This is a genomic window from Providencia stuartii (assembly GCF_029277985.1).
In the GTDB taxonomy this organism is placed as follows: domain Bacteria; phylum Pseudomonadota; class Gammaproteobacteria; order Enterobacterales; family Enterobacteriaceae; genus Providencia; species Providencia zhejiangensis.
Genome location: NZ_CP119546.1, coordinates 4325363 through 4383033 on the forward strand (window position 1 = coordinate 4325363; position 57671 = coordinate 4383033).

Annotated in this window: 51 protein-coding genes and 1 pseudogene (1 of these 52 cut by a window edge); 15 read left to right on the top strand and 37 right to left on the bottom strand. The window is 40.3% G+C overall.

The window, feature by feature from the left end:
- A protein-coding gene (locus tag P2E05_RS19700) for a glycine C-acetyltransferase (protein ID WP_154624178.1) crosses the window boundary here: on the bottom strand, positions 1-6 show its beginning. The gene continues 1191 nt to the left of window position 1, outside the view; the window shows 6 of its 1197 coding nt (coding positions 1-6); it begins with the start codon at positions 4-6; its stop codon lies off the left edge, out of view.
- 354 nt (positions 7-360) lie between these two features.
- Between P2E05_RS19700 and rfaD the strand changes: the two genes are divergently transcribed.
- The 4 genes from rfaD to yibB are packed head-to-tail and all read left to right on the top strand — an operon-like array spanning position 361 to position 4242.
- Positions 361-1299, top strand: coding sequence for an ADP-glyceromanno-heptose 6-epimerase (rfaD, locus tag P2E05_RS19705; RefSeq protein WP_154624179.1), 939 nt, complete (start codon positions 361-363; stop codon positions 1297-1299).
- A gap of 10 nt (positions 1300-1309) precedes the next feature.
- Positions 1310-2356, top strand: a complete 1047-nt coding sequence (gene rfaF, locus P2E05_RS19710; protein WP_272658041.1) for an ADP-heptose--LPS heptosyltransferase RfaF — start codon at positions 1310-1312, stop codon at positions 2354-2356.
- Positions 2356-3321, top strand: a complete 966-nt coding sequence (gene rfaC / locus P2E05_RS19715) for a lipopolysaccharide heptosyltransferase RfaC (protein ID WP_272658042.1) — start codon at positions 2356-2358, stop codon at positions 3319-3321. Before rfaF ends, rfaC begins: the two co-directional genes overlap by 1 nt.
- Positions 3322-3381: 60 nt before the next feature.
- The gene (yibB, locus tag P2E05_RS19720; RefSeq protein WP_276122962.1) at positions 3382-4242 is read left to right on the top strand and encodes a protein YibB; all 861 of its coding nucleotides are present in this window, start codon (positions 3382-3384) and stop codon (positions 4240-4242) included.
- A gap of 42 nt (positions 4243-4284) precedes the next feature.
- Here the strand turns inward: yibB and P2E05_RS19725 are convergent, their stop codons facing one another.
- Both P2E05_RS19725 and waaA read right to left on the bottom strand, forming a co-directional pair.
- Entirely contained in the window at positions 4285-5745 is a 1461-nt protein-coding gene (locus P2E05_RS19725) for an ArnT family glycosyltransferase (protein ID WP_272658044.1), read from the bottom strand.
- A gap of 208 nt (positions 5746-5953) precedes the next feature.
- Positions 5954-7231, bottom strand: coding sequence for a lipid IV(A) 3-deoxy-D-manno-octulosonic acid transferase (gene waaA / locus P2E05_RS19730; RefSeq protein ID WP_154624183.1), 1278 nt, complete (start codon positions 7229-7231; stop codon positions 5954-5956).
- Positions 7232-7446: 215 nt separating this feature from the next.
- Between waaA and coaD the strand changes: the two genes are divergently transcribed.
- Complete coding sequence (gene coaD / locus P2E05_RS19735; protein ID WP_247047210.1) at positions 7447-7932, top strand: pantetheine-phosphate adenylyltransferase; 486 nt, start codon at positions 7447-7449, stop codon at positions 7930-7932.
- Between the two features lies 1 nt (position 7933).
- Here coaD and mutM read toward each other — a convergent pair whose 3' ends face one another.
- Positions 7934-8743: a bifunctional DNA-formamidopyrimidine glycosylase/DNA-(apurinic or apyrimidinic site) lyase gene (mutM, locus tag P2E05_RS19740; RefSeq protein WP_196714187.1), complete on the bottom strand. Its 810-nt coding sequence runs from the start codon at positions 8741-8743 to the stop codon at positions 7934-7936.
- Between the two features lie 204 nt (positions 8744-8947).
- On the opposite strand from mutM, the gene P2E05_RS19745 reads away from it, so the two are divergent.
- On the top strand, positions 8948-10186 hold the full coding sequence (locus tag P2E05_RS19745) for an O-antigen ligase family protein (RefSeq protein WP_249999526.1): 1239 nt from the start codon (positions 8948-8950) through the stop codon (positions 10184-10186).
- Between the two features lie 31 nt (positions 10187-10217).
- On the opposite strand, the gene P2E05_RS19750 is transcribed toward P2E05_RS19745, so the two are convergent.
- The 11 genes from P2E05_RS19750 to radC form a co-directional block, all read right to left on the bottom strand.
- Positions 10218-11198 carry a glycosyltransferase gene (locus P2E05_RS19750; protein WP_272658045.1) on the bottom strand — a complete coding sequence of 327 codons (981 nt, stop codon included), beginning with the start codon at positions 11196-11198 and terminating at the stop codon, positions 10218-10220.
- Between the two features lie 295 nt (positions 11199-11493).
- Positions 11494-12636, bottom strand: coding sequence for a glycosyltransferase (locus tag P2E05_RS19755; protein ID WP_272658046.1), 1143 nt, complete (start codon positions 12634-12636; stop codon positions 11494-11496).
- A gap of 1 nt (position 12637) precedes the next feature.
- A complete protein-coding gene (locus P2E05_RS19760; RefSeq protein WP_272658047.1) occupies positions 12638-13657 on the bottom strand; it encodes a glycosyltransferase family 8 protein in 1020 nt (339 codons plus the stop codon).
- Entirely contained in the window at positions 13650-14888 is a 1239-nt protein-coding gene (gene rfaL / locus P2E05_RS19765; RefSeq protein ID WP_272658048.1) for an O-antigen ligase RfaL, read from the bottom strand. Before rfaL ends, P2E05_RS19760 begins: the two co-directional genes overlap by 8 nt.
- A 14-nt stretch (positions 14889-14902) precedes the next feature.
- Positions 14903-15916 (bottom strand): lipopolysaccharide 3-alpha-galactosyltransferase, encoded by a 1014-nt coding sequence (gene waaO / locus P2E05_RS19770; RefSeq protein ID WP_272658049.1) that lies wholly within the window; start codon positions 15914-15916, stop codon positions 14903-14905.
- A 29-nt stretch (positions 15917-15945) separates the two neighbouring features.
- Entirely contained in the window at positions 15946-16743 is a 798-nt protein-coding gene (gene rfaP / locus P2E05_RS19775) for a lipopolysaccharide core heptose(I) kinase RfaP (RefSeq protein WP_272658050.1), read from the bottom strand.
- The gene (locus P2E05_RS19780) at positions 16736-17860 is read right to left on the bottom strand and encodes a glycosyltransferase family 4 protein (protein ID WP_154622536.1); all 1125 of its coding nucleotides are present in this window, start codon (positions 17858-17860) and stop codon (positions 16736-16738) included. Before P2E05_RS19780 ends, rfaP begins: the two co-directional genes overlap by 8 nt.
- A 1-nt stretch (position 17861) precedes the next feature.
- Complete coding sequence (gene rfaQ / locus P2E05_RS19785) at positions 17862-18926, bottom strand: lipopolysaccharide core heptosyltransferase RfaQ (protein ID WP_247047557.1); 1065 nt, start codon at positions 18924-18926, stop codon at positions 17862-17864.
- Positions 18927-19123: 197 nt separating this feature from the next.
- Positions 19124-19291, bottom strand: coding sequence for a 50S ribosomal protein L33 (rpmG, locus tag P2E05_RS19790; protein ID WP_004924244.1), 168 nt, complete (start codon positions 19289-19291; stop codon positions 19124-19126).
- Between the two features lie 11 nt (positions 19292-19302).
- Complete coding sequence (gene rpmB / locus P2E05_RS19795) at positions 19303-19539, bottom strand: 50S ribosomal protein L28 (RefSeq protein ID WP_004924239.1); 237 nt, start codon at positions 19537-19539, stop codon at positions 19303-19305.
- A 251-nt stretch (positions 19540-19790) separates the two neighbouring features.
- Positions 19791-20459, bottom strand: coding sequence for a RadC family protein (gene radC / locus P2E05_RS19800; RefSeq protein WP_163863676.1), 669 nt, complete (start codon positions 20457-20459; stop codon positions 19791-19793).
- Positions 20460-20638: 179 nt separating this feature from the next.
- Here radC and coaBC point away from each other — a divergent pair, with 179 nt between their 5' ends.
- The 3 genes from coaBC to slmA all read left to right on the top strand — a co-directional run bounded on the left by coaBC (position 20639) and on the right by slmA (position 23481).
- Positions 20639-21844, top strand: coding sequence for a bifunctional phosphopantothenoylcysteine decarboxylase/phosphopantothenate--cysteine ligase CoaBC (gene coaBC / locus P2E05_RS19805; RefSeq protein WP_251464809.1), 1206 nt, complete (start codon positions 20639-20641; stop codon positions 21842-21844).
- Positions 21831-22286 carry a dUTP diphosphatase gene (dut, locus tag P2E05_RS19810; protein ID WP_154622533.1) on the top strand — a complete coding sequence of 152 codons (456 nt, stop codon included), beginning with the start codon at positions 21831-21833 and terminating at the stop codon, positions 22284-22286. Before coaBC ends, dut begins: the two co-directional genes overlap by 14 nt.
- A gap of 595 nt (positions 22287-22881) precedes the next feature.
- Positions 22882-23481: a nucleoid occlusion factor SlmA gene (gene slmA / locus P2E05_RS19815; protein WP_154622532.1), complete on the top strand. Its 600-nt coding sequence runs from the start codon at positions 22882-22884 to the stop codon at positions 23479-23481.
- 229 nt (positions 23482-23710) lie between these two features.
- Here the strand turns inward: slmA and pyrE are convergent, their stop codons facing one another.
- The gene (gene pyrE / locus P2E05_RS19820; RefSeq protein WP_154622531.1) at positions 23711-24352 is read right to left on the bottom strand and encodes an orotate phosphoribosyltransferase; all 642 of its coding nucleotides are present in this window, start codon (positions 24350-24352) and stop codon (positions 23711-23713) included.
- A gap of 122 nt (positions 24353-24474) precedes the next feature.
- Complete coding sequence (gene rph / locus P2E05_RS19825) at positions 24475-25188, bottom strand: ribonuclease PH (RefSeq protein ID WP_154622540.1); 714 nt, start codon at positions 25186-25188, stop codon at positions 24475-24477.
- A gap of 122 nt (positions 25189-25310) precedes the next feature.
- Between rph and P2E05_RS19830 the strand changes: the two genes are divergently transcribed.
- A complete protein-coding gene (locus P2E05_RS19830) occupies positions 25311-26174 on the top strand; it encodes a YicC/YloC family endoribonuclease (RefSeq protein ID WP_154622530.1) in 864 nt (287 codons plus the stop codon).
- A gap of 486 nt (positions 26175-26660) precedes the next feature.
- Complete coding sequence (locus P2E05_RS19835) at positions 26661-27791, top strand: ABC transporter substrate-binding protein (protein WP_154625021.1); 1131 nt, start codon at positions 26661-26663, stop codon at positions 27789-27791.
- A 230-nt stretch (positions 27792-28021) separates the two neighbouring features.
- Here P2E05_RS19835 and P2E05_RS19840 read toward each other — a convergent pair whose 3' ends face one another.
- The 3 genes from P2E05_RS19840 to P2E05_RS19850 all read right to left on the bottom strand — a co-directional run bounded on the left by P2E05_RS19840 (position 28022) and on the right by P2E05_RS19850 (position 31158).
- The gene (locus P2E05_RS19840) at positions 28022-29269 is read right to left on the bottom strand and encodes a nucleoside permease (RefSeq protein WP_272658051.1); all 1248 of its coding nucleotides are present in this window, start codon (positions 29267-29269) and stop codon (positions 28022-28024) included.
- A gap of 113 nt (positions 29270-29382) precedes the next feature.
- Positions 29383-30285 carry a DMT family transporter gene (locus tag P2E05_RS19845; RefSeq protein ID WP_154625023.1) on the bottom strand — a complete coding sequence of 301 codons (903 nt, stop codon included), beginning with the start codon at positions 30283-30285 and terminating at the stop codon, positions 29383-29385.
- 54 nt (positions 30286-30339) lie between these two features.
- Positions 30340-31158, bottom strand: coding sequence for a purine-nucleoside phosphorylase (locus P2E05_RS19850; protein ID WP_154625024.1), 819 nt, complete (start codon positions 31156-31158; stop codon positions 30340-30342).
- Positions 31159-31346: 188 nt separating this feature from the next.
- Between P2E05_RS19850 and P2E05_RS19855 the strand changes: the two genes are divergently transcribed.
- On the top strand, positions 31347-32549 hold the full coding sequence (locus P2E05_RS19855; RefSeq protein WP_249999538.1) for an ROK family protein: 1203 nt from the start codon (positions 31347-31349) through the stop codon (positions 32547-32549).
- A gap of 42 nt (positions 32550-32591) precedes the next feature.
- The gene (gene thiM / locus P2E05_RS19860) at positions 32592-33359 is read left to right on the top strand and encodes a hydroxyethylthiazole kinase (protein ID WP_247047134.1); all 768 of its coding nucleotides are present in this window, start codon (positions 32592-32594) and stop codon (positions 33357-33359) included.
- 40 nt (positions 33360-33399) lie between these two features.
- Here thiM and P2E05_RS19865 read toward each other — a convergent pair whose 3' ends face one another.
- From P2E05_RS19865 to P2E05_RS19890, 6 genes and pseudogenes are all read right to left on the bottom strand, one after another.
- Entirely contained in the window at positions 33400-34104 is a 705-nt protein-coding gene (locus P2E05_RS19865; RefSeq protein WP_154625027.1) for a lipopolysaccharide core heptose(II) kinase RfaY, read from the bottom strand.
- A 189-nt stretch (positions 34105-34293) separates the two neighbouring features.
- Positions 34294-35460, bottom strand: coding sequence for a nucleotide sugar dehydrogenase (locus P2E05_RS19870; protein WP_163863421.1), 1167 nt, complete (start codon positions 35458-35460; stop codon positions 34294-34296).
- 59 nt (positions 35461-35519) lie between these two features.
- Positions 35520-36521 (bottom strand): NAD-dependent epimerase, encoded by a 1002-nt coding sequence (locus P2E05_RS19875; protein WP_154624760.1) that lies wholly within the window; start codon positions 36519-36521, stop codon positions 35520-35522.
- Between the two features lie 132 nt (positions 36522-36653).
- A complete protein-coding gene (locus tag P2E05_RS19880) occupies positions 36654-37586 on the bottom strand; it encodes a PfkB family carbohydrate kinase (RefSeq protein WP_249999540.1) in 933 nt (310 codons plus the stop codon).
- Positions 37586-38995, bottom strand: coding sequence for a purine-cytosine permease family protein (locus tag P2E05_RS19885; protein ID WP_272657973.1), 1410 nt, complete (start codon positions 38993-38995; stop codon positions 37586-37588). The genes P2E05_RS19880 and P2E05_RS19885 overlap by 1 nt, the downstream gene beginning before the upstream one ends.
- 10 nt (positions 38996-39005) lie before the next feature.
- Positions 39006-40015: pseudogene (locus P2E05_RS19890) on the bottom strand (ADP-ribosylglycohydrolase family protein).
- A gap of 171 nt (positions 40016-40186) precedes the next feature.
- On the opposite strand from P2E05_RS19890, the gene P2E05_RS19895 reads away from it, so the two are divergent.
- Entirely contained in the window at positions 40187-40927 is a 741-nt protein-coding gene (locus tag P2E05_RS19895) for a GntR family transcriptional regulator (protein WP_154624756.1), read from the top strand.
- Positions 40928-41050: 123 nt separating this feature from the next.
- Positions 41051-41479, top strand: a complete 429-nt coding sequence (locus P2E05_RS19900; protein WP_154624755.1) for a TOBE domain-containing protein — start codon at positions 41051-41053, stop codon at positions 41477-41479.
- A 55-nt stretch (positions 41480-41534) separates the two neighbouring features.
- Here the strand turns inward: P2E05_RS19900 and P2E05_RS19905 are convergent, their stop codons facing one another.
- From P2E05_RS19905 to frc (P2E05_RS19955), 11 genes are all read right to left on the bottom strand, one after another.
- Positions 41535-43193: an LTA synthase family protein gene (locus P2E05_RS19905; RefSeq protein WP_154624754.1), complete on the bottom strand. Its 1659-nt coding sequence runs from the start codon at positions 43191-43193 to the stop codon at positions 41535-41537.
- A 95-nt stretch (positions 43194-43288) separates the two neighbouring features.
- Positions 43289-45157: a selenocysteine-specific translation elongation factor gene (selB, locus tag P2E05_RS19910; RefSeq protein ID WP_272657975.1), complete on the bottom strand. Its 1869-nt coding sequence runs from the start codon at positions 45155-45157 to the stop codon at positions 43289-43291.
- Positions 45154-46545, bottom strand: coding sequence for an L-seryl-tRNA(Sec) selenium transferase (gene selA, locus P2E05_RS19915; RefSeq protein ID WP_163863680.1), 1392 nt, complete (start codon positions 46543-46545; stop codon positions 45154-45156). The genes selB and selA overlap by 4 nt, the downstream gene beginning before the upstream one ends.
- A gap of 22 nt (positions 46546-46567) precedes the next feature.
- Complete coding sequence (fdhE, locus tag P2E05_RS19920; protein ID WP_154624752.1) at positions 46568-47503, bottom strand: formate dehydrogenase accessory protein FdhE; 936 nt, start codon at positions 47501-47503, stop codon at positions 46568-46570.
- Positions 47504-48218: 715 nt separating this feature from the next.
- Positions 48219-48935, bottom strand: coding sequence for a YoaK family protein (locus tag P2E05_RS19925; protein WP_154624751.1), 717 nt, complete (start codon positions 48933-48935; stop codon positions 48219-48221).
- A 37-nt stretch (positions 48936-48972) separates the two neighbouring features.
- Positions 48973-49692 carry a potassium channel family protein gene (locus tag P2E05_RS19930; protein WP_154635715.1) on the bottom strand — a complete coding sequence of 240 codons (720 nt, stop codon included), beginning with the start codon at positions 49690-49692 and terminating at the stop codon, positions 48973-48975.
- Between the two features lie 73 nt (positions 49693-49765).
- On the bottom strand, positions 49766-51499 hold the full coding sequence (locus tag P2E05_RS19935) for a nitrilase-related carbon-nitrogen hydrolase (protein WP_154622147.1): 1734 nt from the start codon (positions 51497-51499) through the stop codon (positions 49766-49768).
- 262 nt (positions 51500-51761) lie between these two features.
- Positions 51762-53018: a formyl-CoA transferase gene (gene frc / locus P2E05_RS19940; RefSeq protein ID WP_163863432.1), complete on the bottom strand. Its 1257-nt coding sequence runs from the start codon at positions 53016-53018 to the stop codon at positions 51762-51764.
- 61 nt (positions 53019-53079) lie between these two features.
- Entirely contained in the window at positions 53080-54024 is a 945-nt protein-coding gene (gene yfdV / locus P2E05_RS19945) for a transporter YfdV (protein WP_154622151.1), read from the bottom strand.
- A gap of 106 nt (positions 54025-54130) precedes the next feature.
- On the bottom strand, positions 54131-55834 hold the full coding sequence (gene oxc, locus P2E05_RS19950; RefSeq protein WP_154622149.1) for an oxalyl-CoA decarboxylase: 1704 nt from the start codon (positions 55832-55834) through the stop codon (positions 54131-54133).
- Positions 55835-55897: 63 nt separating this feature from the next.
- Entirely contained in the window at positions 55898-57148 is a 1251-nt protein-coding gene (gene frc, locus P2E05_RS19955; RefSeq protein ID WP_154622150.1) for a formyl-CoA transferase, read from the bottom strand.
- Positions 57149-57671 lie beyond the last annotated feature (523 nt).

A 57671-nucleotide genomic window follows, 5' to 3' on the forward strand; every position in this document is an offset into this window, starting at 1 on the left:
TGACATAACTTATTCCTGTTATAATTCAATTTTTAGAGTTTAATCATAGATACTAGAACTCGCGACAGCTACAGCATAAATAAATCAAGTTTGTAGCCAAGATCACGCTCATTAGCCTATAAAAAATGTCACTTCTAGAATGTTTGTCTATTCGTTATGGTGTCGTCAGCGCAGAGAAATGCTATACTCGTCATACTTCAAGTTGCAGCGTTGTTGACTTCATTCATTCACACGAGTCGCATACTTATATATGCGCCTAGCGACCCATTCACTTATCGCCTAGCTGCACCTCGAAACATTTAGAGTAAATTATGGATAGATTCATGTTCCATATGTCATTAACCACTTGAGGTACACCCGATGATCATTGTCACTGGCGGAGCTGGTTTTATTGGTAGCAATATTGTAAAAGCATTAAACGATGCAGGTCGTACAGATATCCTAGTCGTAGATAACCTGAAAGATGGAACTAAATTCGCCAATCTTGTTGACCTCGATATTGCTGATTATATTGATAAAGAAGATTTTATTGCCGGTATTATGGCTGGTGATGACTTTGGTGATATCGATGTGGTCTTCCATGAAGGTGCTTGCTCATCCACGACAGAGTGGGATGGTAAGTATATGATGGATAACAATTACCAATATTCAAAAGAGTTACTGCACTTTTGTCTAGAGCGTGAAATTCCTTTCCTTTATGCTTCCTCCGCAGCCACTTATGGCGGCCGCAGTGATAACTTCATCGAAGAACGTGAGTTTGAGAAACCACTTAATGTTTATGGTTACTCTAAGTTCCTGTTTGACCAATATGTACGTGAAATTTTACCTGAAGCACAATCACAGGTCTGTGGCTTTCGCTATTTCAACGTATATGGCCCCCGTGAAAACCATAAAGGCAGCATGGCAAGTGTTGCCTTCCATCTAAATAAACAGATTAATGAAGGGCAGCAACCAAAACTCTTTGAAGGTAGCGATGGTTTTCGCCGTGACTTTATTTATGTTGGTGATGTGGCAGCCGTTAATTTATGGTTCTGGCAGAATAATGTTTCTGGGATCTTTAACTGTGGAACAGGCCGTGCGGAATCATTCCAAGCGGTGGCAGATGCCGTAACACACTTCCATAATGACAAAAATGTTGCTATTGAATACATTGAATTCCCAGAAAAACTCAAAGGCCGCTATCAGAGCTTCACACAAGCGGATATGACTAAATTACGTGCGGCTGGCTACAAAGCCCCCTTCAAAACGGTTGCTGAAGGTGTTGCCGAATATATGCAATGGCTGAATAAAGAAGACTAATACATACTTTATGAAAATATTGGTGATCGGCCCCTCTTGGGTAGGGGATATGATGATGTCACAGAGCCTATATCGCACAATCAAGGCTCAATATCCTCAAGCACAAATTGATGTGATGGCTCCGCAATGGTGCCGTCCACTATTAGCCAAAATGCCCGAGGTCAATGCAGCCATCCCAATGCCATTAGGTCATGGTACGCTCGCTATCGGTGAGCGTCGCCAGCTTGGTCTTAGTCTACGCCATAATGGTTATGACCAAGCGATTGTTCTCCCTAATTCCTTTAAATCTGCGCTCGTGCCTTTCTTTGCTAAAATTGCTAAACGGACCGGCTGGCGTGGTGAGATGCGTTATGGATTACTCAATGACCTACGTATATTAGATAAGAGCGCATTTCCATTAATGGTACAGCGCTATGTAGCATTGGCTTATGATAAGCACACTATTCATAGTGCAGCAGATATTTCTGAGCCTATTTTGTGGCCCAAACTTGTCGTTAACGAACAAGAAGTTACCGATGCGATGAATGTTTTTAGCATCGATACAACGCGCCCCATCATTGGCTTTTGCCCCGGCGCCGAATTTGGCCCGGCAAAACGCTGGCCCCATTATCATTATGCCGCCCTCGCTGAACAACTGATCAGTGAAAAAGGCTATCAAGTTCTCTTATTTGGCTCACAAAAAGATCATGATGTAGGCGAAGAAATTCGCGCAAGCCTAACAGACAGTGCCAACGAACATTGCAGTAACCTTGCGGGAAAAACATCTTTAGAGCAAGCTGTCAGCCTTATTGCCAGTTGCCAAGCGGTTATTAGTAATGATTCCGGATTAATGCATATCGCCGCTGCATTAGGTAAACCACTTGTCGCACTCTATGGCCCGAGTAGCCCCGATTTTACACCTCCACTATCCCATCAAGCAGAAGTGATTCGTTTAATCAGTGGCTACCATAAAGTCCGTAAAGGTGATGGGGAAAGTGGCTATCACCAAAGCTTAATTGATATTCAACCGCAATTAGTGATTGAGGCATTAGCGCGATTACACATAGGTGTCGATTAATGCGTGTACTGTTAGTTAAAACCTCATCGATGGGCGATGTTTTACACTCCCTACCGGCATTAACGGATGCACAACTGGCCTTCCCAGAGATTCAATTTGACTGGGTAGTAGAAGAAGGCTTTGCCCAGATCCCAACATGGCACAGCGCCGTTCATCAAGTGATCCCTGTCGCCATTCGTCGTTGGCGTAAGAATTGGTTCTCTGCGCCAATCCGAGCCGAACGTGCTCAATTTCGCCAGCAGCTTACCACGACGCATTATGATGCCATTATTGATGCACAAGGCTTATTAAAAAGCGCATTTCTGGTCACTCGCCTCGCAGATGGTCCGAAACATGGCTATGATCGCCATAGTATTCGGGAACCAATTGCCAGTTTTTTTTACGACTATAAATATCAAATCAGTAAGCAACAACACGCAGTAGAGCGTATTCGCCAACTATTTGCCGCAAGCCTTGGCTATGATTGCCCCAACACACAAGGTGACTACGCAATCGCTCAACATTTTTTACATGCACCGACGGTCACAACAGATGATTACGTCGTATTTTTGCATTCAACGACCCGTGATGATAAACACTGGCCTGAAAGCCACTGGCGGGAACTTATTGCATTAATGGCGGAAAGTGGTTTAAGAATAAAGCTGCCATGGGGTGCTGAACATGAACGCCAAAGAGCATTACGCCTCGCGGATGGATTTAATTTTGTCGACGTTTTGCCTAAATTAACCTTAGCGGAAGTGGCTCTACAGATTGCTAATGCGAAGGCGGTCGTCTCTGTTGATACAGGTCTTAGCCATTTAACCGCGGCCTTAGATAAACCAAATTTCACCCTATTCGGCCCAACAGACCCTGGGTTAATTGGTGGTTATGGTTTAGAACAGCATGAAATTAAATCCGTGGATGGTACTATGAGTTCAATAAAACCTAATGAAGTATTTGAAAAATTGAAATCTAGAGTCTCATGATTTATATATCACTGATTGATTATAACTAAATTTTATACTATGACGGGCTAGCCACATTTTATGAAAGAATCAATAACAATAGTAACTGCTTTTTTTGATATTGGCAGAGGAAACTGGAATAGAGCAAATGGCCGTTCTAGATCTTTAGAGCGTACAAATAATACTTATTTAAAGTATTTCCGCAGATTAGCTAAGCTCGAAAATAAAATGGTCATTTTTACGTCCTCAGAATTTAAGGAAAAAATTCTTGCTCTGAGGAAAGATAAACCAACCCATATAATCACAATTGATCTTCAGAAAAAATTTAAATTTATCCTCAAAAAAATAGACAAAATACAAAACAGTGACTCATTTAAATCGTTAATCCAACCTAAACTCTTACGCTGCCCTGAGTATTGGTCGCCTGAATATGTTTTGATCAACAATATAAAGTCTTTTTTTGTTAAAAAAGCCATTGATGAAAACCTTGTTGATAGTGACTTAGTTGCATGGGTTGATTTTGGTTATATTCGTAATAATTCAATACGTTATGGTATAACTGAATGGAATCATCCTTTCGATAAAAATAAAGTTCATCTTTTCACTATCAAAAATACTTTAGATCTTACGGATGAAAAAGCCGTGTTAGAAACTATCTTAAATAATGACCCACATATTATTGGTGGAGTATTGGTTGCTAGTAAAGAAAAATGGCCTGAATTTTATAAGCTTATATTCAAAACGCAAAAAGACTTTTTAGCTTCAGGTATGATTGATGATGATCAAGGAATCTACATAACATGCGTAAGCAAAAACCCTGATCTCTTCCAACTAAATTACTTGGGATATATGAACTGGTTAAACGTGTTTAAATTATTCCATGATGGCTCAAAATCAAATAATTTAATCCGTTTAGGTATTAAGTTAAAGATAATTAAATAATTGTTCATGTAACGCCTTGTTAGACGAGGCGTTACATTCAATCTACTTTTCAGGAGCGATAAAGCCAAAACACATGGTTTCAGGTTCGGCATCCGGCTCAGAGCGGTAAATAACATCTTCTTTTTCTATCCTGAACTGTGGCCAATATTTACGAACTTTATCAAAGTTTTCATGAGCACAGTCATCATACTTACGCCCCAATAAGATAGCACCATGCTGGCGAATTTCTTCTTCGGTAATGCCACGGTTATACACATTTGGCGGCATATGATGCTCAAGAGTCCAAGGCTGGATCACATGTGGTCTATCTTTAGCATAAATAATAAACCATTGGTGTAAGTTATCTTCCCCTCCAACATATTTTAAGGGAACCCCATAACGTTGATACCAACGCTCTTCACCTTCTGCAATCAGCGTTTTTACACCAATAAACTTTTGGCCTGCCCCTCGGATATTTGCGGCCTGCACAATACAGTAGCCTAACAAAACAACGACACCAAAAATGGCTAAGCCAATGAGTGGTTTTCTTAACGACTTCGTTGGCATAACCGTTATCGAACCAATAAATAACGGAGCACAGGCCGCCATAAAGGGTTGTAGCCACTCAGTAATACGACCACCATCATGGAAGGAAAACCAACCATAAATAACGATAAGAGGGAAAAGGACTAAAAAATTTGCCATTCGATTCGCCAGAGTTTTTGGCCAACCTAATTTCCCACCGCAACAATACAAAATAATTGCCGCAATAATTAAAGGATAAAATACGCTTAACGCGGCTTGGGTCGTATGTAAATTAAAACCTGGGTCGATCTGTGAATCTACCCACTTAAAGGCAGAAAAATCACTGGCCATTAGCCAAAAGAAGTTAGGTAGTACAATGGCGAACCAAAGGGCTATCGCTAAATAGAAAACAGGATAGCGATAACTTTGACGAACTTGCTTAACGGATAACGTCAAGAGAAATACTGAGCCTACAAGTGATAACGTGGAGTATTTACCCATTGTCGCTAACCCAGCACATAGCGCGAATAACAGCCACCATGTTGGGTTTTCATAAACAGCACGTAGGAAGAAATAGATTATCCAAGCCCAGAAAGTGACTAAAATATAGTTATCATTATAAGGGATGATATCAAAATTAATGACACCCGATAAATTCAACATGAGCATCGCGAACCACGCTAAATCACGACGTTCTGTTAAATAATAGGCTAATTTCCAAACGCCTAATAAACCGAAGGCAATACCGACAAAATGAATAAAGTACCAATAAAAGCTGTAGGATATACCTAAGTGGATAGCTGGCCACATAAGTGCACCAACAAACCAAGGATTTTTAGGTGATCCCCACTCCCCATTCATCCCCCAGTTAACGGCCTCTACCGTATCATAAGGTACAGTGGGGTCTAAATAGAAACTGGCTAAAATCCATGCAACCGCATAGCCAATGACCCATAAATAAACATATTTGTTTGATGTTGATTGATTGATTGTTGGCATACTGTCTTAAATAATCAAGTAAAGGTACTCACCATCTATTCAGCCCTTTTATAACTTACAGAAACATAAGGCGAATAGTCGTAATGAAAATTAAACGGCAGATTCTACTATAGTTTATAGTGAATAATAAGAAGAGTAGACAAATAGTCATTATCTATTGTCGTTTTATTCAAGTTAAAAAATTCTGAATTAAAGATAATGACTAAAATTATTGTTCTCTAGGAGGTAAATAAGGCTGTAACAGCTTGAGCAACCGTTGTAATGCGCCTTGATTTTCATGCAATACTTCTGCTGCATGACGCCCATAATACAAACGATAATCTTCGTCTGATAAAAGACTTGTCACGGCTTGTGTCATCGAATCACTGTCAGTCACCGTGATTAGGCCATCCGCTTGCTTTAACTTTCCACAAATATCTTTAAAGTTAAATGTATGTGGCCCCATTAATACAGGTAATGCATGAGCGGCTGCCTCAAGGGGATTATGTCCACCGGTTTCCACAAGGCTGCCACCGACAAACGCCAAATCCGCAATTCCATACAGCAACATCAATTCGCCCATCGTATCGCCGATCACGACTTGTGTCTCTGCGGTAGGAACAATCCCCTCACTGCGCCGGATGAATTTTAGTCCTGCTTTACGTGTCAACTCTTCCGCTTTGCTAAAACGTTCAGGATGACGAGGCACTAAAATTAATAATAAATCAGGGAACTGGGTAAGTAGCTGTTGATGGGCATCTAAAACAATGGCTTCCTCACCTTCGTGAGTACTCGTTGCGATCCAAACGGGCCGATGTGCTGCCCATTGCCGACGCAATGTGACTGCACGAACAGCAAGTTCCGGTGTCACCGAAATATCAAACTTCAAGCTACCCGTCACATTCAATTGCACCCGTCTTAAACCAAGCTTAATGAAGCGTTCCCCATCTTCTTGATGTTGTGCTGCTACCATCGTGACATTCCGCAACATACGCTTCACGAAACTACCCAGTTTTTGGTAACCCGCGGCAGAACGTTCTGATAACCGTGCATTAGCAATCACTAATGGAATTTGTCGGCGATTAAGCTGATTAATCATATTAGGCCATAATTCCGTTTCCATAATGATGACCAGCTTAGGATCAACGTGGTTGAGGAAACGGCGCATCGAGCCAGGAAGGTCATAAGGGAGATAAACATGATAAACATCATCACCAAATGCGGATACCACACGTTCAGAACCCGTTGGGGTCATCGTTGTCACTGTTATTGGTAATGATGGGTAGTGATGTCGTAGTGCTCTTACTAAAGGCACAGCAGCAAGTGTTTCACCAACAGAGACGGAATGTAACAGAATACCACCTGGCGCAACTTTACCGGCGCAAAAGCCGTAGCGTTCTCCCCAGCGTTTACGATACGCGGGAGCCTTGCGACCTCGCACTAATAGACGAATCCAAATGAGTGGTTGGATAAGATAAAGCAGTACCTGATATAAACGCAATAACATTCGATCTGATTCACTTACTAAAATTGGCGCTATCTTAACATAAACCTTTTATGAAAGTGTGCAGAATATGCACCTAAAAATAGACTTGAAATTAACTTAAGCGGCTATTCGTGAGTTGCAACTCCCCTTAATAGTCGATAATGTTGATGATATGCACATATTACTTAATTTAAATTTACATAAATAAGTATTAATAAACAACGAGATAACAATTTATGAAACACAAAGCGATTTACCCTGGCACCTTTGACCCCATAACATCAGGCCATATTGATATTGTTTCTCGTGCAGCAGCAATGTTTGACCATGTGTTACTCGCCATCGCCAATAGCCAACGCAAAAGCCCTATGTTTACCCTTGAAGAACGCGTGGAACTTGCGCAAAACGTTACCGCACATTTAGATAACGTAGAAGTCGTTGGCTTCTCAGAGCTCATGGCTAACTTCGCACAAAAGCATGGTGCCAACATCTTGATCCGTGGCGTTCGCTCAGTCGCTGATTTCGAATATGAATGGCAACTCGCCAATATGAACCGCCATTTTGTGCCTGAATTAGAAACGGTATTTCTACTTCCTTCACAAAGCTTGTCATTCGTTTCATCATCACTGATCAAAGATGTTGCTCTTCATGATGGTGATATCTCTTCTTTCCTACCACCACTCGTTGCAGAAGCGATGCTAAAAAAACTCAATAAAATTTAAATTATTTTTGGCATTGAGGGCAATAAAAAGTACTGCGTTGACCTTGTTTGATACTCATAATCGGCGTCCCGCACATCAAACAAGGTTCCCCTTTTTTACCATAAACAAATAATTCTTGGGCAAAGTAACCAGGCTTACCATCAGACTGTAAAAAGTCTTTCAACGTTGTTCCACCTTGTTCAATGGAACGCCGCAATACTTTCTTAATTTGTGTAACCAAACCCTCTGATTGCTCAAGCGTTAATGTATTCGTGATTTTTTCTGGCGAAATACCTGCCGCAAATAGCGCTTCATTCGCATAAATATTCCCCACCCCGACGACCACCTTGTTATCCATCAGCCAAGGCTTGATAGCAATTTTTCGTTTTGCTGCCTGCTCAAATAAATATTGAGCATTAAACTCATCCGAAAGAGGTTCAGGCCCTAAATGTGCCAAGACAGAGCTCGTCGCAAGGTCGTCACACCATAACCAAGCCCCGAAGCGTCTCGGGTCGGTATAACGCAAAACCTTGCCATCCTTTAATACTAAATCAATATGGTCATGCTTTTCTTCAGGCAACTCTTCTAACAAAATGCGTAAGCTGCCCGACATACCGAGATGAATGATTATCCAACCTTGTTGTAGTTCAATTAATAGATATTTCGCACGCCTTTGAACACTTAAAATAACCTCATCAGATAAACTTTTGATCTGTTCTGAAACAGGCCAACGTAAACGGCCATTACGCACTACGGCATATTGGATAATATTACCGACGAGATGAGGCTCTATGCCTCTGCGGCTGGTTTCAACCTCGGGTAGCTCTGGCATGAATAGATCCTTAAACAGCGATATGATTAATATAAAAATCAAAATACCTTAAACGAACTGACCATGTTAACCCACTGATCAACTGGACATTCAAGTATATGATAAATACAATTCGCCTATTAGCAATCAAAGATCCGTTATCTAACACAATATCGTCACTTTTGATCACCGACAAAAATCTGACAGCAATCGATAGGCAAACTTGTGAATATAAAAAACTATATTATTAGTCAATTTCCTTTTTTATTAGTTTCCCTTGTCATATTGGGTATGTTTACAAATGATACTCAAGGCGTGTTAAATATTTCTGCTGTCTTACTCTTTCTCTATACTGTCTATACCATTATTAAAAATAAAATAAATATCAAAGATGACCTTATTCAGTTAGTTAGAGGACGAAAAGTATTCTTTTTATTTAGCTTATGGTGTATTTTATGCGCGATATTTTTTACTTACTCTCAATTTACACTAGAAGCGCTGAAAGAATTTTTCAATGACTGGCGCTATGTCATTATCATTACGTTATTTTTAATCGCATTCAGAAATAACGAATCAAAATCAATAAAAACAATAAGTTATGCCTTGATTGCTACTTTGGCATTTACTCTTTTTATATCTCCAATATTAAAACAATTTAAAGATAGTGACTTACCTCTATTTTTACAGCTTAGGTATGGTTTTGCTCACTATACAACATTGCTTTTTCCATTTACCTTCGCTGCCTTATTTATTTTTAAAAATAATCTATTAAAAGTAGCAATGTTTATTTTATCCATTTTTGCATTTTGTTTTTTACTTTATACTGGTAGTCGTGGAGGCGTACTTGCTGTAGTTATTGAAACATTAATTATTTTATTTTTGTTTTCTCAAAGTATTAAAAAATTTACTTTATACATTGTTATTTTTGCCATTGCCTCTTTAAGTGTTACAACCATCGCTTATACCACCATTCCTCAAGTAAAAAATAAGATAAACCAAACTCTAGACGCAAAAAACATTTCATCAGGTAGAGACAAAATTGTGATGACACGTTTCCCTATTTTTATGAATCAAACTAAAAATATTCTATTTGGTGTTGGGTATGGTTCTGTCTCTTACAACCAGTATCTGAATGATAATAATGCAGAAAGATTTCGTGGTGGCGGAAAATTTTCACAACGCAAAAATGAATATGTACATAATAATGATGACCCATTTTTCTTAAACATCTTATATAATGTAGGTTTAGGTGGGTTGCTGTTATTTATTATTGCTTATGTTATTAACTTAAAAGATTTAATGAGAAATATAAAATCGCAAAAAAATATTTTAAATGTGGGTATCTTTGCCTCCTCTATTGGCTATTTTTTAATCTACTGCCTCTTTGAATTTATATTTTTAGATATTTTCTTCCTATACAATATTTTCGTTGCTATCTTAATTAACCAAAAGCGCATCCATTAGTCATATTCATGCTGACAATGTCAGCATGATATCAATGAAATATTTTCTTGTTTATATATTCAACTGTTGCTAATAAAAATTGAAAAAACTTTCTATTTTTTCTTAGATGTGATTTTTTGCGAGATAATTGCTTGTAATTTTCGGCTTTGAGTAAGGGAATATTCTTCCAAGGCGAATTCTGTCGTGCAATATCAAAAAACTGATACTCTTTATAGAAAATAGCCCATTCATGAAATGGCTTAGTTAAACCAACAAAGTGAATAAAAACAACATCATTTGGTATATTATTAGTGCTTCTTTTGCTAGTAATATACCAATCTAAAGAAAACATAAAGTTGAAATTTTCACTTATATTAACCAGTTTATCATTTAATAAAATATTCAATGCATCCTGATCTGGATGAGTAAAATTATTATTTTTTACTAATTCAATAACTCTGTTGGGTATGTCTGCTTTCACCATTTCCTGAATCGACATATATAAAAACCCAGAGTTAAAGTATTTGCTCATATCCATAGGCAACTGTTTCTTTTCACTGCAAAATTTATCTTTTACAGCATAAAGGTAAACATGCTCATTAAATTCTAATGTTTTTAGATATTCGAGATTGCCTTTACAAATAATATCCGCATCTAAATACAATAATTTATCGATTGATTGAGACAGATAATCAATAATCAATAATCTAAAGTAGATGGCGTGGCTCCAAGCAGGTGATGGCAATGGTAAGCGTCTAAATTCTTGGATGTCGATCAGATAAACCGTGATTTTATGGTAACTATTTGCAATTAACTGCTGAAAAAGATTCTCGTCAACTAAGCTATCAACTAAAATATGGAAATGAAAATGCGTCTCTTTATTGTTAAGGAGTATCGAAGAGATTGATGTACCAACACCGTAGAGGAACTTTTCATCAACCCCATAAGCAATATGAAAATACGCTTTATCACCATCACTAGCTTTGCTACCACTTATTTCAACTAGAGATTTGATCATTTCATGGCTTAACATTTTGTTGACCTTACTGAATATTATTATTCGATACTTAGTTTATGATAAAGAAACAGTTTTTATCTTTAGCTCCAATATAATCACTTTAGAACATATAAAAACTCTATCATAGCCTAATATCTATTCATAATAATCTGAAAAATATGCTAAAAATATCAATAACTGTAACTAATTGAATATGTTACTAAATTCAACATTCTGTTGGAAACCATCTTAACTCAATATAAATATAGAGTAAGCAAGATTTGCGCCAATACAATATATTAATAACGTATGCTCAGAACTTATGCAAAAATTATTTATACCACTTATCAATAACACTTCTCAATTCGTTTTTCACAATTTCCCATGTAAAATTGTCATAGGCATACTGCTTTGCAGCATCGGCTATTTGACTTCTATTATCATGATTTAAAGCATTATTAATATCATCCGCCATGCTAGCGGCTGATAATGGTTCACGAAATATAAAACCCGTTTCATTGTGCTTAATAAATTCAATCATTGCCCCTCTTTGGCTCGCAATGACTGAACATCCAGATGCCATAGCTTCAAGTGCAACCATACAAAATGATTCATCTGCAATAGATGGAACCGCAACAAGATCAGCAATAGAGTAATAGTGCCTCATTTTTTCAGGGTGTATTCCTCCTAGAAGGATACATTGTTCACCTAACTGATGAGCATAATTTTTTACTTCATCTTGAAATTCTGCATGTTCTCCCTTTGATGCAGCATTAATATCTCCAACAATCACTAACTTATAGTTAGCTCTATCTTTAAATAAAATGCTGCAAGCTTTCATTAACTCAAGCACCCCCTTATCCCGAGTAATTCTGCCAGCGAAAAGAATAACATTATCATTTTTATTCAAACCAATATCTTCTCGTTTAATGTCTGATGGTAAAGAATAAATATCACCATCAAAGCCATTTCGGACTACTTCAATGGAAGCTTCGGGTAAACGTTCTCGAAACCAATTATGAGTGAAATGACTCGGAACAATGATTTTAATATTAGCAGGTACATTTTGTGGTTCAAAACAGTTATGCATGTGGAGTATAACGTTTTTATGCCCTTCTTTTTTAATTATTTTTTTAAATAACTTAATATTGTTATGAACAATAATGATACTTTCATCACTATTAGTCGCAAACTTGCGTTTTATTTTTACAATACGATCTGCATATGAATAAGGGTCTAGCCTAGTCCATTTTTTAAAAAGCCTAGTATAGATTTTGCCAAATTTTATTCTTTCAATTGAACATTTCTCGTTGACTTCTGAATAATGAGAATATCCCTCATTTTGAATACATACGATACGATTTTCTATTTCTAACTTTTTTGCAACATGATATATCCACGACTCAACTGCCGCCGCACTTTTCGGTGGAATAGAGTAAATAGGAGTTACTGTGAAAACTATTTTATTAATCATATTAGTATCTTTTGCTCCTAAACATTTTCATAAATAAATATTGGCTCCCTGATAAAAAACCCTTAATAAACCTTCCTTGTTTTAATAAGTGTTTATACTCTTTTTTTCTTTCAACAAATTTAGTTGCAGGTTTTAAGTCATTCGTTGTCCAAGGCGATTGCATCAAAGCCTTATAAAAAGGTTGGGAAGCGGGATAATTTGCCCATGTGTGCCAAGGTTTACTCACACCTGTGTAATGAATTAGGACTGTTTCAGGTGTAATAACCTGTTGATATTTCTGGTGAGTTGAGTCATATAATTCATTTTTTAGTGTATAAACAGTATTAAATCTTTGGCTAAGTAGTTCTAAGTCATCTCTTAAAATAAGGTTTAACACATCTTGATCAGGATATTTATATCGTTGCTTAGCATTTTCTGCTGATAACAACTCAAAACATTGTTGGGTAATCTGCTTTTCATGCCATTTTTTTAAGTTGACAAACATGACACCAGAATTGAAGTAAGTCTTTGCTAGTGAAGGCGCATGAAGCCTTGTTTCACTTTTCGTTCTTACACCGATATCATCAGCAACGACACCACAGACTTTGTCTTTGATTAAATTAGTCGTTAAATCTAAGATACCATTACACATAACATCCGCGTCTAAATAGAGAGCAAAATCATAATCACTCGACAGATAATCCAAGGCAACTAACCGAAAGTACATCGCTGATGACCAAACATCAGAAGCGGGAAGTATTTTCAGTAATTTGTTATCTAATTCATAAACATGAAATTCCACTTGAAACTGACTTGCAATAACTTTAAGTTTCTCTAGAAAATCAGAGCTAACTTTATCTAGAAAATAATGGAATCTAAAAAATGTGGTTGGATTATTTATGAGTAAAGACATCGCTGAAACCCCGGCTCCAAACTGATAGTTTTCATCAGAACCATAAATAACATCTAAGCATGATAACAAGGTATTATCAGCTTTACTCACTTCGCCGAGCACATATTTATTTGTTATAAGATTATTCATAGCGCTTTCTCTTATTCTTTGTTGAACTGTGCCCCATCATAGCAATTAAAAAACCTAAAAGAACACCTAATGGTTTTAGATCCACTTGCTCAAACATCCCTCGAACCAAATAAAAGCTAATGAGGCTCATTAATAACGCTATAAATGCAAAATAGCTTTTTGATTCGTTGACTGTACTTTTGATTTCCTTGAATAAGGAAAAACACATCGACAAAAAAACCGCACTAAAAGCAATCAGCCCTGAGATACCTACACCAAACCAAATATATAGCCAGATATTATGAGGCCCCAATGACTTCTTAAATACCCAATCCGGTTTTTCTAGTACAACACTATTATATTTATCAATGTATGTTTTATCACCAAATCCATATCCAATAATTGGATTCTCTAAAATTAACTCAAGTGCTGTTCCCTGTGTACCATTTTTATATCGATAAGTACTATCAGTTTGTTCAAGCTTATAAAATAGAGTTTTAGTCATATCTGGGTAGATTGATTTTAATGAGGTCAATGAAATTAACGAGATACATAGTATCGAACCAATCAATTTCCATGGACGTTTAAAACATAAAAATAATAAACCTGCCATAGCCACAGCAACCCACCCACCTCGGGAAAGAGTTCCTAACAAAACAAATAAAAATACAACACTTAGTATATAAAAATAAATCAGCTTAGATTTAGGCAATAGGTACCAAAGGATCGGAATTATAGGAAAGTAAAAAACCAAGGCATCTGAAACATTCCTAAAGTTGTAGGTTGTAAATGGTAAAATACCATTCTGATAAGCCTCATAGTACCGATATAGTTCAATAAGTAAAACAAACACTAATGATGCAGAAAAACTAGTCAATAGTAAATTTGAAATCGTTTTTATATTTTCTTTGTAGAGAAGAATCGGTAATAAAAGAGATAGGCTAAGTACCCCATAATTCAAGAAGTTATTATTAATCGCTCTCATTGATACATCAGGCATGCTTGAGTAACTTATTGAAATATAAAAAACCAATGAAAACAACACGACTAAGTATAAAAGTTTATTATTTAATCTTTTTAGCACCCTTCTTGTATCTAATGATAAATATACCAAAGATGTAGCTATCATTAGATAGAATAGTACATGTTTATACCTAGTAACATTGTCCACAAAAAAAAGCACAACAAACATAAAGATTAAAGCTTTATTATACTTCGAAAGAGTATTCTGATTTCTTTCTAAAAAAGGCATAATTTACCTAATAATTAATTACTTAATTTAGCCCAAAAGTATTGAATGCTATTTTTGATTCCAGAAAATAATTTACCCTGGTTAAACATATGCTTAGCACTATAACGCAAATGGTTGCTACTTTTTGCTTTTAGCAGTGGAATATCCTTCCATGGCGAAGATTTTTTGGCCTCAATAAATGGCTGTGCAGTCGCATAGTTCGCCCACTCATGCCATGGTTTAGTCGGACCAATATAATGAATTAATATCGTATTATCTGTTATTGGGTTCTCTTTTTTATCTTTTTGCAGCTCATAGTTTAGGCTATATTGTGTATTATACTTTCCATCAAGATAAATAACTTTGCCTGTTAGTAATATATTAAGAATATCCTGATCTAAATAGGATATTTTTGCTTTTATCTCTTCTTGAGATAATAATTCCATCGCTTTAGCCGAAATATCTAGTCGAGACCAGTTTATCAGATTGATTAGTAAAAACCCTGCGTTAAAATACCCAGTGGAAATATTAGGGACCCCTAAAGCATCAGCTCTTTTCTGCCACCAAACAGCATCTCTTTCAGGTACAACAGCAGCAACTTGATCATCGCTAAACTTAATATCTAACAATTCATTTAATGAACCCTGACATATAATATCTGCATCCATGTAAATCATACGTTCTAATTGATTTGAAAAATAATCTGCGATAATAAATCGAAAATAGGTTGCATATGACCAATTTTTAGTACTTGGTAATGACTTTAGTTGCTCACAGTCAACTAGGTAAATGATAATACTAGTATTATACTGGCTTGCGAGTTGTTTAAATAAACCTTTCCATTCATCGTCAAAATAATCAGTAAAAATATGGAAGACAAAATGCATATCCGAATTATTTTTTAATATCGATGCAATAGAGATCCCACATCCATACAAGAAGTTACGGTCTATACCATAAGAGATATGTAAGCGAGTACTAGAGTGTTCCTCACCAGAAGAAGATAGATTTATCTGTTTAGTTACTGCATTTTGTTTATCAAAAAACATATTCTTTTTACTCTCTTTTTAGGAGAATGTTACAATGACTTTCTAATTGTACGCTCTTGGATTTTTTTTGCTTTGCTTCCCGCTTTGAGTATCAAAGCCTGTTCTTCTTTTAAAATATCTCGTAAAGGCAAATCAAAGTAAACCTTCATAAAACGGAAAATATCTCTGCTTGTTAGGCCGATATTTAATGAAGAAAAGTATAACCCAATAAGGTCTTTATCACGCCAACGCATTGGAACCTTTTTTCTGAGTTGTGCTCGATGTAAATCTATCACCGAGATTTTCAAGTCCTGCTCTTCACCTGAAAAAGGCAAGTGTAGTAAAAAATGGCAAATATAACAGTCGCGGTGATTTATACCAACGGCGTGCATTTTACGTACCATTTGAGCAACACGGCGAATAATCAATTGTTTGACTGTAAAATCAGGCGCTAGGCTTGACCAATTGGCACAGTAATCTTCCAAACTGATCGTTGGCGTTAAATCTTTCGTAATAATAAAGGAATGTCGACGTAGCGGGTTCATCCCCTTTTGCCCAAATGCACGACCATCCATCGTATCCACACCCGCTTTTGTTAGCCGATGTATCGCGTTCCATTCCCTATCAGCACCCAATACTGGTAACCTTAATGAAAACAGGTTTTTTAACACCTCTTTTAAACTTGTACCATAATGGATTTTGATAAAATAGCTCTCTCCACCAAGCTCAAAGCGCAATGTTTTGCGGCTTTCTAGCTGACGAAACACCTCACCTTCTAACTGCTCAGTTTCCACAAAAGGATCTTTATTTTTCCATAGCTCACTAAAAGGTGTTTTAAGTTCAATCATCTAGATGTCCTAAAATAATATCAGCCGCTTTTTCAGGTAAACTATATAAGTCCTCTGTATCCGCAAAATGCCGCGCCTTTTCTGCCCAATTTTTTAATTGTTGTTTATTTTGCAGACTTTCTGAAAGCGCGGAATCTAACGTTTTTTGCTCAAATGGTTCACGGATCACCATGCCGCATTGAGCATCAGCAATAAATGAGGCATAACCACAAACTTCCGTAACAATAATAGGTAAACCTGCTGTTATAGCCTCCAGTAACACAATACCCGCGGCTTCTTGGTATGCTGGATGCATTAAAATATCTGCCGCTGCCATTAGCTCAGCAACGTCATTACGCCCACTAAAAAAGGAGACTTGTTGACCTATGCCCAGTGTATTGGCTAGACGCTGATATTTTTCAGGTTTATCCTGCCCAACAACCATTAATCGCGTATTTTTCTTAATCTCTTCAGGCAATGCAGCCATTGCTCTTAAGGTTCTATCGACTCCTTTACGCTTAAAGTCGGAACCAACCTGCAATAACAAATACGCTGACGGAGGTATCTGATTTTTTTCTCGATAAATTTGCCGTGCATTGGGGATCTGCTTATCGTATTTTCTATCTTGCGCAATACCCGGCGGTAGCATATAAAAACGCGATGCTTCTGTAGCATAATGTTTTTTAAAATGTGCAATTTGATGAGGAGTCAGCATTAATAATTTGGTAGGTTTTCCTACTTGAAATACGGCCTTTTCAAACGTTGCATAATGCTTATAACGGGGAGTTAGCCTATAAAAAAAACCTTTTTCATTAGCGACTTTTTCTGCATAACAAACGTCCGCCGCATAATATACATCTAGGCCAGGCATTTTATTGAAACCAATAATACGGTCTACTGGATATTGTTTGATATGAGCGTGCACCCACTCACAATATTGTGCATTACGTCCATGATTGGTTTTCGATGTGACTGGTACAATCATAATTTCAAAACCAGCAGGTTTCTCACCATGCCAAGATTGAGTATAAACGCGGATATGATGCCCTCTTGCCTGACACGCTAACGCAATACGTAAGAAATCACGTTGTAAACCACCAAACGGAAAATACTTGTACAGACAAAATGCCAAAATCATATTAGAACCTTGTCATTATTGAACGAATATTCATCGGCAACATTTTTTCTGTTGCCTTGATAACGTCAGATGCAGGAATGATAGAAAGGTATTTTTTATTTCTATCGAGTTTCTCGCGTGGTGGCATAGCTTCATAGTCACCCGCCCAGAATTGCACTACGTTTTCACTCCACGGACGCCAGAATACATGGTTGGTTGCACCGAACAAACAAACTATGGGTGTTTTGACCGCTGCTGCAATGTGCATTGGGGCAGAATCTACACCGATAAATAACGCAGAGTGGGCAATGAGTGCACCAAGTTCAGGAAATGTCGTTTTACCCGCCAACTCAGTGATGGGCCTAGTGTGGCAATGGGATGCAATATTTTCAACACAATCAAGGTCATCTTGACTTGGCCCAGAAGTCAATACCACTTGGTAACCACGGGATTGCAACGCATCAATGACTTCCGCAAATTTTTCATCATCCCAACACTTAAATATCTGCCGTGCCGTTGGCTGAATGACGACATAGCTGCTATGAACACCAAGTTCCAATAGCTGCTGATCGATCTTTTTCCAATCTTGCTCTGCATATGACATCGTTAAATCTGTTTTAAGGTTATTGATTTTTAACGGTTCAAGAACAGAAAGATTGTTCATAACAACGTGTTCACCGTGAGGTGCAGTCAAATGAGTAAAGCTATTATGCCAAAACGTCGACTCTCGATGAGCAAATTTATGTGAAATTTTTACCTGAGCAGGGATAGCCCGCACAAGCACTGATATCATCCATTGGTCTGCAAGATTTACAACCAAATCATACTTATTACGACGTAATTTTAATAACAAATTGACAAAGTTACAGGCTTTACTGAGCCCATTAGCCTTCTTACCTTTAATTCCATACAAGGCATGGATTTCCCTATTTTCAGACAAAATAGGGATCGTATCTTGATAAAGTAACACGTCAATCTCGGCATCAGGATAGTTTTGCTTTAATGTACTGATCACAGGCGTAGTCAGTAGCATATCCCCATGAAACCGCATCTTGATAACAAGAATTTTTTTAAACTGTTTTTTCACCAGACACTCTTAATGATATCTATACGCAAAATGACATAGTTCTTTGACAAAAACTAACACTATTAATTCAATCAAGAACGAACATGTTACTACTTTAGGAATAATCGATATAGCCTTGAATGCGTATAAGTATAGTTTTTTGATTTTGAAAATAAAAAACCCAGCCAAAGCTGGGTTTTTTAATAAGAAAACAAAAATTATTTAATTTTCGCTTCTTTGTAGATCACATGCTTACGAACAACTGGATCGAATTTTTTCATTTCCAGTTTTTCAGGCATAGTGCGCTTGTTCTTCGTCGTGGTATAGAAGTGACCAGTACCTTCAGAAGAAACCAGCTTGATTTTCTCGCGAATACCTTTAGCCATTTTTTAGCTCCTTAGTACTTCTCACCGCGGGCACGCAGTTCAGCAAGAACAGCATCAATACCCTTTTTATCGATAATGCGCATGCCTTTAGCAGATACACGCAGCGTTACGAAACGTTTCTCAGACTCAACCCAGAAACGATGAGAGTGCAGGTTTGGCAAAAAACGACGCTTGGTCGCGTTTAATGCGTGTGAACGGTTGTTACCGCTCATTGGACGCTTGCCAGTAACTTGGCAGACTCGTGACATGTCTATTCTCCAAAAATCTAATCAGCTCGAGCTTTTTTGTTCTGGGTATGGCCGCCTCGTCAGGCTTAGGAGCCCATCTCAGCAAACTTTATTGACTGAAAAGAATGTTATCATCTTAGTAAAAAATTTACTGAGATAGGCTCTTCTCGCCAAACCCAAGATCCTCAAAGGTGGCGTAGTATACGCTTTCAATCGTTCTCACTCAAGCCCAATGCGGCAAAAGTTGTCATTTTTTAGTCAAAAAAATGCTTTTACAACCACCCTCGTTCAAGAAATGAAACACAATTTTTATGTCCAACAACAAAATGGTCAAGCAATTTAATTCCCACTAAGCTACAAGCATCTTTAATACGAAAAGTCACTTGTTTATCCGCTTCGCTAGGCTCTGCATTGCCTGATGGGTGATTATGCGCCAAGATGACCGCACTTGCATTCATTTTCATGGCATAACGAATAATTTCTCTGGGATGAACCTCTACCCGATTGATAGTTCCTTTAAAGAGTTCTTCATAACTAATAATTTGATGTTGATTGTTTAAAAAGAGTACCACAAAAACTTCTCTTTCTTGCCCAGCAAACAATTCAAGTAATCGTATTTTTAAATGGTTAGGTTCAGAGATCACATCTTCATATAAAAATTGTTCAGTAAAAAAACGCCGTGCGATCTCACTAATCGCCTGAAATTGAGAGAATTTACAAACACCGACACCTTTGCATTTTGCTAGCTTTGTGTAGTCAGACTGTAAGAGTAAGTATAAAGAGCCGAACTCTTTCAACAAACGCTCCGCAAGTTGTAAAACGGATTCGCCTTGGCTACCCGTTCGTAAAAAAATAGCTAATAACTCTGCATCCGTCAGCGTTGCGGCACCATACGCCAATATTTTCTCCCTTGGCTTTAAGCTCTCTTCATGCTCCATTATCACCCCCTTATGCCCCTTGCTGCTTCTCTTTCTATACATAGGCGGTAACGACAACAACACATCAATTGTTGATTTGCGTAACGCTTCGCAAAAATAAAAGGGTGATGATATATACAGTACTCTCGCTGACACTTCTGATATGATAATATGCTCTTCACGATGATTAGATGGATAAAACGATGGCACAGCTATTAGGTAAAAAAATAGTCCTCGGCATAAGTGGTGGTATTGCCGCATATAAAATTCCTGAGCTCACTCGTCGCTTACGTGATGAGGGTGCTATAGTCCGCGTTGTTATGACTCATGGGGCAAAAGCCTTTATTACACCTTTAACATTGCAGGCGGTTTCTGGTCATCCCGTCTCTGACGATTTACTTGACCCAGCGGCGGAAGCAGCAATGGGCCATATTGAGCTCGCTAAATGGGCCGATATCATCATATTAGCGCCAGCTACAGCAGATTTAATTGCTCGAATAAGTGCTGGTATGGCGAATGATTTATTGACCACCATTTGTTTAGCTTCGGCTGCGCCGCTTGCGGTTGTTCCTGCCATGAATCAGCAAATGTATCGAGCAACGGCGACACAAGAAAATTTAATCAAACTGAAACAACGTCAATGTATGATTTGGGGGCCAGATGATGGCAGCCAAGCCTGCGGTGACATCGGCCCAGGAAGAATGCTCGATCCATTAGAGATTATACGTTTTACCTGTGAACACTTCCGTTCTCGAACTGACTTACAAAATCGAAAAATTATGATTACGGCAGGGCCTACCCGTGAAGATTTAGACCCAGTCCGCTTTATTAGTAATCACAGCTCAGGAAAAATGGGGTTCGCTATTGCTGAAGCAGCCAGTCAACGTGGTGCACAAGTGACTTTAATTGCAGGCCCAGTGACTTTAGCGACACCGGCAGGAGTCACGCGAATTGATGTTATCAGTGCTCTCGATATGTACGAAAAAGTGCACCAAACTATCACTGAGCAAGATATCTTTATCGGTTGTGCGGCTGTCGCTGACTACCGTGCAAAAACAATTGCTGAAAATAAAATTAAAAAACAGGGTGATGAAGTTGCCATTACATTAGTCAAAAATCCTGATATTGTTGCCAGTGTTGGCCAATTAGCACAACATCGCCCTTATGTGGTTGGATTTGCAGCCGAAACCCAGAATGTGGAAGAATACGCACGTCAGAAACGCCAACAAAAACAGTTAGACCTAATTTGTGCGAATGATGTTTCGCTCGCTGATAATGGTTTTAACAGTGATAACAATGCACTGCATATTTTTGATGCTTTTGGCGACACCCGTTTACCACACAGTAGTAAACTTGAATTAAGCCACCGTTTATTAGACGAGATACTTCAACGTTATGAAAAAAATTGATCTGAAAATTCTTGATCCCCGTATTGGTAACGAGTTTCCTTTACCAACTTATGCAACGACTGGCTCAGCGGGATTAGATCTGCGTGCTTGCCTTGATGCACCAATCGATTTAGCGCCGGGTCAAACAGAGTTAATCCCTACTGGCCTCGCGATTCATATCGCTGATGAGCAGCTAGCAGCAGTCATCCTACCGCGTTCCGGTCTTGGCCATAAACATGGTGTTGTACTTGGTAATTTAGTTGGATTGATTGACTCTGACTATCAAGGGCAATTGATGGTGTCTGTATGGAACAGAGGCAACCAGACATTTACCATTGAACCGGGCGAACGAATGGCCCAAATGGTTTTCGTTCCAGTCGTTCAAGCTGAATTTAATATTGTCGATGACTTTGATGCGACAGAACGAGGCGCTGGAGGCTTCGGACATTCAGGACGTCAATAAATTTGCTTACTCCTAATTCTTAGCTTTACTGATAATACCAAATCCATATTTCATGATGGAATAACAAATAAACTTATCAGTGAGTTTAGCGAAAAATAGACGGTATCATTTTAGTACGACAGTTTAGTTGCTTTAAAGGGTATTTTGTTGGTAGCGATATGTTTATCTAAACGAGGTATACGTCCTAACAGACCCTATCTCGAAACTGACAACAATAGCAATTCGTGAAATATAGACTGTTATTTTGTCAGCTTTTTAAGATAAATTGATGGCTTAGCCTACTAGCTCCCCTCTTTATGATTTAACTGAGGAGCTAATACGCTAAGTCGCGCAAGGGGCAAGTAAGGTTCCATTGATAAAAAGTTCGCGGGCAAGAAACTCGTCCCTCGAAGGCTGAAAATGGTCACTTTACATGCCACATGCAAGGTCACAAATATATACCATCTAACGATACAACAAGCATATGCCCTTTTAAGCCAGCCGAACTTCATCGATATCGTGCTCTTTTATCTACTTTTTGCCCTTTATTTTCTATTTACTCGGGGCAAAATTTTAGATAGTTTGTTTTGCTGTTTTAGCAGGGGTCTTATCAGACATGGCAGAAAAAGCGATAACAAAAAAACGCAACAGACGTGAAGAGATTTTGCAGTCTCTGGCGCTGATGTTAGAAAGTAGTGATGGTAGTCAACGAATTACAACTGCAAAGCTTGCAGCAACTGTAGGAGTATCTGAAGCTGCACTTTATCGTCATTTTCCGAGTAAAACGAAAATGTTCGATAGCTTAATTGAGTTTATCGAGGACTCTTTAGTTTCGCGTATCAATCTTATCCTAAGCGATGAGAAAGATACGCTAACTCGCATTAAACTGATTTTAGCCCTTATTTTAGGCTTTTCAGAGAAAAACCCAGGGCTGACCCGTATTATGACCGGCCACGCCCTGATGTTTGAGCAAGATAGGCTGCAAGGTCGTATAAACCAATTATTTGAACGAATAGAGTCACAATTACGCCAAGTATTAAAAGAGAAAAAAATACGAGATGGGCATGGTTTTCTGCATGATGAATCCCTTCTTGCAAGCCAACTGCTCGCATTTTGTGAAGGGATGTTGTCGCGTTTTGTACGTTCAGAATTCCGTTATCGACCCACAGTAGAATTTGAATCACGCTGGCCTTTAATTTTAGCTCAGTTACAATAACAGATTAAACAACTACTCACCCCGCCCACATTCTTTGGGCGAGGGCTTTTTTCTTTATTTACCTGTTTCTTGATTACCTTAGGGTAAACAAGCTCAAATCCAGGACATGATGAATGCCATTCATCTGTGCAGCTCCTCATCATTGTAGGATGACTAGCCCAAATCCCTCTTATCTGACTTTCATCTAAAAAGTGATTACCCTGAATAAGAAGACAACAGCTGATTAACCTCAAATACCATACTGCTGACGATAAGCTTGCATCGCGATGAGATGTTGTTGCATATCTTCTCGTTCAGCGAGGTAAGCAATCAAGTCGCTCATCGTAATAATTGAATAAACTTTGCAGTGATAATCGCGTTCAACTTCCTGTACCGCCGAGATCTCACCTTTGCCTTTTTCTTGACGATCAAGACAGAGAAGGACGCCATTAAGTGTCGCATTTTGCTGTTTAATAATTTCCATCGATTCACGAATTGCCGTACCCGCTGTAATAACATCATCGACAACCACCACACGCCCCTGTAGTGGAGAACCCACTAATGTGCCACCTTCACCATGATCCTTGGCTTCTTTACGGTTAAAGCAGTATGGCATATCAATATTATGATGTTCAGCAAGTGCAACTGCTGTCGTCGTTGCTATTGGGATCCCCTTATAAGCAGGCCCAAACAAAACATCACATTCGATTGCACTTTCTTTGAGAGCTTGCGCGTAGAATCGACCAACCAGTGCCAGATCACGCCCCGTATTAAACAGCCCAGCATTAAAGAAATAGGGGCTTTTACGGCCTGATTTCAGCGTAAACTCACCAAATTTAAGCACCTGTTTTTTCATGGCAAGCTCTATAAATTCGCGCTGATAGGCTTTCATGGGTCAATCTCCTCAATATTTAATGTCAATATATTTAATACGATGATACACATACTGGTGAGCTCGAAAAAATCACCAGCCATAAAAAAGGCGACTATTTCAGCCGCCTATTAAAAATATTCTTATTTCAACGCTTCTCGTTGAGCTTCAAAAATAGATTCTAGTCCCGTTTTTGCTAATGCAAGTAACGACAATAGCTCTTCATGGCTAAATGGTTCGCCTTCGGCAGTTCCCTGAACCTCTATCATACGACCATCATCCATCATAACGACGTTCATATCGGTCTCAGCCGCAGAGTCCTCAACATATTCAAGGTCACATACAGCTTCATTATTCACAATTCCTACAGAGACTGCGGCTACCATCGATTTTAAAGGGCTCGCCGTCAATTTACCTTGTTCAACCATTTTATTAAGTGCATCGACTAACGCAACGCAAGCCCCTGAAATAGCTGCTGTACGAGTACCACCATCTGCTTGTATCACATCACAATCTAACGTAATGGTATATTCGCCTAACTTTTTCAAATCAACCGCTGCGCGTAAAGATCGTGCGATTAGACGTTGGATTTCCATTGTACGCCCAGTCTGCTTACCTTTTGCCGCTTCACGTTGATTACGCGAATTTGTTGCTCGAGGTAGCATGCCATATTCTGCTGTCACCCAGCCTTGGCCTTGACCTTTTAAAAAACGAGGCACTCCCTCTTCGACAGTTGCATTGCATAACACCTTAGTGTCGCCAAACTCAATAAGAACAGAGCCTTCCGCATGCTTAGTATAGTTGCGTGATATTTTAATCGGACGCATTTGGTCTGCCATTCTGCCTTCTGGACGCATGGTGTTATCTCCATTTTCAACTAAATTGCCGCGCATTATACGTCCTTAAAACGATAATGCCTATCATGACATCACTCATAGCGTTATAATCCCTCTTATATTCATTTTGATAGGAACGAATTATGATCCGTAGTATGACCGCTTTTGCCCGCCGTGATATCAAGGGTGAATGGGGGAGTGCGGCCTGGGAGCTGCGTTCCGTTAACCAACGCTATCTAGAAACCTATATCCGCTTACCAGAACAATTACGAAGTCTTGAGCCAGTGGTTCGTGAACGCATTCGTGCTCGCCTGACTCGAGGCAAAGTTGAATGTAATTTACGTTTTGAATTAGATGGAGCAAATCGAGGAGAATTAATCCTTAACGAAAATTTAGCTCGTCAAATTATTAGTGCGGCTAACTGGGTAAAAAATTACAGTCATGAAGGCGAAATTAATCCATTAGAAATTCTACGTTGGCCTGGCGTTATGTCAGCGGGCGAGCAGGATTTAGATGCGATCAGCGAGCAGCTGTTAGCAGGGCTTGATGAGACATTAGATGCATTTATTCAAAGCCGAGAAGCTGAAGGCGCTGCGTTACACGCTCTTATCGAACAACGTCTGGATGCAGTACTGGTTGAAGTTGCAAAAGTCCGTCAGCATATGCCCGAAATTTTGCAATGGCAGCGTGAGCGCCTACAAACCAAATTAGAAGAAGCTGATATTCAAGTAGATAGCAACCGTTTAGAGCAAGAACTCATTTTATTAGCTCAACGTGTCGATGTCGCCGAAGAACTGGATCGGCTGGAAGCACACGTGAAAGAAACGCGTAATATTCTCAAGAAAAAAGAAGCCAATGGTCGACGCCTAGACTTTATGATGCAAGAGTTTAATCGTGAATCAAATACTCTCGCATCAAAATCTATCAATAGTGAAGTGACCAATTCAGCCGTTGAGCTCAAAGTGTTGATAGAACAAATGAGAGAACAAATTCAAAATATTGAATAACGTAAACGTATTATAAAATATAAAGCCGGTTCATTCTCTATACCTAAATTTTTACTGGCTTTATATTTATCTTATATATGAATTACAACCACTCTTTATCTGTCTTTCTATTAAGAATTTTAATACAGGGACAGCAAAATAATACATGCTTAATAGGTGGTTAAAAAAGCTAACTTCAAAAAAGCGTGTTGTATTCCGTTTTTTCAAGTGTATCAAGATTAAACATGATTTCTTTCCCTACTTAACCTAAGTTTTGTCTCTCTCCATTTTAGCCCTTCTAACCGTCACAATATTCGCAGATTAAATACCCTCGTTTCTTTTTCCGCAGTATTTACTCAAATGATTAAACCTGTAATGTATTGAATTTGTTGTTAAAAATAGCAAATCACCGATAGGTAAATAAAAACTATCAGCGATTGGCTTAGAATACTTAAAATTGATAATGATAATTGTTATTATCAAGGCTCAATCAAAAAGGGTCTAAATATGAAGATAATTAATCACCTGCTATCAATAACATTCGTAACCTTATGCTCATCCTCGGCCTTAGCAACGACCTATCCCGTTACAGTGACCGATACCGATGGCCAAAAAATTACGTTACAACAAGAACCGAAACGAGTTGTATTGCAAGATGGTCGAGATATTTTAACGCTGGCTTTGCTTGATAGAGAGAATCCGTTTAATCGCCTCGTCGCATGGAATAATAATCTACAAAAAACGGACCCTCAGACGGTAGAATTACTGGCAAAAAAATGGCAATCCGATCTACAGAAAATTCCCGATATGGGATTCAATGACAAAGGTGAAGTTAACACTGAAGTGGTAATTGCTCAAAAACCCGACCTCCTGATTGCGCAGTTACGTGCAAAACCTGCATTAGAAGGCTCTGGTGTTGTTAGCCGTTTAAAAGATGCTAATATTCCTATTCTATATATCGATACTTTTTTGCACCCAATCGAAAATACAACCACGAGCATCGACATGCTTGGATTGGTGTTAAATAAAGAAAAAGAAGCCAAAGAATATACTGACTTTTATCAAGCTCGCTTATCAGACATCCAACAAGCAACGGCAAAAATCCAGAATAAGCCGCGTGTTTTTATTGAAGCCAAGGCAGGAGCAAATGGTAGCGATAGCTGCTGTTTTACCCATAATAACGCCGGTTGGGGTGGTTTAGTGCAAGCAATTGGCGCCGATAATATTGGCAGTCAATTTTTACCGGGTGCTTCTGGCACTGTCTCTTTAGAACAAGTCATTACAACAACGCCTGACGTTTATATCGTCACCGGCTCTCGTTGGGTTAATAAAAACAATATTGCTGCTCCCTTTGGTTATGGCGTGACAAAAGAAGAAAACCAACGTGGTTTTGAACGACTAAAAAATAGAACGGGTTTTAGCCAAATTAGTGCCGTTAAAAATAATCGGTTATATGGCGTCTACCATAACTTCTATAACCATCCTTATAATATTGTCGGTATGGAATATCTTGCAAAATTTATCTATCCCGAACAATTTACATCACTTAAGCCTGAAGAAACGTATAATCAAATTATTAAAACATTTACAACAATCCCTATTGCTGATGCACTTTGGGGGTCTCAAGCCGCACAATAATAAATTAATAGCCCTCAGAGTATGAGGGCTATCATGATGACTTTAATCGATTGAAATCGCATCTACACTTTAAGCCTTCCCCACTTAAGCTGATACCCATTCAAAACCAATTCAATACGAGGAGTATAATTACAGCTCAAGCAATCGTTAGCTAATAATGAGTATGTTAATAGATAATTTTTCAAAAAATCTGGTGATACTCACATCACCAGATCCCATGAAATTTAATCTCAATCAGCTTTGATTTCACCTTCCCTCACATGATGATAGTGAAAAGTGAAATAGAAAATAATAGCAAGCACAACGGTATACGATGAAAAAACAAGCCAAATCGTCTGCCAATCTTTAACGCCATCCACACTAAAGTAATCAACCACGAGTCCACTTAATATCGCACCAAAATAAGCGCCAACGCCATTCACCATGGTCATAAATAATCCCTGAGCGCTTGCTCTCATTCGATGATCAACTTCTTTTTCAATGAAAATGGAGCCAGAAATATTAAAGAAATCAAAAGCACATCCATATACGATCATGGATAAAATCAGGAACATTAAACCAATTGCGGATGGATCGCCAAAAGCAAAAAAACCAAATCTTAATGTCCAAGCTAACATGCTCAATAGCATGACTGTTTTGATGCCATAGCGTTTTAAAAAGAATGGAATGGCTAAAATAAACACAACTTCTGCCATTTGTGAAACGGATAATAAGATAGCAGGATACTGAACGATTAAACTATCTTGGTACAATGGGTCACGAGCGAAGTCGTGTAAGAATGGGCTACCAAATGTATTAGTGATTTGTAAAACAGCCCCCAGTAGCATTGCGAATAAAAAGAAAACCGCCATTATCGGTTTTTTGAATAACACTAATGCATCAAGACCTAACTTACTAACCCAACTAGTAGAAATAGCTTTTTTGTTAACGGCAATATGCGGCAAAGTCAAAGAATATAGCGCCAACAACAATGAACAGCTACCCGCAATATAGAGTTGCATGCTACTTAATTCAAATTTTAATAGACTAATACTCCACATAGCGATAATAAAACCTACCGTGCCAAATACTCGAATAGGCGGAAAATTTGTCACTGAATCTAGATGAAATTGGCTTAATGAGGAGTAACTAATTGAGTTGGATAATGCAATCGTTGGCATAAATGCCATCGCATTAATCAGCATTACCCAGAACATCAATGTAGAGTCTGTTACGCTGGCGGCGTAGAATAACGAACCAGCACAGATAATATGACAAATCATATATAACCGATTAGCAGGGATATATTTATCTGCAATAATTCCGATAATACCCGGCATTAAAATAGCAGCAATCCCTTTCGAACTATAAACCATTCCAACTTCAGCGCCAGAGAAATTCAGTGTTTTCATCATGTAGGCACCTAGCGTGACTAACCAACTTCCCCAGACAAAATATTGTAGGAATAACATGGTTTTTAGACGGGTTTTAATATTCATATCAATCTCCGTTTGGAGTTATATTCGTCAATACTTCAAGTGATAGCATAGTTATTTCACTCATTTACGCTCATCACAGCGCAATTATCGACTCAGCTGTAACCCCGAATTGTTTAACGTGTTTGTTTATTTGTTTTTATTTTCACTTCAGCAATTGCGACACCAAATAAGATAATGGCGACACCGACAAACTGAATGAATTCAAGAGGTAAATGTAATACAGTTACGGACAATATGATGGTTACAGGCAATTGCATTGAACTGACTATTGTCGCTAAGCTCGTTCCAATCAATGGAGTACCTTTAGCAAACATCCACATCCCAAAGAAAGAACCAAAAAAGGCCAATGGTAATCCGTAAGAGAAAAACAAGGAGTTAAATGTGGTGAAGTCTAATAAAAAGGTTGGAGGCACAACAATCGAGGTCAAAATAGCCCCTCCTGTTACCATAATGGCTGAACGCATCATTGGTTCAGTTTTTACAGCAAGCGCGCCACTGACATAAACACGTACTGCATTTGATAGCGCTGCACATAAGCCAAATACAATACCTAACCAGTGGAATTGCACACTCGAACTGTTCAGTAGCCCTGTCGCTAGTAAGGTTCCAACTAAGATAAAGAGTACTGATAAGATCGTCATGACGGTAGGCATTCGGCGAGTCACAATAGAATTAATCGCGACTCCCATCCAAGTGAACTGCAAAAATAGCACAACCCCCAATGCCGGTGATAAATACTGTAATGAGGCGTAATAGAGTAGTCCCGTTAACCCAGTAGTGGTTCCCGTCAATAACATTAATGTTGATTGCTTTCCTGTTGGCCAGTTTAGCGTTTTTTTTCTCATCGCTGATCCAGCTAACACAAACACCCAAAGTAATGCCGCACCTAAAACAGTTTGACTACCAATCACATCATTTAAAGAGAATCCAGCCTGATAAGCCAATACAACCAATGTTGATAAAATGCCATAGCTACAAGCGCCAAGCGAAACTAAAACTAGCCCCTTTAATTTCATTGAATACCTACCTACTTGTTTCTATGACATTCTTTATATTATTTTGAGAATAAGTTAGAAGCGAGCAATCACGCCAGTGACTAATTGCAAGAAGGTGGCTTTCACTTTTTCAGCCGTTTCGATCACTTCATCATGGCTCAGAGGCTGTTCCAAAATACCGCAAGCCATATTCGTTAAGCAGGAAATACCAACCGTTTTAATTTGTGAATGATGGGCCACCAGTGCTTCAGGTACCGTTGACATACCAACAGCATCAGCGCCTAATGTTCTAATCATGCGGATTTCAGCAGGTGTTTCATACGTTGGGCCAGTCCACCACGCGTAAACGCCTTGACGCACGGAAACCCCTTGTTCTTTAGCAACATCCAAAATTATTTGACGTAGTTCTTTGTTATAAACTTCACTGACATCCAAGAAACGGACACCTAATTCAGGGTTATTTGGCCCAATCAATGGGTTATTTGCAGTGAGGTTAATATGGTCAGTAATCACCATCAGGTCGCCAGGGTTAAAGTCGGTATTCACTGCACCACATGCGTTAGTAATGATCAGTTTTTCTACCCCGAGTGCTTTCATCAATCGCACAGGAAAGGTCACTTGGTCGAGCGAAAAACCTTCGTAATAGTGGAAACGGCCTTTCATCGCGACCACATTTTTACCCGCGATAGTTCCGATCACCAATTCATTCGCGTGGCCAACAGCCTCAGATTTTGCAAAATGGGGGATTTCGCTATAAGGAATATGAACCGCGTTTTCTAATGTATCTGCGAATGGACCTAGACCTGACCCTAAAATGATACCAACGGTTGGTTTAATGTCGGTGTGAGTCTCAATGAAGCGTAAGCTTTCTAAAATATCATTGGTGTTATGCATGGAAATCTCCGAAATAGTACCAAAAGGATGAATAAGGGGGATGATAAAGCAATTTAAAAACTGTACAGCGATCTTAATCTCATTTTAAGAAAAAGATTCTCGCTATGATATCGACCAAAGAGCAGTACTTTCTGAGCAAATCTGCTAATCTTTGACGCGGTATCTCTTGATAAGAAAAGGGTGATGACTTGTTACTGACATTATTGAATGAATTTCGCACCTCTAAGAATTCCAAAACTCGTAAGCTGAAAATGCTTTATCGATTAATTTTGAATCATGGGCCGATTAGAGCGGAAGAGTTATCATCACTGGCGAGTATGAAACCTGCAACTTGTGCAAGACTGCTTGATGAGTTGAGTAAAAGCCAATTGATTTCTACGTCAGAGCTTGGCGAGTCAACGGGTGGACGTAAGCCAATACTGTACAGCATTAACTCTGATGATGGCTATGTTGTCGGTATTGAGATGAGTGATCTCTATTCAACGATTCTATTACTCAACTTAAAATTAGATATTTTAGGCATGCTCAAAATAAAAAATGAGCAATTAGAAACAGCGGAAAAGATGCTGGATAACCTATTAATAAAAGTTGAACAGTTATTATCTGAGCATCAACTCACCACAGAAAAAATATTGGGTATCGGCATTGCCATTGACCATATATTAGAACGCGATAAGGTCGACTTTAGTCAGTATGATGCAAGAATTACTGACTTATTCAGTTATATTAATGACAGAGTTCCCTGCTTTGTCACGCTAGGCAGCGGCATTACTTTCGCTGCACTTGCCGAATATCGGTTACGCTATCATTCAAAAAGCCAACGCTTTTTATTTACAACCTGTGATACAGATATACGAAGTTGTACCGTCATTAATAATACATTTGCGCCTGCATCAATTAGCACCGCTCAAGCTTTCGGTCATATCACCATTGATATTCGGGGCCAGCGATGTGAATGTGGCTCATATGGTTGTTTGAAACAATACAGCTCATTATCAGCGATAAAAACACGCATTATTCAGCAAATTCGCTTAGGAAAATCTTCAGTAATAAATAAACTGGTTAGTACTGAAGCAGAAATTAATTACCATACTATTTTTCAAGCTCTCGCCATGGATGATCAGTTGTGTTTGGATGTGTTAGAAGAAGCTGCCTATTATTACGGCCTAGCGCTAGCAAATGCTATTTTGACATTACAGCCTGATGTTGTAGTGTGTGGTGGAACACTGACACCCAAAAATCATTTTTTTGCGATGACAAAGAAATCGATAGAAGAAAAAATGTCCGCATTCCCACATATTAAAACACGTATTTTTCCAGCAAATGACTCATATGAGGTGGTAGCACAAGGGGCTGGAGGGATGGTATTGGAAAATTATTTATCTGACTAAATCATAGCCGTTAGTTTATGTAGACGAGGAGAGGAGAAAAAAATGCAATTTGAAACTGTTTCAGAAACTCAAATTTCAAAGACTAAACAGTTATTTACTGTGCACTCTCCATTGATCCATTGTATGACTAATGATGTTGTACAAACCTTTACCGCCAATATTTTATTAGCGATAGGGTGTTCACCGGCCATGGTTATTGAGCCTGAAGAAGCAGAACAATTTGCGGCGATTGCTGATGGTGTGTTGATTAACGTGGGAACCTTAACTTCTGATCGCCAGTCTGCAATGCGTTTAGCCGTTTATAGCGCTCGACACGCCCAGAAACCATGGGTTTTAGATCCTGTTGCGGTGGGTGCTCTTCAGTTTCGAACTCAGTTTTGTCGAGAACTGTTGAAGCTAAACCCCACAGCCATTCGCGGTAATGCTTCCGAAATCATGGCATTGGCGGGGTCGAGTCAAGGTGGGCGCGGGGTCGATTCATTAAATACCCCCAATGATGCCTTACCCGCAGCTCAAGCTCTTGCTCGTGAAGTCAACACCATGATTGTGATAAGTGGCGAGGTTGACTATGTCACTGACGGTCACAGAACGATTGCGATAACAGGCGGACACCCCATAATGACCCGTGTGGTTGGCACGGGTTGCGGGCTATCGGCCGCTGTTACCGCAGCTTGTGCCCTACCTGGTGACCGATTACTTAATATTGCAAATACCTGCGCCATCATGAAACAAGCTGGTGAAATTGCGAAGAGAAATTGCCGAGGAACGGGCAGCTTTATTCCTGAATTTCTTGATGCCTTATCACAGTAGAATAACTAGCCATCATTAATAATTTTGTGATGGCTTTCCTTTATAAACGTGTTTTCTTACCGCGAATTTTACGTGACCAATGGCGAATATTATTTCGCAACATAATGAATCGGTACATAAAACTCTTTTTATCTGGTTCGATACCATAAAACCGTTTTAATGCGATTAAATCATTCGCTTTGCAAATCGCGAGGTTACCAAAATCTGATAAATCAATAATTTTCAGACCATGCTCAGTCAGTACCAAATTACCGGCATGAATATCATTTGATGATAAATTATAGGCGTGCAGTTGGCTAATTAATGCTGCTATTTCAGAATAATAAGGGGTGATATCGTTAATTTCAGAGAGTACCGTTCCCTCAACATATTCGGCAATAATCCAAGTTTCAATCGATTCTCGGCATCGCATTTTCTCTGCCACAAAATAAATATCATTGGTGATGGTACAACCTTGGTTTTGTGCTTGAACTAAACGAACAAGTAAGCGAGAAAAATAAGGGCCGTACATCATACGCATAATACGTTTTTCTAAACGACTATCACGCTCTTTTTCGCATTTAATAATGTAGTTTTTTCCATCAATATTAATACGAGCGACGCTACGCTCCATATTTCCACTATTGAGATTTTTACCGATAATTTTTCCTTGAATATAATCATCAATAACTTGCCAATAATCAATCTCACTTTCTTTTTGGTATACTTGATATCCATTTTTTTGTGTCTTTATTATTTTATTCATCGCCCGCCACTCAGCCCTACCCGCTATTAAAAGCTGATGCTAACAATTAGTGATATTTATTTCTTAGCGATTATTGCAGATTACTCGAGTGATTCAATTAAACTAGGCAGTAAAATGACAAAAAATAGTCAACTAGCCAGCGTGATAACTGGCTAGTGATAGAAGCAATATATTGGAAGGGATCTTAGTTTAATCGTTACCAAAAAGATCACGGGTATACACTTTATCCGCCACATCTTCGATTTCAGGTACCATCCGGTTAGCCAAAATAATGTCGCTGTCCGCTTTAAAGGCCTCAAGGTCACGATAGACTTTCGAGCGGAAGAACTCATCTTCTTTTAGCACTGGCTCATACACAATCACTTCGATACCTTTGGCCTTAATACGTTTCATCACGCCCTGCACCGCAGAGGCACGGAAATTATCAGAGCCTGCCTTCATCACCAAACGGTATACCCCCACTTTACGTGGCGCTTTGGCAATAATCGCATCGGAAATAAAGTCTTTACGTGTGCGGTTAGACTCCACAATGGCGTTAATCAGGTTATTCGGCACATCATCGTAGTTTGCCAACAACTGTTTGGTGTCTTTAGGGAGACAATACCCGCCGTAACCGAAAGAGGGGTTGTTGTAGTGGCTACCGATACGCGGGTCTAATGACACCCCTTCAATGATTTGTCGTGCGTTCAAACCACGGCTTTCTGCATAGGTATCTAATTCATTGAAATAAGCGACGCGCATCGCCAAATAGGTGTTTGCAAACAGTTTAATCGCTTCGGCTTCCGTGCCATCGGTAAACAGCACAGGAACGTCTTTTTTGATGGCACCTTCGAGCAATAAGTTCGCAAAAGTTTCCGCACGCTCAGAGCGCTCGCCCACCACAATACGAGAAGGGTGCAGGTTATCCCAAAGTGCGCGACCTTCGCGTAAAAACTCAGGCGAGAAAATGACATTGGTGTAGCCGAACTCTTCACGTAAACGCTCGGTGAAGCCGACAGGAATAGTGGATTTGACGATAATCGTGGCATCGGGGTTAATTTTCTGCACGTCATGAATGACCGACTCAACCGATTTAGTATTAAAGTAGTTGGTTTTTGGGTCATAATCTGTCGGTGTTGCCACAATCACGTACTGGGCGCCAGTATAGGCTTCAACGATATCTTGCGTGGCACGGAAATTGAGTGTTTTTTCCCGTAGAAACTGCTCGATTTCAGCATCAATAATTGGTGACTGTTTGTTATTCAGCATCGCCACTTTTTCGGCAATGATATCGACTGCCACCACTTCATGGTGTTGTGACAGTAACATGGCATTAGACAGACCCACATAGCCTGTACCCGCAATTGCTATTTTCAAAACTGACCTCTCAAATCCATCTTAGTAGATTACAGGGTATCCTTCATCAATATCATAAGTTACAGGCGATAGTATGACTGATACCAATCAACAAACGCTTGTACACCCTGTTCAATAGAAACTTGTGGACGATATCCCGTCACCTTAAATAAGTCTTCGGTATCCGCCCAAGTGGTATACACATCCCCAGCCTGCATAGGTAAAAAGTTTTTGATCGCTTTTTTGCCTAAGGATTTTTCCAGTGCGGCAATAAAATCCGTTAACTGAACCGGTTGCCCATTACCAATATTGTATAACCGGTATGGGGCGCGACTCTGTGCAGGAGAAAGAGAACCATTTTCTGGGTCTGCTTGTGGGATTATATCGGAAATACGGATAACCCCTTCCACGATATCATCAATAAAAGTGAAATCACGACTGAGATTGCCGTTATTATAAACATCAATGGGTTCACCAGCTAAAATGGCTTTAGTAAATTTAAATAACGCCATGTCTGGACGACCCCATGGGCCATACACCGTGAAAAAACGTAAACCGGTCGTTGGCAACTGGTAAAGATGAGAGTAGGAGTGAGCCATTAACTCATTGGCTTTCTTCGTTGCTGCATACAGGGAAACCGGATGGTCGGTCGGCATATCAGTACTGAATGGTGTTTGATTGCTTATGCCATACACGGAGCTAGACGAGGCATACACTAGGTGTTTGACGTTTGCCTGTCGGCATCCTTCAAGGATCGCCAAATGGCCATTGAGATTACTGTCTGCATACGCAAAGGGATTTTGCAGTGAATAACGAACGCCAGCTTGAGCGGCAAGGTGGATCACACGGTCAAAATCTTCTTGCGTACAAAGTACAACCACTTTTTCTCGATCGGTAATATCAAGTGGGATAAAACGAAAATGAGGATAGTGTTCAAGAATATGTAGACGGGATTGTTTCAGCCCCTGATCGTAATAAGCGTTCATGTTGTCGATACCGACAACTTCATGCCCACTATCTAATAAACGCTGACATAGTCTAAAGCCAATAAAACCTGCACTGCCAGTAACTAAGTATTTCATATTAATGTTCTTCTAGCGTTAAGCCGTACTCAATAGTTCGAGACGAACCATTCAATGGTAATTTAGAGTATAAGACCTATAAATGTAGCAATGGTTTTATTTGCCAGTAAATAAAAATGCGCTGAAGAACAATTAAGACGTTTCTGGCATGACTTTTTTCAGATTGGATTGCTGTATTTCCGTTATTGTTGGAGCGCCAGCTGGGCCTTGCTGACTCACCACAATCGCGGCAACATGGTTCCCAAGGTCAACACACTCTTTCAATGACAACCCGTGAGATAATCCAGCTAATACTCCAGCGGTATGTGCATCGCCAGCGCCTATCGTATCAACAACAGAAACTTGATACGCGGGTACAAACTGGGGTTGTTTATGTGGCTGACACAACCATGCCCCTTGACTATCTAAGCGAACAATTAACGTGATGCCGTTATGGTTGGCATACTCCACCGCAAGTTGTATTAAGTCACCGTCTCCGCAAAGAAAACGGGCCTCATCGCGATTGACTGTCAAAATAGTTCTATTGGCAGGTAATTGGGCGATAAAATCACGGGGGAGAGCCGCAAGCCGTGGCCCTAAGTCCAAAACAATCGTTTGTGTGGGGCAATCATGGAGCAGCCATTCCTGCAACGCTTCCCCTTGTTGGCAACCTAATTCATAACCGCTGGCATAGATGATACCCTCTGTAGGTAGTGGAAGAGCTTGTAGTTCAGCTCTATTCCACTCTTCTTCACAGCCAGGAATTGAAATAAATGTCCTTTCGCCATCAGGTTCAGTGAGGGCGAAACACCAGCCATTATCTTGCGTATCACTCGTCAAAATAGGCTTTACACCCAGTTCCGATAATACGTGGCGAACACGCTCTCCCCATTGCCCCTTGCCTACTCGGATACCATTCACCAAGGGGATTTGTAGACGGCTTAAAGCACGCAGGACATTAAATGCACACCCACCAATCTGCCATCCATGGTCACGAGCGGCAATGTCTTCACCGCGACGGGGCATTCTCGCGATACTCAATACACAATCACCCGCAGCTGCACCAATCACAATAACAGTGCGCATTAAACCTTCTCCGCTGAACGACTAAACAGTAGATATAAGCCGTAAAGTACAAAGCTTAATACGAATGAAAGAAGGATAGATAAGCTAGAACCCTCGAAAATACCGGTCGCCCATGGCCCTTTAATAAACTCATTATCACTGACTAATAGGCCCGCCAGTGCACCGAGTAACCAACATAACAGCGGGATCCAACGGATTCCAGCGTTAGATTGTCCAAACAGTTGCTCGAACGCATAGCCTTTTCGGCTCCGTAGTACGGCATAATCCAGCATAAACACCGCTTCCCATGAGGCTAAAAACACCCCGCAAAACAAAAGGAAAGCAATAAATGAGTTAATAAACTCTCCTGAAATAAATAGGATATAAATTGCCACTCCCATGACTAAAATAGCATCTAATGCAACGGCATAAACTTGGCGAATTTTGACACCGATAGTTAATAAATTCAGGCTTGCAGAGTAGAGGCTGAGTACGGCAATAGTGATAATCCCAGCTGTCGCCGTTAATAAGTAAGGGATCGACATCCAACTCGGTAATTCAGAACCTATCAATGCAATTGGATTTTCCGCTGAGGCTAATTCAGGCAAACGAGCAGAAAGCAAAATACCCGTAAATAATAAAATAAATAGCGGTAATGTGGCCCCAAAGGTCACCGCATTGAAAATAGAGGATTTTGATGACCGTTCACTTTGGTAGCGGCTATAATCTGCTCCCGCTATCCCCCAGCCAATGCCTGTTCCAGCGGCAATAATGGATACCGCGGGTAAAAAACCCGTCAACCAACTACCAGAAGGCATTGATAAAACAGCATTCCAGTCTGTTTGCCAAATAATATACAGCGCAGCGATTAAGGTCATAGTACCAAAAATACGCGTGATCCAACTTTGCATCACAACGACGGTCGCTTGGCCGAGTAAGCTAATCGTAATTGCCAATCCACCAAATAACACCATGCAAACCACGGTTAATACGACGGAGTCACTGAATCCAACTACTTGAAATAGGGCTTTTAGTGTCAACGTACCCGTGATCATATTGATGGATTCCCAACCCATCAGTGTTATCCAGCTAAAAAATGTGGGAGCGATGTTACCTGTTTTACCAAAAATCGTGCGCGACAGCGTCAACGTAGAGGTGCGGCCTTTCTGCCCTGATAAACTGATATAGCCCACCAGCGCGAAACTGGCTATACCAATAATGGTGGCGAGTAGAGATTGAAAGAAGGAGAGTCGGAAGGAAACAATAATCGCGCCATAAACGATACCTAGTATACCGATATTCGCGGCGGACCAAATCCAGAAGAGTTCCAGAGGGGTAGCTGTTCGCTCATGTTCGGGAACGATATCAATACCCGTGTTTTCAATTTTCCAAGCTTCATTTTTTTGCGGAGTGTCAGGTAATGCACTCATTCCACTCTCCTTAATGGCGTAAGGTACTGAGTATTTTTGCGTAGGGATAGAAATCTATATTATTAGAATTATTAATCAATGCAATCCATTCTTCAGGAAAAGCTTCAATACCTGACAGAGCTCCCGAAATCGCTCCGGCCATAGCACCAATGGTGTCCGTGTCTCCCCCCAGGTTGGCACAATACTTCGCACACATGACAGGATCACCATTTGTTAGCTCGACTATGGCCAGAGCGCAGGGAATAGATTCTATCGTGTCCATACCGGCTCCGATAAAATCGTACAGCTCTTTTAGTGTTGTCTGAGGCGAGCAGTTCTGTAGCGCGTTCGCCTTCTGAAAAGCCAGTGAGATTCGCTGTCCTAAAGAAGGGCTAAACGTTGAGGCATACAACTGCTGAACCTCTTCGGCAAGTATTGGAAGTTCTTTTTTTATTTGAGACCAAGATGTTTGCTCAATGGCTCGACTAATTGCCCAAGCAATGACACAGGCACCTGCAATCGCAATATCCGACTTATGTGTCGGAATACAAGCCGCTTCAACGGTTTTTATAAATTGATTGCGATCCGCAGTTGAAGCAACGCAGCCACAGGCGCTATCCGCATTGCCGCACCATTAGTGACCCCATTTGATACAATTTCATTAATGGGTATGCCTGCTTGAATAGCTAATAGAGATTGTTTTGAAGTCGGTCCAAAAATATTCTTATCGAAAGCATTAATGCGTCCCGCCCACGCTAAAATATTTTGTGCCACCACCTTCGGCTCTACCTGACCATTACAAGTAATAATTGCATCCATTAACGCAATTGCTTGATGAGTATCATCAGTCACTTCACCGGCACGAAACCCAATCGCCGCAACATTTTCGTCTGGCCCTGGCAAAAAATTATCTATCCAGCCGAAAAACTGTTGAACACGATCTTGTCGCCATAGCTCAGATGGCATGCCCATGGCATCCCCCGTCGCCTGACCATATAAACATCCAAGAATCGCTGATTGAATGTCGGGTTTACGCCCCATTTTTGCTCCCAATACTTTCCTTAACAACATTAATTATATTAGCAGCAATTAAGTCCAATACCAGTCCAATCAGTGAAAAAATAATGCCAATATAAGTCCATTAGATGATATTATGAATATATTAAAGTCTGTTATAAACTTAATTTGTTGAAAGCTTTATGGAAAAATATAATGCAAGCCCGCTTTCTTGAATGGATAAAAAATCAGCTAGATGTGAACTCAACGACACCTTTGTACCGTCAGCTACAGCATGCGATTGAGTCCGCTATTGAACATAAAATCGTCGATGCTGGGGATTATCTTCCTGCGGAGCGTTACCTTGCCCAACAGTTAAAGCTCTCTCGAGTGACAATCAGTAAAACAATGCAGGCTCTGGAAAAGAAAGGAACGGTGATCCGCCAACAAGGAGTGGGAACACAAGTCGCCAAATATTTAGGCTATTCACTATCCCATGAAAGTGGCTTTACTTCTCAAGTCATTAAAGCGGGAGGAACGGTGACCACTCAGTGGTTACTTCGCACCTTAACTGAGGCTACCGCGGATATTGCCGCTAAATTAGGTTTACCTGTTAATAGTCCAATAGCACAATTGAGGCGTATCCGCATCGCAAATGGGCAGCCTGTCTCTTTTGAAAATAACTATATTCCAGCTCAATACCTCCCTGAACCGGAAAAACTCACCGACTCCCTTTATGCATTATGGGGTAGCCAAGGCATTAACTTTAGCCGTGTCCAGCATAAAGTCAAAGCTATCAGCTGTAATGAAGAGTACGCCAATTGGTTAAACACGACGGTAGGGGCACCTCTCTTACTCGTGAGACAAACTAGCTCTATTCAAGCTGGCAGAATTATTGAGTACAGTGAAATTATCTGTCGTGGCGATATTTACGAACTCGAGTTTAATTCCCCCTAGTACCTTATTAATCTGAATGGCGTGATCTTAGGCACGAACGTGGCGCATATTTTAGCTAACTTCACCTTTTACATTTATTCTATGAAGAGTGATTTTTTATTATTAAATGGAATGAGGTAAATCATGCAAGTTTCTGCTCGAAATCAATTAGTCGGTACAGTTAGCGCAATAAAAGAAGGGGCGGTTAACAATGAGGTTGTTTTGTCATTGGGAAATGGTGAAGAGCTAACAACTGTCATTACATGCGAAAGCTGCAAAGCATTAGGTTTAGCTGTCGGCAAAGAAGCCGTTGCCATTATTAAAGCCCCGTGGGTGGTACTCGCAAAACCGGATTGCGGTTTACTATTTTCAGCACGTAATCAATTTAACGGTAAAGTCAGTAATATTATTGAAGGGGCTGTGAACAGTACAGTTCACCTAGTGACAAATAAAGGTGTTGAACTCACCGCGATCATTACCAATGAAAGTCTGCAAGACATGGCATTAACGAAAGGTGTCGATATCACTGCATTGGTCAAAGCATCAAGCGTAATCCTTGCAACACGCCGCTAATCCACAGTACAGAGAATATATCGCGGAGTAAAACTCCGCGATATATTGATTAACCTTATTCTTCCGCTTTTTTATTAGCAACTTGTAATGTTTGATAGATATAGTGGTGATAACTTTCTAATAATTGTTTGTCTTCACAATCATCCAACTTACCATCACACAAATGGCGCATTTTAATATTCGCTTCATAGAATGGCGAAATCTTTAGATTTGCACGTTCTAATAAGATACCGCCAAGGAAGGCGATATCGGTTAGCTTACCTGTTTGGATGCTATTACCTGATTTTAAATTATCACGTAACGTAAATTGGGTGATAAACGCAGGGTTAGCATAATCAGATTGATATTGATTCAAGCTAATACCCGGTTGATGATCACCAAAATACAAGAACATGAGTGGCCTTTCTCGTTTCGCCATAAAGTCAACAAAATCGCGGATCGCATTATCTGAAGCAACAATTTTCTCCATATAATGGCTAAATTCACCCGCTGAATCTGCATTTTTCACTTTACCTTTTAAGCCATAATCATCACTGTGACTATCTTTATAAGGACCGTGTTCATACATCGTTAGCGAAAAAATAAATACCGGTTTATCCGTTTCTTTCGCTAAAATTTCCTTGGCGTATTTCAGCATATCCTCAGTGCTGATCGTCCATAAGTTATCTTGTAATTTTCCAGGATAACCTAACTCTTGAGGTTGAATAATTCTATCTACACCCAGCGTCTGGTATGCATGGCCAGAATGGTAAGCTCCACGGTTAAAAGGTGTTAAAACAACCGTATAATAACCATTCGCTTTCATCTCTTTAAATAAACTATTGTTGAGATGGTCGACAATAAAATAGAAAACACCACTTTTCTGTGAACCGAAATCATCACTGTTTAGCCCTGTTAGTGCCGCAAACTCAGATAGCCAAGTCCCCCCACCAAACGTTTGTACACGCATATGACTATGTGCGATCAATTCGTTATCTTGTTGGAACATAAATAGATTTGGCAACTGTGTTCCATCAGGTAATCGATAGATGTTTGGATTGACTGTCGATTCTTGTAACAATAATAAAATGTCTGGTTTTTCTGTGGTTGCAGAAACAGGCAATGTGACAGAAGCTGCTCTTTGTAAAAAATAATCGGATGAACCTTTCACTTGTGGCGAGTGATAGCTCGAATTTTTCGCCGACATAACTAAATTGGTTACTGTGCCCTTCCCCTTAGGCAAGGTTTCAGTCCATTGCGTGTAATAGTGAGACGCTGCAAAACTGGCCCCAAAATATCCACCAATGCCGAGAACAATCGCCAATAAACGCCACACAAATGATCGTTTAGGCGATAATAAACGCCAGCTCAGTACTGCATTCACCACGAATAAGATCAATAAGCCAATCAACGCAACACCAGCCAACCAATAATGAGCCAATGTTCCGATATTTGAGGTGTCTGTCATGACACTGATATCGGAATAAAATAACTGTTCTTTATAATAATGGACTTTGAGTTGGTTAAGGAATTTAATAATAATAAATAGCGTACTCGTGACAACCGCCGAAAATAGCCATCTTGCAGAAAGAAAATAGAGTCCCCCAAAGATCACGGCGTAAACACTGATCGAAATCAATGCTGGGTAAATCACACCACTTTTTTCAAAAACAAGGAAAAGGGAGGCAATTAAAATCAGTGTGAGATAAATGGCAGAAAATACGCTTTTTTTCATCGAGCTTACCACAAAATATGTGAGTACCGACGGCCTTCAATAGGCAGAGACCGCCACGAATTGACTGGCTATTCTAACTAATTTAGACGATAAATCTATTCGGCAAAAATGCCTTTATCACGTAAAAAATGTCCATCACCTTTACGCCGCGTAAAGCCACTTTTATCAAAAAATTCGAGTATCTGAATCGCTAACTTACGACCAATCCCTAATTCACTCCGAAAATCAGCAGCGCAAATTTCTTCTTTTTCAAGACAATATCGTAAGATTAACTCAGCAAATTGTTTGATTTCATCACTACTATAATAGCGATCACGTACAATTGCCGTCACGAATCCCATTTGTGCTGCTTTTTTCATCACACCTCGTATCAGGTTTTCATCCTGGTTAAGCTCTGCTGCAATATCGCGAACCCACCATGCATCTATACGAGGAAATAACGGAACTATTTGTTGCCAAATGCGTTGTTGTTCTGCATCGAATACCAGACCATGTTGCGGCATATGCAGCCAACCACGCGTTTGCTTAATACGTTCATCAACAATCAGCTCATTAATTAATTTAAAAACTAATGATTCACTCATTGTTGGTAATGCCATCCGCTTTAATCTCGCTTTACTGACACCGATTTGGTCACTGTGAACCTCATGGAAATCTTCTAACGTTTGCACTAATCGCTCTTTCGCGACTTGAGCCTTAAAAGCGGATAGCACTAAATCACCGACACGAACTAATTCCACCTGAGTTAACAACGGCTCCAGTGCGCTAGGTGTTAACTGACGAGACCACCCATAGCTCTTTAAATTTAATTCACCATTCGGCAGCTGTAATTTCAAATGGGTGAGTTCATCGTTCGCCGAACAAAGACGTTGTAGCCAGTCAATAAATTCAGGTAATCTTTTCCCTCTGCGTGGAGAAGTTAATCGGATCACTCTTGCGGCTGCCAAGGTTTCACGGGCGCTAATATCGCGCACAATGAGACGATCATTATCTGCTAACCACAAAGGCGTATCGAGGATAAGTTCCGCCAGCAAAGGCGTTGTTGCGAATTCGGTCAATAAGGATACTCGCCCCGTGATATGGCTGGCACCATGATACAAATGCACAGGCTGCCAATGTTTAATCACTGAGTCACATTTTAATTCAACAATCACTCGGGTTGCCGCTGCAAATGGCTTTTCAGAGAGTAACCAATCACCACGGGTGATCTCTGCTTTATCGACGTCACCAGTAAGATTTAATGCAACACGATCCCCCGCTTGCGCGAATTCTGCGGGTTGGTTTTGCCTATGAATTCCTCTGACACGAACGGAGGTGTCCACTCCCGTCAGCCATAAACTCTCACCTAGCTGAACTTGCCCTGCCAAAGCGGTACCGGTGACCACTATCCCCGCGCCTTTGACATGAAATACACGGTCAATAGCTAATCGAAAACGTTGTTGGGGGTTTTGATGACCGGTTGCTTCTTGATGTAATTGTTGCAGGTATGCTTGTAACTCAGCAATACCACAACCATTATTAGCTGAAGTCACAAATAGAACGGGGTCAGACCAACCTTGTTGATGAAGTTCATCCTGTACTTGTTGAATAACTTGAGTGATACGCTTTTCATCAACTCTGTCTGCTTTGGTCAAAATAGCCGTTATTTTCTGGCAGCCCGCTAAGCGCAAAATGGCTAAGTGTTCTCGTGTTTGCGCCATAACACCATCATCACACGCCACCACCAACAGAGCATGTTGAATACCACCAACGCCTGCCAGCATATTACCTAAAAATTTTTCATGCCCAGGAACATCAATAAAGCCAATTGAGCTGCCATCTTGTTGAGGCCAATACGCATAACCAAGATCGATGGTCATGCCGCGCTTTTTCTCTTCGGGTAAATGGGCGGTATTCACCCCAGTAATCGCTTGAATTAATGAAGTTTTACCATGGTCAACATGGCCAGCGGTAGCAAAAATCATGAAAGCAGTACCTGCAATAATGCATGTTCATCATCTAAACAACGGAGATCCAGCCATAATTTACCCTCTTTCAATCGGCCTATCACAGGCTGGGTAGAGTGACGCCAACGTGCCATAAGTAAGGCCAATGTATTTCCTCGCCCATCAAATGGCGTAAATGTCACAGCATAGCTTGGCAACCTATCAACCGGTAAAGACCCACTACCGATTTGGGATAAACAAGGTTCGATTTCAACCACAAATTTATCACCATAAAAAGCCTGCAAGGGAACAATCAAACGCTGCGCACGCGCTTTAATTTCATCGGCACTACGGGTTAACCAACGTAATGTCGGTAGTTCAGTAACCAGTTTTTCTGGCGTGCAATACAGTTTTAATGTCGCTTCTAATGCCGCTAATGTCATTTTATCGGCACGTAATGCACGTTTAAGCGGATGCTTTTGAATGGCTTCAATCCATTTTTTCTTGCCGAGAATGATCCCTGCTTGCGGCCCTCCCAGCAGTTTGTCACCCGAAATCGACACCAAATCAATCCCTTGCGAAAGATACGTTTGTGGCATTGGCTCAGCAGGTAAACCATACGCTGTCATATCTATCATTGATCCACTGCCCAAATCAATTGCTGTCGGCAATTGATACTGCTTACCTAACTCAGCCAGCTCGGCACCTTCAACTTCTGCGGTGAAACCTTCAATGCTGTAGTTACTGGTATGCACCTTCATCAATAATGCAGTGTGTTCATTGATAGCATTAACATAATCACGTAAATGAGTTCGATTGGTTGTTCCGACTTCCACGAGTTGGCAACCTGCTTGTGCCATCACATCAGGCACTCGAAAAGCCCCACCAATCTCAACGAGCTCGCCGCGCGAAACAATCACTTGTTTACCTTGCGCGACAGTCGCTAATAACAATAAAACAGCTGCCGCATTATTATTAACAATGCAGGCATCTTCTGCGCCAGTTAATTGACAAAATAAGTCAGCCAAAGCGCGGTCACGATGCCCTCGCGTGGCACCATCAAGAGAGTACTCCAACGTTACAGGTGAACTCATCACCTTATTCACCGCCTCAACGGCGGATTGCGCCATTACCGCGCGACCTAAATTCGTGTGTAGTACCGTGCCCGTTAAGTTAAAAACGGGTTTTATCGCACTTTCCTGTAACCTGTTATGACGTTTAGTCAGCTCTGTCACCCAGTCAGCGTGCCATGCAGGCAATTGCTCATATTGCTGGATAAACTCACGGGCTTGCTGCTGCATATCTCGTAACTGCTCAGTCACCCAATGATGCCCTGATTCAATGACGAGGGTTTGTACCTCGTCGAGTTGCAGTAACTTATCAATAGCAGGAAGCTGGCGGTATAGCGCGGCAGTGGAGTCTGACATCATGGTTACTCTCTTTTAGTGACTATTTTTCGCCGGGAAACAAGAATGGATTAAGGCTACTACGAGCAAAGCCTTCTTCTTCCATACGTGCATCGAGAATAATAGACGCTAAATCATCAGCAACAGCTTCAACTTTTGCGTCTTTTTCTTGATAAAGAATTTTGAGGTAGCTGCCACAATCACCACAACTTTCTGCTTTAACGGCCGCGTTTTCATCATCAAGAGACCAATAGTTCAGCTTACCTGTTTGTTCACAATTACTGCATTTCACTCTAACCATATGCCAATCGGTTTCACATAAATTACAGTGTAAATAACGTAAGCCTTGTGTTGTCCCAATTTGGACAATACTTGATACTGGCATGCTATTACAAACCGGACATAAATGACGATGATCGCCATGTTCCGCACGAGCTTTACCCGGAATTTGCGCTGCCATTTGAGCCCAATAAACAGAGAGTGCCGCCCAAATAAACATTGATTTATCCGCCGGTACTTTTTCGAACTGTTCATTCAGCAATGCGGAGGCCATCTCTTCAAGCTCATTGGCCGAGGCTTTATCGAGATTTTCCAGTGCAGGACGCACAGACTCAGGCACTACAGGTAATAATTCCGCAATAATCGAATGCAGAAGCTTGTGCCAATGTGCTGTACGCGGAAATGTTTTCACATCAAGAGGCGAATTATGACTCGCTGTCGCTCGCTCTAATACCGCATTCATATCCATTTCTAATGGATTATCATGCTGTGCATTATTCTGTGCAGTGGCCACTTCAGCGGCAAAATTAAGATAACCTGCAAAAGGATGTTCTCCAGCGCCGAGTTCTTTTAATCTTTCAGCACGACGCTGATATAGACTCTTCAAATTCGGAAATAGGACAGGAGGAATAAAACCAATACCTTTTTCTTTCAGTCTTTCTTGCCCTAATTCTTCTTTAGGGACGATACGAATACCCATCGCATTGCTCTCTTTTAAATTTTTTAAACGACTTATCCGAGGGTATGCTAGCCATATCCTCGGATTTATTGTTCGTATTTTATGCTTATTCAGCGAAAATTGCTGTTATCTACTGCTCAGGATAAAACAAAAGTCGCTAGGTAGCTACCTTGTTGCCTTGGTATCAGCAAGTTTCCTTTTAAGGAGCTAAGTAAAAGTCCACCTAATAAAGCGACCTCATCACTTAACCTTGTACCTTTAGCGGTTTATGCTCTGAGAAATAGCCTCTATTCGCTCTCTTCTTTGAAGTTAATCACTTTACGCTAACGAAATTTTTTGACCTGCCAAAGTGATGAAATGATCTTCGATTAAGTGTTATTCAATCGCAATGATGGGAAATGAGCGCAGCGCAACAGTATGACCCAACGTAGAGTGGGCGCATGATGATTGCCTTTAAGATAATGTTGGTGTTTCCCCATGAGATACTATCGGAAACCGTGATCAATGAGACCATGAAAATGAATGAATAGCACATTCGCTTATTATCGAGACGTTATTTAGCGGCGAAAGCGTCATGCTATGACATGGATAGTAAGATGAGAAAGTACAATGGTCATCAAACAATAATATTTGCTTTAATCACAGGCGAGTTAACTCGCCTGTGATTCTTTATTTCAAGTAAAGTGAGTTGACTCAATATCACTACAATAGACTCAATACCTTCCGGATATTCTACTTAGTTAGAGTCGATAGATTGTCCACTATTTTCTCTTGAGAAATGCCGCCCTAGGGTAAAAATCAAACATAATGGGATTAGGGTAATTAATAATGCGTACTCTCTCGCATAGTCAGCTAACATGGCCATCATAAAAGCCCCACCCGCAAAGCCAAATAAAGTTAAAAAGTAGCAATAACTTTTATAAAGCGCCTCTTTTCTTTCTGGTCCTTTAAACGCAACGGATTCTGCTAATGAACTAAACCCGAGTTGAACATTCAGTGTCACGGCAATATTACCGTATAGCATGCCATTAATTTTATGGAATGCATTACCTTGCATACCCGCAATAAAGGACAGCGCCCAAACGGCATGGAAACCACTCGCGGCAACATTAAAAAAGTAAATATAAGCGATAAGCAGCAGTAACAACATGATTTCTAATGATAATAGGGTAAATGTCCATGTTTTCTCATTGGTGTTGTATTTATAACGTAATAGCGCCAGTAGCATGGCACCAGCACCAAATGAAAAAATCGCAATAATGTAGGGAACGGTTGCCATCATGCCGTGTTTAGCAAATTCATAGCCTAACATGATGATGTTACCCGACTGAAAAGTGGCAAATGATTTAGTCGTAAAAAAAGCATAGCCATCAAGCATGCCCGAGGTTATTGCCAATAAAAAGGCAATGGTTGGCAATTGCATAAAAGGAATTTTCGATGTTGATGTTGTCATTATGATTAAACCTATCAAGTATGGTTATTTTGTGTGATTACAGTGCATCAGGATTTCCTGATAATACTTTTTTAGATTGGCTTAGTCGGCTGATCACCGAGGTAATATAAACAGTAAATATTGGAAATACCGTCATGCCTGTCGCCGCTAATAGTGTAGTTACCACTTTTCCTGCGGTTGTGACGGGAATAATATTGGAACCAAGTGTTGTTACTGTCATCGCAGCCCACCAAATCGCATCACCATAATTTTTAACGTCTGCATTATTGCCTCGCTCAAAAATAAAGAAAATTAGGCTAATAAAATACACCGTTGAAAAAAGTAGGATGATGTAAGAAACAAATAAGGCAGTGGTATTTCGTTTTACGACCATCATCATAAGCATGACAAAAGCGGCACCACCTCGAAAAAGAGGAATAAAACGAATTAGGTAAATTTGTTCTTCCGTAAATTGAATCGACGTATAATCTAAGATGGTTAAATACGGGATAGAGAGAAAAATAATAATAAAATACTTAGCAATAAATTTTTTTCTCTCTTTCGAAAGAAATAAAAAGATAAAAAAGTCGAGAGTAAAATAGATGCAAATCCAGAACTGGATATCAAAATAAATCGAGTGCGCTAAGAAAGGATCATGTCTGAAGGTTTCAAGTGAAATACTCGCAATTAAAAATAACGAAGCGACGACCCCAAAAAAATGTAATGTTTTGATCAGGGTTTGCTTTGTATAAAAAGTTTGAGCGGCTGTTATATTCATTTTTATCTTTGTCATCAAATAGGTAGGCAATCCGCTGGATGCCTACCTAACCACATGAATAAATTGAGATTAATTAAGATACAAGAGGGGGAAACCAAATCGCTTGTTGCCCACTAATAAGACGCTCTTGGTTAATCCAAGTATAGGGTGCTGGTACCTGTGCTTGTAATCTAACATCTGCTGCACCGCGTTCTGCGGTCAGTGTTGGTGTTAACACGACGGGTTCAGGTCCATAGATTGCTGCTGACGTGAAATCTCTTTCACTTCGTCCTCCGCACACTACCCATAGCTGATTTAACGTTGCGATAGCATACGGAATAAAGTCGGCTCGACCTGTTGGCGGATTGTCAACAGAATAAAGATGGCTGTCGATCTCAACACGTAAATCACTTGGTAGGCCGGCAGGAGCAGCAATAATATCTGCTCGTAAAGTACTATATAGCCCACCTAGCTCGGGCACTTCTAATTCGTGCGCAGCGGCGAGCGCGATACGTCCAATCGGTGTTGTGGTCACGCTGACAGAGTGACCCGCGCTTGCCCAACCTTTATCACGCTCATTGAGATGAGTGACACGATATCTTGCTAAAATATCTCCCGCAGGGCCAGCTAATACGACCGTATGATATAATTTATCAACATCAATTTCAGGATAGCTGCCAACGACATAGCCTTTCCCTTCAGAAGCGATCTGACCTAATGCTTGCTCAAAAGCGCCACCTTGTTTCTCTGCATGGGTTAGTAGGACATTCGGATCATTGGTATAAGGCAATGCAGACAACTCAGGCAGTACTAATAACGCATTTTCCTCCACTTTGACCGACGATAAATCAGACACGGATTTCTCCCATTGTGCTGCAATCAACGTTGCTTGCGTTTTTGTAGTCGTTGCATTTGCATCTGTTGGGCTACGATGAAAAGCTAATGTTGGGAAATATAATTCAGGGCGACGTTTTGCTAATAATGCATTGCGCTGTTTATCTGCTTCATCAAGGTCAATCGTTGCGCTGTATATTCCATTAAGGCCTGGCTCTAATTCAAGTGGGCTTAGAACCGGAGATTGCGCCACTTTATGCCCTGAAGGTGCCCATACACTCGACCCTCCATTGTAATAAAGCTGACCATGTGTGATAGGGTTAGTTTCAATGCCACTACGGGTGGCACAAATCACCCACATGCCATTAAACGCACTCATATGCTGAACATGCGCCACGGTTGAGTGGTCTCCAAGCATTTCAGCTGGTGTAGCATTAGGCATCATACGATCTGATACTGAATGCCACCCTAAAATTTGCGCACCTTCTAAGGCTGCTAAACGCACATATTGCCAATAGGTATCATCATAACAAATCAACAAAGCAATACGACCAATCGGAGTATCAAAGGTATTCACGCCTGTATTTCCGGGGGCGAACACTTTTTGATCCTGTGAATTTAGGCCTATTTTTCGATACTTACCAATAATGCCTTCTGGCCCCATTAATACTGCCGAGTTATAGGCGATCCCTGTATCCGTATCACGTTCCGCAATACCAACACTCATATACATACCTGTACGCGCCAATACAGGCAAGATTGCCTCTGTCGTTTTACCCGGAATCGTATCTAAATAAGGCGCTAACTCTGCTGAATCTGAAAATAAATAGCCACTCACCGCTGTTTCTGGGAATACCGCATAATCAACGCCTTGTGCAGCAACCTTTTCTGCGGCTTCCACTAGGCGGCGAATATTGCCCTCTAGGTCGCCCCAAGCCGGAACAAAATCAACAGCAGCCACTTTACTGCTTTTCTTGACGGTTAAATTATTCATATTATTAATCCTTATTTAATAACAAAAGTTATTGTCAAAAATAAAATAGTGTCGTCTCGCTATAAGCCGCGATAACAAATAATGAGTATTTAAATAATTGGCGAATAAAACCGCCTCACCCTAATGGGTGAGGTAAAAAACCTTTAATTTGAGCTATTAACCTTTTTCAGTTAATAATGGATTTTCTTATTTTGAGCATTTTGAATGCCATTATTTCATTACCGCCCAATTAACCTATTTATAATTAATTGGGCTGAATACGTTAAATAACGTTTTTAGTTTTCATTAACGCTATTTGTTGGTCGCTATAACCTAACTCTTTTAAGATTTCATTATTATGCTCACCTAAAAGTGGGGCGCTTTTAATCTCTGGCGTAAAAGCTGAAAACTTCATTGGGCAACCAACCGTTAAATAGTGACCTCTTAATGGCTGTTTGACTTCAACAATAGAACCACTAGCGCGCAAAGCGGGGTCATACATAATCTCTTTCATGCTCAATACCGCAGAGCAAGGCACACCAAACTGATCAAAATAATCCGTCAGCTCATGTTTATCTTTGTCTTTAGCGACCTCTTCAATCGCATCCCAAACGTCTTGAATATGGCTCATTCTCGCTTCTGTCGTCGCAAAAGCAGGATCCGTTTTCCATTCCGGCTTACCAATTGCATCGCACGTATTTTCCCAGTTATGATCCTGATTAATAAAATAGATATAAGCATTTGGATCAGTATCACTGCCTTTGCATTTCAGCATCGTACCGGGCTGACCACCACCACTTGCGTTGCCGCCTCGTGGAACTGCATCACCAAATGACCCATTCGGGTATTGTGGATACTCTTCTAAAAAGCCAAGCTTTTCCAAACGCTGTTGATCACGCACTTTGACACGGCATAAATTGAGTACCGCATCTTGCATCGACATGGTTACGCGCTGCCCTTTCCCCGTTTTTTCACGTTGTAGTAATGCCGCTAATAAACCAATTAAGAGATGCATCCCTGTGTTACTATCACCTAACGCTGCGGAACTAACGACTGGAGGCCCATCAGGAAAACCTGTCGTGGATGCAGATCCCCCCGCCGCTTGCGCAACATTTTCATAGGCTTTCACATCCGCATATGGCGAATTTTCATTAAAACCTTTGATTGAACCAAAAATCAAACGTGGATTGAGCTGCTGAATGACTTCCCAGGTAAACCCCATATGGTCAATAGCGCCGGGATGGAAATTTTCAACCAAAATATCGGCTTGGCGGATCAGCTTCTCCATCACTTCTTTGCCTTCTGGCGTCTTCGTGTTTAATTCTAGTGAGCGTTTATTACTATTGAGCATAGTGAAATAGAGTGCATCAATATCAGGGATATCCCTGAGCTGATGACGGGTAACATCTCCAATACCCGGTCGCTCAATTTTAATAACGTCCGCCCCAAACCATGCCAACATTTGAGTACATGATGGGCCAGACTGTACGCCAGTAAAATCGAGAACACGAATGCCTTCAAGTGGAAGTGGAAAAGCCATAATCACTCCTTTATGTCATAACAGAGGTGAAACCGCCAGCGGCGACCTCACCTCCATTTATTTATGCAACTAAACGCGCGATGTAAATCCACAACGGTGCGGCGATGATAAAACCAAGCACACTCACGGCCAGAGAGGCGGTTCCTGTACGAGTGTACAAGTTAAAGCGACTCGCAATAATAATACCTGAGAATGCCGGAGGTAATGCTCCCGCTAATACCATCATTTGTAACTGCTCTGAACTCATATTAAAGGTCATACCCACCAGTAATAATAGGCCAGGCATTAAGACTAATTTAAGTAAGGTGTTGTAGATAATCTCACCGTCAAACTCGAACTTATTCGCAGCCAGAGTCAGGCCCGCAGCAAAGACCGCCACTCCCGAGTTAGCTTTAGCAATCAAATCAAAAGTGGGATCCCACATATCTGGGATTTTAATGCCAATTAATACCAAAACGGTTGCTAAGACTGGTGACCAAACAACCGGCTCCTTGAACGCCGAAATCAAGGCATCCATTCCACCGCCACCTTTTTTGCCATCTGCATTAGAAGGATTCAGTAAGAACAACCCAATTGGGATAGTAATAGCATTAACAATAATCGAGATAATGGCGACCACTAAACCTGTAGAGACGGTTTGGCCATAAATAGGGTCCAGTACGGCGAAACCCAAGAAACCGATAGTAGGAGAACCGGCGATCAGTGCGCACACCGCGGCTTCACCACGACTATGTTTAAAAATGTATTTACAGCTAAAGAAAGAGAAGAAAAAACAGACCAACAGGACGACAAAAGAAATAATGGTTAGCTTAGTATCAGCAAAAATCATTTCGCGGTTTGCACGTACAATCGAGACAAATAACGCGGCTGGTAACGCATAGTTTAATACCAGTTTATTAAATGCTTTGGCTTGATCGTTGGTAAATACGTTACGTTTACCGCTCGCGTATCCCAAAATCATAATGATAATTATGGGTAATAGATCACTCATAAATATCTTAAACATAAAATCGGCCATCAGACTCACCTTTTTTTGGCAAAAAGCAGCCCTGTGCCATTTAATATATAAATGGCACAGATGTAATGCTTACTTTTATTTAATTAAGTAATAACTAGTTTTTCACCACAGATTTCGGGTTTAAGTTTCCAATATGGCCACTTTCAGTTCCCACCGCTGGGTCAATAACTACATTAATTAATGTTGGCTTACCGGACTCAAGACCTGCTTTTAACGCTTGTTGAATCTCATCCGGTGTCGTTGCGTTATAACCGATGCCACCGAAAGCCTCGATCATCTTGTCATAACGAGCACCTGCCATTAATACAGTAGGGCAAGGATCTGCATCACCATGCAAGTTCACGCCGTCCCCACGGTAAATGCCCCCATTGTTAAAAATCAAAATGGTGACAGGGAGTTTGTAGCGGCAGATAGTTTCAATTTCCATGCCACTGAAACCGAAAGCACTATCGCCTTCAATGGCAACAACAGGTTTTCCGCTCGTCACGGCGGCGCCTACCGCATACCCCATACCAATGCCCATAACTCCCCAAGTACCACAGTCTAAACGCTGACGAGGTTTGTACATATCGATGATGTTACGTGCGTTATCGAGCGTATTAGCGCCTTCATTCACCACATAGACATCTTTATGATCAACTAATACATCGCGAATGGCGCGTAACGCGTTGAAATAATTCATCGGTGAAGTATCAGTGTTTAACTTAACCGCCATTTTCTCACTATTGGCTTTTTTGATATCATCAATACCCGCCATCCAATCACTTGGGGATTTCACAGGCGTTGAGGCCAACCCAGCCAGTAATAACTCAATACTCGAATAGATATCACCCACCACAGGTGCCGTAATACGGCGATTACTATCAATTTCAGACGGTTCAATATCCAGCTGAATGAACTGTGTATCCGGAGACCAATGTTTACCTTTTCCATGGTCTAACAACCAGTTCAAGCGAGCTCCCATCAATACGATAACATCGGCGTTAGATAAGGCATGCGAGCGTGCTGCTGCCGCTGATTGAGGGTGATCATCCGGTAATAACCCTTTCGCCATTGACATCGGTAAATAAGGAATACCTGTTGTTTCAATGAATTTACGAATATTTTCGTCTGCTTGTGCGTAAGCTGCACCTTTACCCAAAATAATTAACGGTCGTTTAGCTGACGCCAGCAATTTAAGGGCTTTATCAACAGACTCAGGGGCTGGTAGTTGGCGAGGAGCAGGATCTTCAACAGTAAAAATGGTTTTATCTGCTTCATCTTTATCCATCACAGCAGCCAGTACTTCTGTGGTTAAATCCAGATAAACGCCTCCCGGACGACCTGAAACAGCAGCACGGATTGCACGTGCTAGCGCGATCCCCAAGTCTTCAGGCTTATTGACACGATAAGCAGCTTTAACAAAGGGTTTCGCTGTATTCATTTGATCCAGTTCTTCATAGTCGCCCTGTTGTAGGTCGATAATCGCTCTATCACTGGAACCACTGATTTGAATCATGGGAAAACCATTCGTCGTCGCATTGGCGAGAGCCACCATACCATTTAGGAATCCTGGTGCAGATACGGTTAAACAAATACCTGGTTTTTGCGTTAAAAAACCGCTGATTGCCGCAGCATTACCCGCAGATTGTTCGTGACGAAAACCGATGTAACGAATACCTTCGGCTTGAGCGTGACGAGCCATATCTGTCACAGGAATACCAACAACACCATAAATGGTATCAATGCCATTTTTTTTCAGAGCATCGACGATAATATGCATACCATCGGTTAAGTTTTGGGTTTGTTCAGTCGACATGTCCACCTCATAAAATACAGAAAAGTGCGTAGGGAACTTTCAGCAACGTTCCCTAATTTAAGATTAAATAGCTTTGTTAGTCCGCATTGACGCAATTTGTTCCGCGCTATAACCCAATTCAGTTAACACTTCCTCGGTATGCTCGCCTAACAGTGGTGCACTTTTAATTTCAGGGGTGAAAGAGGAGAACTTCATAGGGCAACCAACGGTTAAGTAAGTACCGCGTTTTGGTTGCTCAACTTCAACAATACTGCCGCTATCACGCAGTGATTGATCACGTGCTATCTCACGCATGCTAAGTACTGGTGCACATGGCACACCGTATTGACTAAGATATTCAACCGCTTCATGCTTGTCTTTATCCGCTAAGAATTTCTCAATCTCAGCAAAGATATCAAAAATATGCGGCTGACGAGCTTGCGGTGTGCTGTAAGCGGGGTCTTTTGCCCACTCAGGTTTACCAATAGCAATACAGGTTTGCTCCCAATCCTGCTCTTGAATTGTGAAGTAAATATACGCATTTGGGTCAGTTTCCCAACCTTTACATTTTAAAATCCAACCGGGTTGGCCACCGCCCCCCGCATTACCTCCACGAGGTACCGCATCACCAAACTTACCGTTCGGATATTGAGGATACTCTTCGAGGTAACCCACTTTTTCTAAACGCTGTTGGTCACGCAACTTAACACGACACAGGTTCAATACTGCATCTTGCATCGACATCGTCACTCGTTGCCCTTTGCCTGTTTTTTCACGGTGCAACAATGCGGCGAGTAAGCCGATTAATAAGTGCATGCCCGTATTACTGTCACCTAATGCCGCCGCACTCACTAACGGTGGGCCATCCCAAAAACCTGTCGTTGAAGCCGCACCACCCGCAGCTTGTGCAACGTTTTCATAGGCTTTTACATCTGCATAAGGTGAATTTTCATTAAAACCTTTGATTGAACCAAAAATTAAACGAGGGTTAAGTTCTTGAATATGTTCCCAAGTAAAACCCATATGGTCGATAGCACCTGGATGGAAATTCTCAACCAAAACATCGGCCTGCTTAATCAGGCGTTCCATCACTTCTTTACCTTCTGGTGTTTTGGTATTTAATTCAACTGAACGTTTATTACTGTTTAGCATGGTGAAATACAGCGCATCGACATCAGGAATATCTCTCAACTGATTACGCGTCACATCCCCCACACCAGGGCGTTCAATTTTAATTACATCAGCACCGAACCACGCTAACATTTGAGTACAAGATGGCCCAGACTGTACACCTGTAAAATCGAGTACTTTGATACCTTGTAAAGGAAGATCCATGAATTACCTCATTATTTAGCTGTCGTAAATGGAATTAAATGATTTATTTAGCTGTGGTGAATGTCATTTCAAAAAACAATGATTATATTTAGATGAATTCTTCTTAAGAAATAATGATTTACACCGTTATAATAAATATTTCATCTAATGTCTAGGCAATCAAAATAATATCGGCCAATGGTTTTATTATTCTATCTTGTTAATAATAAACAGTTATTAATTTCTTAATTTTTCAATAACTGAATGAATTGCTATTTATAAATACTAAAATGTACAGTATTGATTATTATAATACGTCATTAATCACTCCTATTATGATTATCTTATTTGATATTATTAATTTGAGCATCTTAATTAAGCTAACCATAAAGGATAAACAAAAGAGATAAAAGTGTTATAAATCAATGATGGAAATAAAAACACAACTTTATTATCAAAATAAAATCAACAATCAGAGTACTATTATTGAATGCGCTTTAATTATTATTTATTTGATATAACCCTTATTATGATTAATCCAGAT

What these genes read in the sequence shown, in the direction of transcription:
- rfaD (WP_154624179.1), top strand. Translation starts at nt 361, where the DNA reads ATGATCATTGTCACTGGCGGAGCTGGTTTTATTGGTAGCAATATTGTA.
- rfaF (WP_272658041.1), top strand. Translation starts at nt 1,310, where the DNA reads ATGAAAATATTGGTGATCGGCCCCTCTTGGGTAGGGGATATGATGATG.
- rfaC (WP_272658042.1), top strand. Translation starts at nt 2,356, where the DNA reads ATGCGTGTACTGTTAGTTAAAACCTCATCGATGGGCGATGTTTTACAC.
- yibB (WP_276122962.1), top strand. Translation starts at nt 3,382, where the DNA reads ATGAAAGAATCAATAACAATAGTAACTGCTTTTTTTGATATTGGCAGA.
- P2E05_RS19725 (WP_272658044.1), bottom strand. Translation starts at nt 5,745, where the DNA reads ATGCCAACAATCAATCAATCAACATCAAACAAATATGTTTATTTATGG.
- waaA (WP_154624183.1), bottom strand. Translation starts at nt 7,231, where the DNA reads ATGTTATTGCGTTTATATCAGGTACTGCTTTATCTTATCCAACCACTC.
- coaD (WP_247047210.1), top strand. Translation starts at nt 7,447, where the DNA reads ATGAAACACAAAGCGATTTACCCTGGCACCTTTGACCCCATAACATCA.
- mutM (WP_196714187.1), bottom strand. Translation starts at nt 8,743, where the DNA reads ATGCCAGAGCTACCCGAGGTTGAAACCAGCCGCAGAGGCATAGAGCCT.
- P2E05_RS19750 (WP_272658045.1), bottom strand. Translation starts at nt 11,198, where the DNA reads ATGTTAAGCCATGAAATGATCAAATCTCTAGTTGAAATAAGTGGTAGC.
- P2E05_RS19755 (WP_272658046.1), bottom strand. Translation starts at nt 12,636, where the DNA reads ATGATTAATAAAATAGTTTTCACAGTAACTCCTATTTACTCTATTCCA.
- P2E05_RS19760 (WP_272658047.1), bottom strand. Translation starts at nt 13,657, where the DNA reads ATGAATAATCTTATAACAAATAAATATGTGCTCGGCGAAGTGAGTAAA.
- rfaL (WP_272658048.1), bottom strand. Translation starts at nt 14,888, where the DNA reads ATGCCTTTTTTAGAAAGAAATCAGAATACTCTTTCGAAGTATAATAAA.
- waaO (WP_272658049.1), bottom strand. Translation starts at nt 15,916, where the DNA reads ATGTTTTTTGATAAACAAAATGCAGTAACTAAACAGATAAATCTATCT.
- rfaP (WP_272658050.1), bottom strand. Translation starts at nt 16,743, where the DNA reads ATGATTGAACTTAAAACACCTTTTAGTGAGCTATGGAAAAATAAAGAT.
- P2E05_RS19780 (WP_154622536.1), bottom strand. Translation starts at nt 17,860, where the DNA reads ATGATTTTGGCATTTTGTCTGTACAAGTATTTTCCGTTTGGTGGTTTA.
- rpmG (WP_004924244.1), bottom strand. Translation starts at nt 19,291, where the DNA reads ATGGCTAAAGGTATTCGCGAGAAAATCAAGCTGGTTTCTTCTGAAGGT.
- rpmB (WP_004924239.1), bottom strand. Translation starts at nt 19,539, where the DNA reads ATGTCACGAGTCTGCCAAGTTACTGGCAAGCGTCCAATGAGCGGTAAC.
- coaBC (WP_251464809.1), top strand. Translation starts at nt 20,639, where the DNA reads ATGGCACAGCTATTAGGTAAAAAAATAGTCCTCGGCATAAGTGGTGGT.
- dut (WP_154622533.1), top strand. Translation starts at nt 21,831, where the DNA reads ATGAAAAAAATTGATCTGAAAATTCTTGATCCCCGTATTGGTAACGAG.
- slmA (WP_154622532.1), top strand. Translation starts at nt 22,882, where the DNA reads ATGGCAGAAAAAGCGATAACAAAAAAACGCAACAGACGTGAAGAGATT.
- pyrE (WP_154622531.1), bottom strand. Translation starts at nt 24,352, where the DNA reads ATGAAAGCCTATCAGCGCGAATTTATAGAGCTTGCCATGAAAAAACAG.
- rph (WP_154622540.1), bottom strand. Translation starts at nt 25,188, where the DNA reads ATGCGTCCAGAAGGCAGAATGGCAGACCAAATGCGTCCGATTAAAATA.
- P2E05_RS19830 (WP_154622530.1), top strand. Translation starts at nt 25,311, where the DNA reads ATGATCCGTAGTATGACCGCTTTTGCCCGCCGTGATATCAAGGGTGAA.
- P2E05_RS19835 (WP_154625021.1), top strand. Translation starts at nt 26,661, where the DNA reads ATGAAGATAATTAATCACCTGCTATCAATAACATTCGTAACCTTATGC.
- P2E05_RS19840 (WP_272658051.1), bottom strand. Translation starts at nt 29,269, where the DNA reads ATGAATATTAAAACCCGTCTAAAAACCATGTTATTCCTACAATATTTT.
- P2E05_RS19845 (WP_154625023.1), bottom strand. Translation starts at nt 30,285, where the DNA reads ATGAAATTAAAGGGGCTAGTTTTAGTTTCGCTTGGCGCTTGTAGCTAT.
- P2E05_RS19850 (WP_154625024.1), bottom strand. Translation starts at nt 31,158, where the DNA reads ATGCATAACACCAATGATATTTTAGAAAGCTTACGCTTCATTGAGACT.
- thiM (WP_247047134.1), top strand. Translation starts at nt 32,592, where the DNA reads ATGCAATTTGAAACTGTTTCAGAAACTCAAATTTCAAAGACTAAACAG.
- P2E05_RS19865 (WP_154625027.1), bottom strand. Translation starts at nt 34,104, where the DNA reads ATGAATAAAATAATAAAGACACAAAAAAATGGATATCAAGTATACCAA.
- P2E05_RS19875 (WP_154624760.1), bottom strand. Translation starts at nt 36,521, where the DNA reads ATGAAATACTTAGTTACTGGCAGTGCAGGTTTTATTGGCTTTAGACTA.
- P2E05_RS19880 (WP_249999540.1), bottom strand. Translation starts at nt 37,586, where the DNA reads ATGCGCACTGTTATTGTGATTGGTGCAGCTGCGGGTGATTGTGTATTG.
- P2E05_RS19885 (WP_272657973.1), bottom strand. Translation starts at nt 38,995, where the DNA reads ATGAGTGCATTACCTGACACTCCGCAAAAAAATGAAGCTTGGAAAATT.
- P2E05_RS19895 (WP_154624756.1), top strand. Translation starts at nt 40,187, where the DNA reads ATGCAAGCCCGCTTTCTTGAATGGATAAAAAATCAGCTAGATGTGAAC.
- P2E05_RS19900 (WP_154624755.1), top strand. Translation starts at nt 41,051, where the DNA reads ATGCAAGTTTCTGCTCGAAATCAATTAGTCGGTACAGTTAGCGCAATA.
- P2E05_RS19905 (WP_154624754.1), bottom strand. Translation starts at nt 43,193, where the DNA reads ATGAAAAAAAGCGTATTTTCTGCCATTTATCTCACACTGATTTTAATT.
- selB (WP_272657975.1), bottom strand. Translation starts at nt 45,157, where the DNA reads ATGATTTTTGCTACCGCTGGCCATGTTGACCATGGTAAAACTTCATTA.
- selA (WP_163863680.1), bottom strand. Translation starts at nt 46,545, where the DNA reads ATGTCAGACTCCACTGCCGCGCTATACCGCCAGCTTCCTGCTATTGAT.
- fdhE (WP_154624752.1), bottom strand. Translation starts at nt 47,503, where the DNA reads ATGGGTATTCGTATCGTCCCTAAAGAAGAATTAGGGCAAGAAAGACTG.
- P2E05_RS19925 (WP_154624751.1), bottom strand. Translation starts at nt 48,935, where the DNA reads ATGACAACATCAACATCGAAAATTCCTTTTATGCAATTGCCAACCATT.
- P2E05_RS19930 (WP_154635715.1), bottom strand. Translation starts at nt 49,692, where the DNA reads ATGAATATAACAGCCGCTCAAACTTTTTATACAAAGCAAACCCTGATC.
- P2E05_RS19935 (WP_154622147.1), bottom strand. Translation starts at nt 51,499, where the DNA reads ATGAATAATTTAACCGTCAAGAAAAGCAGTAAAGTGGCTGCTGTTGAT.
- frc (WP_163863432.1), bottom strand. Translation starts at nt 53,018, where the DNA reads ATGGCTTTTCCACTTCCACTTGAAGGCATTCGTGTTCTCGATTTTACT.
- yfdV (WP_154622151.1), bottom strand. Translation starts at nt 54,024, where the DNA reads ATGTTTAAGATATTTATGAGTGATCTATTACCCATAATTATCATTATG.
- oxc (WP_154622149.1), bottom strand. Translation starts at nt 55,834, where the DNA reads ATGTCGACTGAACAAACCCAAAACTTAACCGATGGTATGCATATTATC.
- frc (WP_154622150.1), bottom strand. Translation starts at nt 57,148, where the DNA reads ATGGATCTTCCTTTACAAGGTATCAAAGTACTCGATTTTACAGGTGTA.